This is a genomic window from Pseudomonas sp. P4_C1 (genome assembly GCF_056402155.1).
The window spans coordinates 1-45,504 of record NZ_JBFUHY010000036.1; the positions used below are offsets into that span (position 1 = coordinate 1).

General features: G+C 60.1%; 36 protein-coding genes, 2 tRNA genes and 1 pseudogene. 24 read left to right on the forward strand and 15 right to left on the reverse strand.

Annotated features, from left to right (window positions below):
- Nucleotides 1–168, reverse strand: a pseudogene (locus AC1DU9_RS18735) (IS110 family transposase); the annotation flags it as partial.
- A 216-nt stretch (nt 169–384) separates the two neighbouring features.
- Nucleotides 385–1,908, reverse strand: a complete 1,524-nt coding sequence (locus tag AC1DU9_RS18740; protein WP_223462510.1) for an AhpA/YtjB family protein — start codon at nt 1,906–1,908, stop codon at nt 385–387.
- Between the two features lie 135 nt (nt 1,909–2,043).
- Here AC1DU9_RS18740 and serB point away from each other — a divergent pair, with 135 nt between their 5' ends.
- Entirely contained in the window at nt 2,044–3,258 is a 1,215-nt protein-coding gene (gene serB / locus AC1DU9_RS18745; RefSeq protein WP_108218400.1) for a phosphoserine phosphatase SerB, read from the forward strand.
- A gap of 120 nt (nt 3,259–3,378) precedes the next feature.
- On the opposite strand, the gene asd is transcribed toward serB, so the two are convergent.
- From asd to AC1DU9_RS18760, 3 genes are read right to left on the reverse strand one after another with little or no spacing between them, the layout of a single operon-like run.
- Nucleotides 3,379–4,239: an archaetidylserine decarboxylase gene (asd, locus tag AC1DU9_RS18750; RefSeq protein WP_477810607.1), complete on the reverse strand. Its 861-nt coding sequence runs from the start codon at nt 4,237–4,239 to the stop codon at nt 3,379–3,381.
- An 18-nt stretch (nt 4,240–4,257) separates the two neighbouring features.
- Complete coding sequence (gene rhdA / locus AC1DU9_RS18755; RefSeq protein WP_223462511.1) at nt 4,258–5,073, reverse strand: thiosulfate sulfurtransferase; 816 nt, start codon at nt 5,071–5,073, stop codon at nt 4,258–4,260.
- Between the two features lie 41 nt (nt 5,074–5,114).
- Nucleotides 5,115–6,653: an HDOD domain-containing protein gene (locus AC1DU9_RS18760; RefSeq protein WP_477810608.1), complete on the reverse strand. Its 1,539-nt coding sequence runs from the start codon at nt 6,651–6,653 to the stop codon at nt 5,115–5,117.
- A gap of 167 nt (nt 6,654–6,820) precedes the next feature.
- Between AC1DU9_RS18760 and motA the strand changes: the two genes are divergently transcribed.
- Together motA and motB are read left to right on the forward strand one after the other, a co-directional pair.
- Nucleotides 6,821–7,672 (forward strand): flagellar motor stator protein MotA, encoded by an 852-nt coding sequence (gene motA / locus AC1DU9_RS18765; RefSeq protein ID WP_108218404.1) that lies wholly within the window; start codon nt 6,821–6,823, stop codon nt 7,670–7,672.
- 164 nt (nt 7,673–7,836) lie between these two features.
- A complete protein-coding gene (gene motB, locus AC1DU9_RS18770; protein ID WP_223462513.1) occupies nt 7,837–8,883 on the forward strand; it encodes a flagellar motor protein MotB in 1,047 nt (348 codons plus the stop codon).
- Between the two features lie 51 nt (nt 8,884–8,934).
- Here the strand turns inward: motB and AC1DU9_RS18775 are convergent, their stop codons facing one another.
- The 4 genes from AC1DU9_RS18775 to rsgA all read right to left on the reverse strand — a co-directional run bounded on the left by AC1DU9_RS18775 (nt 8,935) and on the right by rsgA (nt 12,025).
- A complete protein-coding gene (locus AC1DU9_RS18775) occupies nt 8,935–9,426 on the reverse strand; it encodes a toll/interleukin-1 receptor domain-containing protein (protein ID WP_223462514.1) in 492 nt (163 codons plus the stop codon).
- Complete coding sequence (locus AC1DU9_RS18780) at nt 9,426–10,385, reverse strand: caspase family protein (protein ID WP_477810609.1); 960 nt, start codon at nt 10,383–10,385, stop codon at nt 9,426–9,428. Before AC1DU9_RS18780 ends, AC1DU9_RS18775 begins: the two co-directional genes overlap by 1 nt.
- Before the next feature lie 2 nt (nt 10,386–10,387).
- Nucleotides 10,388–10,795, reverse strand: coding sequence for a TIR domain-containing protein (locus AC1DU9_RS18785; RefSeq protein WP_223462516.1), 408 nt, complete (start codon nt 10,793–10,795; stop codon nt 10,388–10,390).
- A 198-nt stretch (nt 10,796–10,993) separates the two neighbouring features.
- Nucleotides 10,994–12,025: a small ribosomal subunit biogenesis GTPase RsgA gene (gene rsgA / locus AC1DU9_RS18790; RefSeq protein WP_223462517.1), complete on the reverse strand. Its 1,032-nt coding sequence runs from the start codon at nt 12,023–12,025 to the stop codon at nt 10,994–10,996.
- 107 nt (nt 12,026–12,132) lie between these two features.
- Here rsgA and orn point away from each other — a divergent pair, with 107 nt between their 5' ends.
- A complete protein-coding gene (gene orn, locus AC1DU9_RS18795) occupies nt 12,133–12,675 on the forward strand; it encodes an oligoribonuclease (protein ID WP_008035288.1) in 543 nt (180 codons plus the stop codon).
- Between the two features lie 199 nt (nt 12,676–12,874).
- Nucleotides 12,875–13,486 (forward strand): trimeric intracellular cation channel family protein, encoded by a 612-nt coding sequence (locus AC1DU9_RS18800; RefSeq protein WP_150727886.1) that lies wholly within the window; start codon nt 12,875–12,877, stop codon nt 13,484–13,486.
- On the opposite strand, the gene queG is transcribed toward AC1DU9_RS18800, so the two are convergent.
- On the reverse strand, nt 13,468–14,547 hold the full coding sequence (queG, locus tag AC1DU9_RS18805) for a tRNA epoxyqueuosine(34) reductase QueG (RefSeq protein ID WP_223462518.1): 1,080 nt from the start codon (nt 14,545–14,547) through the stop codon (nt 13,468–13,470). The genes AC1DU9_RS18800 and queG overlap by 19 nt on opposite strands.
- Before the next feature lie 63 nt (nt 14,548–14,610).
- Between queG and AC1DU9_RS18810 the strand changes: the two genes are divergently transcribed.
- The 12 genes from AC1DU9_RS18810 to AC1DU9_RS18865 all read left to right on the forward strand — a co-directional run bounded on the left by AC1DU9_RS18810 (nt 14,611) and on the right by AC1DU9_RS18865 (nt 29,613).
- Nucleotides 14,611–16,110, forward strand: coding sequence for an NAD(P)H-hydrate dehydratase (locus AC1DU9_RS18810; RefSeq protein ID WP_223462519.1), 1,500 nt, complete (start codon nt 14,611–14,613; stop codon nt 16,108–16,110).
- Nucleotides 16,098–16,568, forward strand: a complete 471-nt coding sequence (gene tsaE, locus AC1DU9_RS18815; protein WP_223462520.1) for a tRNA (adenosine(37)-N6)-threonylcarbamoyltransferase complex ATPase subunit type 1 TsaE — start codon at nt 16,098–16,100, stop codon at nt 16,566–16,568. The genes AC1DU9_RS18810 and tsaE overlap by 13 nt, the downstream gene beginning before the upstream one ends.
- Nucleotides 16,569–17,999 (forward strand): N-acetylmuramoyl-L-alanine amidase, encoded by a 1,431-nt coding sequence (locus AC1DU9_RS18820; protein ID WP_411740709.1) that lies wholly within the window; start codon nt 16,569–16,571, stop codon nt 17,997–17,999.
- Nucleotides 17,996–19,906, forward strand: coding sequence for a DNA mismatch repair endonuclease MutL (gene mutL, locus AC1DU9_RS18825; protein WP_223462521.1), 1,911 nt, complete (start codon nt 17,996–17,998; stop codon nt 19,904–19,906). The genes AC1DU9_RS18820 and mutL overlap by 4 nt, the downstream gene beginning before the upstream one ends.
- Complete coding sequence (gene miaA / locus AC1DU9_RS18830) at nt 19,906–20,877, forward strand: tRNA (adenosine(37)-N6)-dimethylallyltransferase MiaA (protein ID WP_223462522.1); 972 nt, start codon at nt 19,906–19,908, stop codon at nt 20,875–20,877. Before mutL ends, miaA begins: the two co-directional genes overlap by 1 nt.
- Before the next feature lie 93 nt (nt 20,878–20,970).
- On the forward strand, nt 20,971–21,231 hold the full coding sequence (gene hfq, locus AC1DU9_RS18835; RefSeq protein WP_007902656.1) for an RNA chaperone Hfq: 261 nt from the start codon (nt 20,971–20,973) through the stop codon (nt 21,229–21,231).
- A gap of 12 nt (nt 21,232–21,243) precedes the next feature.
- A complete protein-coding gene (gene hflX, locus AC1DU9_RS18840; protein WP_008048071.1) occupies nt 21,244–22,545 on the forward strand; it encodes a ribosome rescue GTPase HflX in 1,302 nt (433 codons plus the stop codon).
- 96 nt (nt 22,546–22,641) lie between these two features.
- On the forward strand, nt 22,642–23,817 hold the full coding sequence (gene hflK / locus AC1DU9_RS18845) for an FtsH protease activity modulator HflK (RefSeq protein ID WP_223462523.1): 1,176 nt from the start codon (nt 22,642–22,644) through the stop codon (nt 23,815–23,817).
- On the forward strand, nt 23,817–24,686 hold the full coding sequence (hflC, locus tag AC1DU9_RS18850; protein WP_057712239.1) for a protease modulator HflC: 870 nt from the start codon (nt 23,817–23,819) through the stop codon (nt 24,684–24,686). The genes hflK and hflC overlap by 1 nt, the downstream gene beginning before the upstream one ends.
- A 310-nt stretch (nt 24,687–24,996) precedes the next feature.
- The gene (locus AC1DU9_RS18855) at nt 24,997–26,184 is read left to right on the forward strand and encodes an ATP phosphoribosyltransferase regulatory subunit (protein WP_223462524.1); all 1,188 of its coding nucleotides are present in this window, start codon (nt 24,997–24,999) and stop codon (nt 26,182–26,184) included.
- Nucleotides 26,185–26,238: 54 nt separating this feature from the next.
- A complete protein-coding gene (locus AC1DU9_RS18860) occupies nt 26,239–27,528 on the forward strand; it encodes an adenylosuccinate synthase (protein WP_248732256.1) in 1,290 nt (429 codons plus the stop codon).
- Nucleotides 27,529–27,678: 150 nt separating this feature from the next.
- Entirely contained in the window at nt 27,679–29,613 is a 1,935-nt protein-coding gene (locus AC1DU9_RS18865) for a methyl-accepting chemotaxis protein (RefSeq protein ID WP_477810610.1), read from the forward strand.
- A 134-nt stretch (nt 29,614–29,747) separates the two neighbouring features.
- On the opposite strand, the gene AC1DU9_RS18870 is transcribed toward AC1DU9_RS18865, so the two are convergent.
- The 4 genes from AC1DU9_RS18870 to AC1DU9_RS18885 all read right to left on the reverse strand — a co-directional run bounded on the left by AC1DU9_RS18870 (nt 29,748) and on the right by AC1DU9_RS18885 (nt 32,942).
- Nucleotides 29,748–31,304 carry an ABC transporter permease gene (locus AC1DU9_RS18870; protein WP_477810611.1) on the reverse strand — a complete coding sequence of 519 codons (1,557 nt, stop codon included), beginning with the start codon at nt 31,302–31,304 and terminating at the stop codon, nt 29,748–29,750.
- A complete protein-coding gene (locus AC1DU9_RS18875) occupies nt 31,304–32,314 on the reverse strand; it encodes an extracellular solute-binding protein (RefSeq protein ID WP_223462527.1) in 1,011 nt (336 codons plus the stop codon). The genes AC1DU9_RS18870 and AC1DU9_RS18875 overlap by 1 nt, the downstream gene beginning before the upstream one ends.
- 288 nt (nt 32,315–32,602) lie before the next feature.
- Nucleotides 32,603–32,689 (reverse strand) — tRNA-Leu (locus AC1DU9_RS18880).
- A 166-nt stretch (nt 32,690–32,855) separates the two neighbouring features.
- Nucleotides 32,856–32,942: transfer RNA gene (locus tag AC1DU9_RS18885), tRNA-Leu, on the reverse strand.
- 225 nt (nt 32,943–33,167) lie between these two features.
- Here AC1DU9_RS18885 and rnr point away from each other — a divergent pair.
- The 7 genes from rnr (at nt 33,168) to dnaB (ending at nt 40,490) form a co-directional block, all read left to right on the forward strand.
- Nucleotides 33,168–35,804, forward strand: a complete 2,637-nt coding sequence (rnr, locus tag AC1DU9_RS18890; RefSeq protein ID WP_477810612.1) for a ribonuclease R — start codon at nt 33,168–33,170, stop codon at nt 35,802–35,804.
- The gene (gene rlmB, locus AC1DU9_RS18895; protein WP_223462529.1) at nt 35,801–36,568 is read left to right on the forward strand and encodes a 23S rRNA (guanosine(2251)-2'-O)-methyltransferase RlmB; all 768 of its coding nucleotides are present in this window, start codon (nt 35,801–35,803) and stop codon (nt 36,566–36,568) included. The genes rnr and rlmB overlap by 4 nt, the downstream gene beginning before the upstream one ends.
- Nucleotides 36,569–36,883: 315 nt before the next feature.
- Nucleotides 36,884–37,306 (forward strand): 30S ribosomal protein S6, encoded by a 423-nt coding sequence (gene rpsF / locus AC1DU9_RS18900; RefSeq protein WP_007982042.1) that lies wholly within the window; start codon nt 36,884–36,886, stop codon nt 37,304–37,306.
- A 28-nt stretch (nt 37,307–37,334) separates the two neighbouring features.
- The gene (rpsR, locus tag AC1DU9_RS18905; RefSeq protein WP_002551829.1) at nt 37,335–37,565 is read left to right on the forward strand and encodes a 30S ribosomal protein S18; all 231 of its coding nucleotides are present in this window, start codon (nt 37,335–37,337) and stop codon (nt 37,563–37,565) included.
- 36 nt (nt 37,566–37,601) lie between these two features.
- On the forward strand, nt 37,602–38,495 hold the full coding sequence (locus tag AC1DU9_RS18910; RefSeq protein WP_223462530.1) for a YybS family protein: 894 nt from the start codon (nt 37,602–37,604) through the stop codon (nt 38,493–38,495).
- Nucleotides 38,496–38,514: 19 nt separating this feature from the next.
- The gene (gene rplI, locus AC1DU9_RS18915; RefSeq protein ID WP_034149636.1) at nt 38,515–38,961 is read left to right on the forward strand and encodes a 50S ribosomal protein L9; all 447 of its coding nucleotides are present in this window, start codon (nt 38,515–38,517) and stop codon (nt 38,959–38,961) included.
- A 134-nt stretch (nt 38,962–39,095) separates the two neighbouring features.
- Nucleotides 39,096–40,490 carry a replicative DNA helicase gene (gene dnaB, locus AC1DU9_RS18920; protein WP_223462531.1) on the forward strand — a complete coding sequence of 465 codons (1,395 nt, stop codon included), beginning with the start codon at nt 39,096–39,098 and terminating at the stop codon, nt 40,488–40,490.
- A 51-nt stretch (nt 40,491–40,541) separates the two neighbouring features.
- On the opposite strand, the gene AC1DU9_RS18925 is transcribed toward dnaB, so the two are convergent.
- The gene (locus AC1DU9_RS18925; RefSeq protein WP_477810613.1) at nt 40,542–45,212 is read right to left on the reverse strand and encodes an NEL-type E3 ubiquitin ligase domain-containing protein; all 4,671 of its coding nucleotides are present in this window, start codon (nt 45,210–45,212) and stop codon (nt 40,542–40,544) included.
- Nucleotides 45,213–45,504 lie beyond the last annotated feature (292 nt).

Below are 45,504 nucleotides of genomic sequence, written 5' to 3' on the forward strand. Positions count from 1 at the left end.
GCCGCAGGCCTCCATCACGACAGTGCAGGGCTCAAGGTTCATCAGGTGCTGCATGAGCGCTACCCGATTGAATTTTTTGCGGTACAGCTCGTGACCACGATCATCCTGTGCATGTAGATGAAAGGTGTGTTTTCCCAGATCGATGGCGGCAATAGCTACTTTGCTCATGGCAATGATCTCCGATAAGCCCCCTGTGAAAGCTTAGTGGTCGATCACAGGGGGCGGCGGGGGTAGCCATTTCATTAGGGGGCGGGGTCGTACGCAAGAATTGTATTCACAGAGACCAATGTGGGAGCGAGCTTGCTCGCGATGAGGCCCATCCAGGCAATGAAAAGCCCGCAGACGATCGCTCATCTGCGGGCTTCTTCACATCGGGGTCAAGGCTTAAGCCCGGCGCTCATGCATCCGCGCCAATTGCCGTTCAAGCATCGACGGATACGGCTCCATCAACCGCTCCACGCAGCATGCACCTTCAGGGCTGGCAATCGGGCGGATCCGTGCACGCTGGCGGATCAACGCGTCGTCGCTGATCTTGCGCTCCACCAGCAGCAGGTTGCGGCTGTGTTGCGACAGGGCCAGGGCGTCCTGGGCGGAGTCGGTCAGCAGCAGGTCGATCTGGCTCAGGCCGAACAGTTCGTCACCGAGTGTCAGGCCCAGCTGCAATTGCAGGGTGATACCGCTGTCCGCGACTTCGATCTGCAACTGGTGGCCGAGGGCCCGCAGCAGCTCGCCACAGCAAATGGCGTTGGTCAGGTAATCGTCACCGCAGTCTTCCGTGTGGAACAGCATCAGCGTGCTGCCGTCGTTCAAGGTCTCCACTTCGCCTTGATACAGCGAAGCGGCCTGGTCGAGACAATCGCGATAGCGTTCGAGCAGTTCTTCAAGCCGCGCCCGCGGCAGGCGTCGCAGTTGCTCCTGGGAGCCCAACTGCACTGCCAGCACCGCGCTGTGTTGCGGCACGCTCGGCGTGGCCTTGCGGATCACCGGTTGTGGGGTGCTGTCCAGCGACTCGTCGCGCAGATCGGCGAACGGGTCTTCGTCATCGTCGTCTTCGACGGTGCTGACGATTTGCCGTGGCGCTGGCTTGAGCGCGGCTACGGGGCGGCTCTCGTCGAAACTCGGGTCGCGCAGGTTACGGACTTCGAAGGCCGGGTCGGCCTCGTCATCCATGTCGTCGAATTCTGGTTCCGGCTCCGGTTCCGGCACTGGGGCGGGCTCCGGGGCGAAGTTGGCGTGCAGTTGGCGCGCCAGGTCACCGATTTCGTCCTGGCGGTCGGTGGCCGGGGTGTATTCATCGATATTGCGCAGCCACACCCGTAATTGCAGCAGCGGCGTGGAGAGATAACGCCCCATGCGCAGGCTCAAGGCCAGAGACAGGGCCAGCAGGATGGCGCTCAAAATGCCCATGCTCTGCAGGCTGATGGTCATCGGCTGCTGGAACTGGTCCATGTCCAGACTGATACGCAATTGCCCGGCAGTCACGTCCTGGAAGGTGATCTTGCTCTGGTACATGCCCTCGGCTTCGCCCAGCAGGCCATGCTTGGGGCGCTGGCCGGACTCGGCAAGGATACGGTTGTCCGGACTGTAGATGGCAGCGTGAGCCACCAGTTTGTTCTTGGTCAGGTTGTTGAGCAGCACGTTGAGGCTGAGGATGTCGTTGGACACCAACAGCTCGGTGGCCGAGGTGGCCGTCTGCGTAGTCAGGCTTTCGCCCAGCGCATCCGCCTGCTCGTGCATGGCCTGCTTGAACTGCAAGCCCATCACACCGGCATAGATGACCAGGGCCAGGGCGACCAGGATCACGTTATGGCTGGCGATGCGCAATGCAATCGGTACACGGCGGTGGCGCAGTGCCCGGAAGATCAGCAGGAAGAAGTTGTCGGTTTTTACTGGCGTGGGCCGGTTCACTTGAGCTCGGCTCTTTTGTCCGTGAAGTTGACGCGCAGTATAGCGACAGGCCCTAGGCCGTCAAAGCGCTCGCGGTGCCCGATGGTCACTGAAAGTGGGTAGAATGCGTTTTTTTTCCACCTGCGGGGGTGCGCCTTGCGCGAAATCGTCCTGATAAACATCACGGGAGTCGACCGTCCGGGTCTGACTGCGGCCATTACCGGCGTTCTGGCCCAGGGTGGTGTGAACATTCTCGACATCGGTCAGGCGGTGATCCACGACACCTTGTCGTTCGGCATCCTGGTTGAAATTCCCGACACCGAACAAGGCAAGTCCGTGCTCAAGGACATCCTGTTCAAGGGGTACGAGCTCGATCAACAGGTGCGTTTCACGCCGGTGTCCGAAGAGGATTACCAGCAGTGGGTCGGCAACCAGGGTAAAAAACGCCACATCGTGACCCTGTTGACCCGCAAGGTGACAGCCGGGCAGTTGCAGGCCGTGAGTTCGATCACCGCCAAATATGGCCTGAACATCGACCACATCGATCGTCTGTCCGGGCGTATGCCGCTGGATACGCCGGCCGACAAGGGCAAGGGTTGCATCGAGTTTTCCGTGCGTGGCGAGGCGGCTGATCCGCAGGCGCTGCGTGCCGAATTCCTCAGCGTTGCCCAGGAACTGAACGTCGACATCGCCTTCCAGGAAGATTCGCTGTTCCGGCGCAACCGTCGCCTGGCGGTGTTCGACATGGATTCAACGCTGATCGAAGCCGAAGTGATCGATGAACTGGCCAAGGCGGCCGGTGTGGGTGACAAGGTTTCGGAAATCACCGAACGGGCGATGGCCGGTGAGCTGGATTTTCGCGCCAGCTTCAAGGAGCGCCTGGCCTTGCTCAAAGGTCTGGACGTCAATGTACTGGATTCCATCGGTGCCTCGCTACGCCTGACCGAAGGCGCCGAAACCCTGTTCGCCGAGCTCAAGCGCCTGGGCTACAAGACTGCGATTCTGTCGGGCGGCTTCACCTACTTCGCCAAGCAATTGCAGGCCAAGCTGGGTATCGACTACGTGTTTGCCAACGAGCTGGAAGTGGTCGACGGCAAAGTCACCGGCGTGGCGGTCGAGCCGATTGTCGATGCGCAGCGCAAGGCCGATTTGCTGAAGGAACTGGCGCACAAGGAAGGTTTGCGCCTGGAGCAGACCATTGCGGTCGGCGACGGTGCCAACGACCTGCCGATGCTGGCGATTGCCGGGTTGGGCGTGGCATTTCGCGCCAAGCCGCTGGTCAAGCAGTCGGCCAAGCAGGCGATTTCGACCCTGGGTCTGGATGGTGTGTTGTACTTGCTGGGCTTCCGCGATCGCGACGGCCAGCTCTAAAACAACTGTAGGAGCGAGCCTGCTCGCGATGGACGTTAACGATGACGCGGGCTTTCTGAATGCACGCGTCGCCTATTCACTCATCGCGAGCAGGCTCGCTCCTACAGGTTTGCGTACAAATCAGGCCTTCGGTGAGCCCATGCCCTGACCCATCTGCACCGCTGTACCGGCGGTCATTTCTTCAGCCCACTTCACCTGATCCGGCCCGAACAGCACGACAGCGGTCGAACCCAGCTTGAAGCGACCCAGTTCTGCGCCTTTTTCCAGGTGGATCGGCGCGCGTGCGGCTTCGTCGTAGCGGAAGGTTTTCAGCTCGCGCTTCGGCGGCGTCACCAGACCGGCCCAGACGGTTTCAATCGAAGCCACGATCATCGCACCCACCAGCACCACGGCCATCGGCCCGCGTTCGGTGTCGAAAATGCACGCCACGCGCTCGTTGCGGGCGAACAGTTCCGGAACGTTTTCAGCGGTGGTCTGGTTGACCGAGAACAGGCGACCCGGGATGTAGACCATCTCGCGCAGGGTACCAGCCAGTGGCATGTGCACGCGGTGGTAGTCCTTCGGCGACAGGTAGATGGTCGCGAAGTCGCCACCCATGAACGGCGCAGCGTTTGCCGCATCGCCACCCAACAGTTCCAGCACGCTGAAGCTGTGGCCCTTGGCCTGGAACACACGACCGTGCTCGATCGGGCCGAGCTGGCTGATCGCGCCGTCGGCCGGGCTGAGGATCGCGCCCGGGGTTACGTCCAGCGGACGGGCACCGTCTTTCAGCGCACGGGTGAAGAACGCGTTGAAGTGTTCGTAGGCGGTCAGGTCTTCGACCAACGCCTGGGACATGTCCACCTGGTAACGCTTGGCGAACCAGGCGGTAAAGGCATTCTTGAACCAGCGCACGCGGCATTCGGCAATGCAGCCGGCCAGTCGCGAGAGCAAGTTGTGGGGCAGCAGGTACTGGCCGAGGAGAAACAGACGCTTGTTCATTAACGGTCCTTAAAAATCTTAAATTTCTACCGGGGTATCGGGATGGTTGCCCCATTCGCCCCAGGAGCCGGCGTAGCCTTTGACCCGCGGATAACCGAGAGCCTTGGCCACCAGATAGGTGAAGCCAGAACGATGGTGAGTCTGGCAGTGGGTAATCACTTCTTTGTCTTTGCTGATCCCGAGTTGTTCGAGGATCTGCTGCATGTCGGTGCGGATGCGCAACTGGCGCGCCTGATCCATGCCGGCGGTCCATTCGAAATTGACCGCGCCGGGAATGTGCCCGCCCTTGGCTGCGAGGACTTTCTCGCCGGAGTACTCCAGCGGTCCGCGAGCATCCCAGATTGCCAGGTCGGCGGCGCCGAGACGGCTTTGCAGGTATTCGCGGGTGGCGGTGGGTTCATCGTGCAAGGTCAGTGGAACCGGGCCGCCCACGGGTGGCGGGATCTGGATCGACATGGGCAAACCTTCCGCCAGCCAGGCCCGCAGGCCGCCATCTATATAGTGGTACTTGCTGTGGCCGATGACATCCAGCAGCCAGATGAAGCGCCCGGCCCAACCGCCGCCTTCGTCGTCATACACCACGTAGACCGCGTCGGGGTTGTGTCCCAGTTCACCAAACAGCGTTTCGAGTGCTGCCTGCGGGGGCATCAGCCCCGGTGCGGGGGCCTGGCCGAGCTGCGTGCGTTTCGGATCGACAAAGCGCGCGCCGGGAATGTGCCCTTCGGCGTAGCGGGCGGGACTGGTCAAGTCCACCAGAATCAGTTCGCGGGCGTCGAGGCGAGGGAGCAAGTCGCTCGGCTCGATCACCAGCGGCAAGCCAGAGAAGTCAGACATGTGAGGTCTCCAGAGCACAAAAGGGAGGATTGTAACGCAGCTTATTGGCCACGGTGGCTAAAGCTGTGCAGGGCTTTCTCGATGCACTGTGCGGTTTTGCCGAAGGCCTGTACGGAAATTTCCGAAAAGGGCCCGCCGCCTTGATCCGCCACGACGATCATGATCACCCGGCCATTGTTGACCAGTGAACGCAGCAGCAGGTGTTCACCGCTGAACTGTGAGCGCAGGCCGTTGGGCAGCAGGGCCGAGAATTGCGCGTTGTTGGCTGGTGTCAGGCGCACTTGGGCCTGTTGCGCGAGCAGGCGTTGCAAGACGTTGCTCTGGCTGACCACGAAGTTCAACCCGGCCGCTTCCTTCGGCAGGCCGACCGTCTGGTGCACGCGCAGGTTGGCATGAGTGCGGTCGGCCATCAGGATCATCACCCGACGCATGCCGCAGGCCACCAGGGCGTCCCGGGCGGCGATGGTCAGGTGTATGGCATTGGTGAAGCGACTCGGCTCGACCAGCAATTCGGCACATTGTTTGCGCCACTTCGCCAGGTCTTCGGCGCTGGGTGCCGCTGCCGGCAGCAAGCCTGCGTGGACACGGTTCATACCCCACGGCCAGATCAGCGATTCGGCAGGGTGCCAGAGGTCGGGCATGGCGTGTTGGCGTGCGCTGTTGGCGGCTTGCTGGTGCAGTTGCTGTTGCACCTCGTCCATCGGCATTTGCAGGTAAAGGCTGGTCAGGAATTGCCAGCGCTCACTGTGCGGGCTGTCCCAGGCGTGTTGCGCCGACAGCGCCAGCCCGTTGGCCAGTAGCACTGTGTTGGCCGGCTGATTGAGCCAGCGACGCAGGGTCGGATCGTCATCGAGACGGTTCTGCTGGCGTAATGGATGCTCACTGTCACGGGCGATGCGCAGGACTTTCACCAGTTCCCGCTGCTCGGTGAGCAACAGGCGATAACCCTGCTGCACCCAGATCGGCAATCGCCAGACCTCCACCAGCGCCTGGCCGATGTTTAGCAGGCGTACACCAAACAGTTGCTGTTCGACTTTGCGTGCCGACTCACCTTTATGGATGACCCGCAGCTCCCACTCTTCGAGCAGTTTCGGATGAGTCAGCGCCAAAGGCCACAGGGGCGATAGAAACAGCAGGCTGCCCCAGTGGATGTCCTGCCACAGGCGTGCCAGGCGACTGGCAAAAAAACCGTTGGCCTGTTGCGTGGCGTGCCGGCTGATCATCTGCAGCTGACGCAAGACTTTGGGAATCTCGGACTGGGGTTCGGCGGGAAGCCGCGCAAGCAGTTCTTCGGTGCGCTTCAGGCCGAGGCGATTGATCGCGATCTCGAGGTTTTCCGCAGGCTCGGTCATGCCGCCATGGGTGTGCCGGTTGGCTTCGCGAATCACGCTCAAGGCCAGGGCCGGGCTGCCTTGCATGAGGTCGGCGATATCGCGCAGCGAGCTGCGATTGTCGCCAATGGCTTTGCAGACACGGTCGTGGCTGGCTTGCGGAACCGGCAGGCGTACGCCATCGAGAAGCTTGACCCAGCCTTCGAGAGTGGTCGGTTTCGGGGTTGGAACGTTCGTTTCGTTAACCATGGTGGGAGGCGATCATCGTCAACATTACCTGGGCCCGGATGGGGTCAAATCAGTTTTTCGCCTGAACTGCCTATAGTCTGGCGCAGTTTTGCCGATAAGGAGAAGAAGAGATTTTTTAACTTCCGAATATGACCTTGAACCCGACTCAGTAAGTGCTCCCCTAACCTATGGCTAAAATTATCGGCATCATCGTCGTATTCGCGAGCGTGCTCGGCGGATACGTGCTTTCCCACGGCAAGATTGCCGCCCTGATCCAGCCTTTCGAGGTCATGATCATCGGCGGTGCCGCCCTCGGCGCATTCTTGCAGGCCAACCCCGGCCACATGACGATGCACGTGCTCAAGAAGTCCCTGAGCATGTTCGGCTCGCGTTTCAATCATGGCTTCTACCTTGAAGTGCTGGGCCTGATCTACGAGATCCTCAACAAGAGCCGCCGCGAAGGCATGATGGCCATCGAAGGCGACATCGAAGATGCCGCCGCGAGCCCGATCTTCGCCAAGTACCCGACTGTTCTCAAGGACGAGCGCATGACCGCGTTCATCTGCGATTACCTGCGCATCATGTCCTCCGGCAACATGGCTCCGCACGAGCTGGAAGGCTTGTTCGACATGGAACTGTTCAGCCTCAAGGAAGACCTGGAACACCCATCCCACGCCGTGAACGGCATCGCCGACGCCATGCCCGGTTTCGGTATAGTCGCGGCGGTACTGGGGATCGTGGTGACCATGGCTTCGCTGGGGGAGGGCGATCAGAAATCTATCGGCCTGCACGTGGGTGCGGCACTGGTGGGGACCTTCTTCGGTATTCTCGCCGCCTACGGCTTCTTCGGCCCGCTGGCCCATTCCCTGGCCCACGATGCCAAGGAAGAACTGAACGTCTACGAAGCCATCAAGGCCTCGCTGGTGGCTTCGGCTTCCGGCATGCCGCCATCGCTGGCCGTGGAGTTCGGACGCAAGGTGCTGTACCCGGCGCACCGTCCAAGCTTCGCCGAGCTGGAACAAGCGGTTCGCGGTCGTTAGTGCTTTGTTTCGCAAATACGTTCCTTTTTTGGCAAGTGACTGTTGTTGCCAGACAAGGCGCCGCGACGAGTCATAGCCCGCTATGGCGAGGAGCGGCAACGCGGTATGGCGACAACAGGCACTGCCAAAAAGGAACAGTATTTGTGAGACAGAGCACTTAGGTTATGGAAAACAATCAGCCGATAATCATCAAGCGCGTCAAGCGCATCGCCGGCGGACACCACGGAGGCGCCTGGAAAATCGCCTTCGCGGACTTCGCCACAGCGATGATGGCGTTCTTCCTGGTGTTGTGGCTGCTGTCCACCGCCACGCCGGAACAGAAGATTGCCATCGCCGGTTACTTCAAGGACCCGATCGGTTTTTCCGAAAGCGGCACGCCGTACATCATCGATCTGGGCGGCACCCCGACCCTGGCGCCGGAAAACACCCTCAACCCCGAAGTGAAGTCCCAGCCGCAGCCGGACAAGGTCACCATCGATACCGACCAGGTTGAAGGCATGGCCGAGCAGGTCGAGAAAGAACGCCTCGAACTGTTGCTGCAAGAACTGCAGAACAAGGTTGAAGAGAACCCGCAACTGCAGAAGTTCAAGGATCAGATCCTGTTCGAAATCACGCAGGACGGCCTGCGTATCCAGATCATGGACGCAGAAAACCGCCCGATGTTCGACTCGGGGTCGGCTCGTCTGAAACCGTATTTCGAAGACATCCTGCTGGCTCTGGCCGACACCATCAAAGCGGTGCCGAACAAGATCAGCATCAGCGGCCACACCGACGCCAAGCCGTATACCGGCACCGGCGATTTCGGTAACTGGGAGCTTTCGGCCAACCGTGCCAACGCCGCGCGTCGTGCGCTGGTGGCGGGCAGCTATCCGGAAGCGCAGGTGGCACGGGTGGTCGGTTATGCCTCGTCGGCCCTGTTCGATCGCGAGCATCCGTTCAACCCGGTGAACCGTCGTATCGACATCGTGGTGCTGACCAAGAAAGCCCAGCGTGCGATCGAAGGTTCGCAAGGTGTGGAGCCTGCTCCTAATGCGCCGCAAGGTTCGGCGGCTCCGGGAGCCGCACCGGCTACACCGGTCGACCCGAATGCGTTGCCGGCGGACAAGGAACCGCTGCCGGCTCACGAACTGCGTGAGCGTCTGAACCTGTTTGATAACCCGGCGCTGAAGCCGGGCGAGCCAGCCAAACCGGCTGAACCGCCCAAGCAGTGACCGACAAGAAAGCCGACAGCGATGTCGGCTTTTTTATTGGCGTTTTCTACGTTAAAACCCACGGATGATTCGGGACTTGAGCTCGGCGTGAAAGCGATCCGCATTGGATTTGTTGACGCTGCGCACCGACTCGCTACCGTTCACCGAATCCAGTGACATCGAGCGCTTGAGCATCGACTCGGTGCGATAAGCATCGATAAAGAACTCGATGTCCCGGTCGCTGGTCAGCTTCGGCCATTTATCGAGGTACAGCGGCAGCTCGGTCGGGCCGGTCTTGAACGAGCAGATGCGCCGGTTGGTGATGGTCGCCTCGCCGATTTCGAACGGTACCCACCAGGACAGGGCGGTTTTCTCCGACACCACCGCCAGCAGGTGCGTGCATTCGCTGATGTTGCGGGTGATCACCCCGGTGATGTCATCAGTGGTCTGGGATTCGGCATCCAGTACGTCGAGGTAGGTCTTGATGTTGGCCTGGATCAGGCGCGTGTTGATTTTGACCGCGAGGGCGCGATCCATGTGGCGGTAGCTGATAAACACTGGCATCAGAAATGTCCCTTGATCGCGAGTTCGCGGTAATAGGCGCCGAGGGCGGTGAGGCGGCAGCCGGTGGCGTGAATGGCGGCGTAGTACATGTGCTCGGCGTCTACCGGTTCGACCAGGCTGTGGCGGTTGCACTTTTGCAGCTGGGCGAAGACTTCGCCGTGCTCCGGGTTGAATTCAGGTTCGGTGGGCTCAAAGCTGGGGGCGAGGGGGTACACCGACTCGGCTTCGGCAAACCATTCGGGGAGTTTGCGCAGGATTTCCTTGGGGATCAGCGGCGATACTTCGCGCAGGGAAATGAACTGCGAGACGTTGGTCTTGAACACCGGACGCTGTTCCCAGGCATCAAGCGCGTTGTCGACAAACGAATAAAGGCTGCCGGGGGTGATCTTGCCCAGGATGTTCGCGGCGCCGCCGTGCAGGGCCTGGAGCAACAATCCGGTGAACACGCCGTGTTGCGCGCCCTCCATCGCCGGTTCTTCCTTTTTACAGGCAGTCAGAATGGTCATGCCTTCGCCGACCACACTGCCTTCACTGCGCAAGGCGCGCAGTTCGCCGGCCGAGCCGCTCTGGCAACAATCGAGAATGATCACTTTGTTTTTGATCTTCGTGGCCTTGCTCGCCCAGTTGAGAATGTCGCTCAGGCGAATCCCGTCCTTGGCGCTCTTGTAATCCTGCGGGATCAACATGCCTTCGTCGGTGTCGGTATCGAAGCTGCCGTGGCCGGCGAAATACAGCAGCGCGACATTGCAGTCCCCGGCAAACAGCTCGCGGATCTGGTTCTCGAGTTTTTCCCGGCTCAGGTAGTCCTCGGCGGATGTCAGCACTATGTTCTTGAAGTTCGGATCGCCATTGGCGTCGGTCTTCAGCACCGAGGCCATGGCCATGGCGTCATTGCTGCAACCGCTCAGGCGCGAAACGTGGGTGTAGTCGTTGATGCCGATAAACAGTCCCTTGCGCATGGTTACACCGCCGTATGCTGGCGAATCGCGGTGATGATGCTGTTGGTGTTCCACGCACATTCGGCATGTGCCGCGTCACGTACCACCGTGGAAATCCGCTCTGCACCGAACGGCTTGATCGCGATGATCACCTTGCCCATGCGCTTGGCGATCTCGATTTCCTTGTTGATCCACTTGCTGTAGGTGGAATACATCCCGGCCATGATCAATACCGCCGAACACGGGCGAATCTTGTTTTCGATGGCATCCTCAAGTTGTTTGTCGGTTTTCGCGCCGACAATCGGGTTGTCCGGTGGCACCGAAAAATTCTTGTAGGTGAAGCCAGGCTTGGCGTTGAGCAGGCGCACGAGATTGTCGTGGGCGTCGGAGTAGTTCCACGAATGGCTGATGAACAGGTGGTAGGTTTGCATGGGTGTCCCTCGGAGTCGCTGGAGTGCGAAGAGGGTCTGAAGCTAGGCTATTGGCTGGCGGCTACAAGGGGATGTGACTTAAAGAGAAATGCCCTACAAGCGCCGGTGCGGGGGTCTTACAGAAAGGTCTGATGTTCAAGCAGGGGAAGACCCAGCCGCCGGCCGCCCCGCTGAAGGCAGGGCGGTCGGTACGTCTGTTTAATAGCCGTTTTCCGGCAGGCTGGCGATGATCGAACGGTAGCTGTTCATCCGTTGCTGCTGCACGCGGCCGTCTTCCAGGGCCTTGAGCAGGGCGCAACCGGGTTCGCGGTCATGCTTGCAGTCACGGAAGCGGCAGGTGCCGAGCAGGTCGTTGAATTCGATGAAGCCGGCCTCGACATCGGCACGGCTGACGTGGCCCAGGCCGAATTCGCGGATGCCCGGGGAGTCGATCAACTCACCGCCGCCGGGGAAGTGGAACAACCGCGCGGTGGTGGTGGTGTGAGTGCCCTGGCCGGACAGCTCGGACAACGGGCCGACGCGGGTTTCGACATCCGGCAGCAGGCTGTTGACCAGCGACGACTTGCCGACACCGGACTGACCGACGAACACGCTGATGCGCCCGTCGAGTTGCTTCTGCAACTGCTCCATACCATTGCCGTGGTGCGCCGACACTTCCAGCACCGGATAGCCGAGGGTGCGGTACACCGCGAGCAAGGCATTCAGCGCCGGGGCGTTGTTGTCATCGATCAGGTCGAACTTGTTCAGCAGCAACAGCGGTTTGATGCCCGCATGTTCGGCTGCGACCAGATAGCGGTCGATCAGGTTGGCGTGGGGCTCGGGCAGCGGTGCAAACACGATGACGATCATGTCGACGTTGGCCGCAACAGGCTTGAGCTGACCACGGCTATCCGGGCGGCACAGCTCTGTGTTGCGCGGCAGTTGCGCCACGATCACGCCGATACCCTGGTTGCCGGCACGCCAGACCACCTGATCGCCGGTCACCAGCGCCGGCAGGTTGGCGCGCAGGTGGCAACGGAACACCTGGCCGGCCAGTTCGCCGTCGCGGGCCTCGACCTCGACCTGCACACCGAAGTGCGCGATCACCAGGCCGTGCTGTTCCGGGCCCAGATCGCCGCCCTCAAGCGCCTCGACAGCGGAGGACTCGCGTTTGGCGGCGCGGGCAGCGCGTTCGCCCTGAATCTTTTCGATGCGCCAGTTTTGACGACGATTGAGTTGGCGTTTGGCCATGGGTGTTCCGTATCAAGAATGCAGCGATTAGGTAAAACGGCCGCGAGTTTAGCACGCCCGGCCACCGGCCTAGGCTAAACTGCGCAGCATTGCCTAGGAGCCGACACATGCAAAACCCACAGAACCTGATCTGGATCGACCTGGAAATGACCGGTCTGAACCCGGACACCGACGTCATCATCGAAATGGCCACCATCGTCACCGACAGTGACCTGAACACCCTGGCCGAAGGCCCGGTGATCGCCATTCACCACAGCGACGAAATCCTCGCCGGCATGGACGAGTGGAACACCCGTCAACACGGCGGTTCCGGGCTGACCCAACGGGTTCGCGACAGCCGCATCAGCATGGCCGAAGCCGAAGCCGAAACCATCGCCTTCCTGGAGAAGTGGGTGCCGAAGGGCAAGTCGCCGATCTGTGGCAACAGCATCTGCCAGGACCGTCGCTTCCTTTATACCCACATGAAATCCCTGGAAAGCTTCTTCCACTACCGCAACCTCGACGTGTCCACGCTCAAAGAGCTGGCTGCGCGCTGGGCACCGGACGTGCGCGACAGCTTCAAGAAGGGCAGCACCCACCTGGCGCTGGACGACATCCGCGAATCCATTGCCGAGTTGCAGCACTATCGCAAGCATTTCATCAAGTTCTGATTCACAGCCGGCCGTACCGGCCCCATCGCGAGCAAGCTCGCTCCCACAGGGTCGGCGCTGTACCTGTGGGAGCGAGCTTGCTCCGGGCGGCGTTCCGACGATGGCTTAGGCACAGTCGCCACCAGTGGTCGAGTGGCGCCCTCTTTTGGTGCCAGGGTGAAGTGAGTAGACTGCGCGCCTTTTTGCAAGGATCGCCACCATGCTGCTGATGCTCTACCTGATCGCCATCACCACCGAAGCCATGACCGGTGCCCTGTCTGCCGGGCGTCGTGGCATGGACTGGTTCGGTGTGGTGTTGATCGCTTGTGTCACGGCGCTGGGTGGCGGGTCGGTGCGCGACGTGCTGCTCGGGCACTACCCGCTGACCTGGGTCAAACACCCGGAATACCTGGTGCTGACGTCTGTCGCCGCGATGATTACGGTGTTCACGGCGCGTTGGATGCGCCATCTGCGTTCACTGTTCCTGGTGCTCGATGCCATGGGCCTGGTGGCTTTTACCCTGATCGGCTGCATCACCGCCCTGGAAATGGGCCATGGCATGTTGGTGGCCTCGGTCAGCGGGGTGATCACCGGCGTCTTCGGCGGCATCCTGCGGGACATTTTCTGCAATGATATTCCGCTGATCTTCCGGCGCGAGCTCTATGCCAGCGTGTCGTTTGCGGCGGCGTGGTGCTACATGCTCTGCATCTATCTGCAATTACCCGATGAACAATCGATTCTGATCACCCTGTTCGGTGGATTTTTGCTGCGCTTGCTGGCGATCCGTTTTCACTGGGAAATGCCCAAGTTCGTCTACAACGACGAAGCCTGACGTTCGGCATGTTGGCGCAATGCCCACTCGACATGTTCACGTACCAGTTGCGAAGGATGTTCCCGTCGCGCCTTCAGCGCTTCCAGCACCGGAATCGTTGAAGGCGCATTGCCCAGGCCCACCGCCAGGTTGCGCAACCAGTTTTCGTAACCGGTCCGGCGTAGCGGCGAGCCTTCGGTACTGCTGAGAAACTTCTCTTCATCCCACATGAACAGTTCCGCCAGCCCGGCGTTGTCCAGGTTGTGCCGCGGCTTGAAGTCGCTTTCACCGGACGGACGGGCGAAGCGGTTCCACGGGCAGACAATCTGGCAATCATCGCAACCGAACACCCGATTGCCGATCAGTGGCCGCAAATCTTCAGGGATCGCGCCTTTGAGTTCGATGGTCAGGTAGGAGATGCAACGTCGGGCATCCAGAACATAGGGGCCGACGAAGGCATTGGTCGGGCAGATGTCGAGGCAGGCGCTGCACCGCCCGCAGTGTTCGGTGACGTGGGGCGGGTCTACTGGCAGCGGCAAGTCAACGAACAATTCGGCGAGGAAGAAATAACTGCCTGCCTTGCGATTCAAAACCAGAGTGTTTTTGCCGATCCAGCCCAGGCCGGCCTGTTCGGCGATGGCTTTTTCCAGCACCGGGGCGCTGTCGACGAATGCGCGATAGCCGAAAGGCCCGATGACCGCCTGGATCTTTTCCGCCAATTGTTGCACGCGTTTACGGATCAACTTGTGGTAATCGCGACCCAGGGCATAACGCGAGACGTAGGCTTTTTCCGGCTGGGCGAGCATTTTTGCCATGTGGGTGTCGCCCGCCAGGTAGTCCATGCGCAGGGACACCACGCGCAATGTGCCCGGCACCAGCTCTTCGGGGTGCGAGCGTTTACTGCCGTGGGCGCCCATGTAGTCCATTTCGCCGTGGTAGCCGGCGGCGAGCCAGCGCTCCAGATGCTGCTCATGCTCGGCCAGGTCGAGGCCGCTGATGCCGACTTGTTGAAAGCCCAGCTCACGGCCCCAGTCCTTGATGGATTGGGCGAGGGCGGACAGGTCTGTGGTAATAGCGGGCATGAGGCGAGAGAAACCGGAGCTGAGGTGCGTATAATTCTGCCAGACATCGGAGCCCGAAGACGCATGCCGCACATTAAAGATGAATTACCCGACGCGCTGTACAGCGCTGCACAAGTGCGAAGCCTCGATGCGAGCCTGATCGCGGCCGGCACACCGGGCTTCGAATTGATGCAGCGTGCAGCGTATGCGACCTGGCGGGCCTTGGTTCGCCAATGGCCGACAGCGAAAGAAATGAGCGTGCTGGCCGGTCACGGCAACAATGCCGGGGATGGGTATCTGGTGGCGGCGCTGGCCAAACGTGCCGGTTGGACAGTGCGGGTGCTGGCGGTGGGGGATCCGCGGCGCTTGCAGGGTGATGCAGCGTTGGCCCATGCCGAGGCAGTGTCTGAAAAAGTGCTCATCGAGCCCTGGACCGCACAATCCGGATTGCGCGGCATTGTGCTGGATGCTTTGCTTGGCACCGGACTGGGCGGCGATGTGCGTGAGCCGTATGCCAGCGCCATCGCCGCGATCAACTCCAGCGGGTTGCCGGTTGCGGCGGTGGATATCCCTTCAGGGCTGTGCGCCGATACCGGTCGTGTGCTTGGCTGCGCGGTGTGTGCCGACCTGACGGTGACGTTCATCGGGTTGAAGCTGGGGGTATTCACCGGTGATGCGGCGGATGTGGTGGGTGAGCTGGTGTTCAACGACCTGCACGCCGATCCACATCTGCTCGAGGCGGCACCGCGCAGCGCCCTTCGCCTGACGGCGGCTAATCTGCCGCGTCTGGCCTTCCGGCGACCTGCTTCCCATAAAGGCAAGTTCGGCCATGTGCTGCTGATCGGCGGTGATCGCGGTTATGGCGGAGCGATCCTGCTGAGCGCGCAGGCTGCGCTGCGCAGCGGTGCGGGCATGGTGTCGGTGGCGACCCGCGGTGAACATGTGCCGGCGGCCCTGGCCAGAATCCCCGAGGCCATGGTGTTGGGCGCTTCTTCGGCCAATCAGTTGATGGAGTTGCTGCAAAAAGTTTCCGTATTGGTGGTTGGCCCGGGTCTGGGGCAGGCCGCCTGGGGGCGCAGCCTGTTATCGGCCGCCGCCAACGCACCGCTGCCGCAAGTCTGGGATGCCGATGCACTGAACATGTTGGCCGAAGCGTGTGTGAGTTTGCCCAGGGATTGCGTGATCACGCCGCATCCAGGGGAGGCCGCACGGTTGCTGGGCCTGAGCACTGCCGAGGTTCAGGCTGATCGTCCTGCGGCTGCCCGTGCATTGAGCGAAAAATATACAGCGGTCGTGGTGCTCAAAGGTGCCGGAAGTTTGATCGCCAGTCCCGATGGGCGTCTGGCACTGTGTCATCAGGGGCATCCGGCGATGGCCACTGCCGGTTTGGGAGATGTGCTGGCCGGTTTGCTCGGCGCATTGCTGGCCCAGGGCATGGCCGCATTCGACGCGGCCTGCCTGGGAGTCTGGCTGCACGCCAATGCCGGCGAGCAACAAGGAAAATTGGGCCGTGGGCTGGCGGCCAGTGATCTGATTCCAGCCATTCGTCAGTTGTTGGAGGAGCAAGCACCGTGTCTGAAGTAACCCTGTACCTGGCCGATGAGCAGGCCATGAGCGACTTTGGCGCACGCATTGCCCGAATCACCGAAGGCCATGGCCTGATCTTCCTCGAGGGCGACCTGGGGATGGGCAAAACCACGTTGTCCCGAGGCATCATCCGCGGCTTGGGGCATGTCGGGGCAGTAAAAAGCCCGACGTTCACCCTGGTTGAACCCTACGAGATCGGCGACATTCGCGCCTTCCATTTCGATCTGTATCGCCTGGTCGACCCGGAGGAGCTTGAGTACCTCGGTATCCGCGACTACTTCGAAGATGACGCGCTGTGCCTGATCGAGTGGCCCGACAAAGGTGCAGGCTTTTTGCCAAAGCCTGACCTGACCATTACCATTAGCCCGCAAGACAGCGGGCGTTCGCTGAAAATTTTATCCCAGGGCTCGCGTGGCGAGATCTGGTGTGCCGTTTTGGCATTGGAATCCAAATAGATGATGGGGTTAGGTATGCGCTTTCGCGCGTTGGTGGCTGCCGTAGGGGTGTTGTTTTTGGCGGTAACCGTCGACGCTGTGGCCGATTCGAAGGTCAACAGTGTTCGTCTGTGGCGGGCACCGGACAACACACGACTGGTGTTTGACCTGACCGGCCCGGTGCAACACAGCGTCTTTACCCTGACGGCTCCGGATCGCCTGGTCATCGACATCAATGGCGCGACCCTCGGTGCGCCGCTCAACGTCAACACCTCGAACACCCCGATTACCGCCATGCGTTCGGCCCAGCGAACGCCGACCGACCTGCGGGTGGTTATCGATCTGAAAAGGGCGGTAACGCCGAAGAGCTTCTCCCTGGCGCCGAACGCCCAGTACGGCAACCGGTTGGTGGTCGATCTGTTCGATAACGCCGCGGATGCCGCTCCTCCTCCAGCGCCGACACCGTCGGTCGCCACGGTGCCTGCCGTGCCGGTCACGCCTGCTGAGCCGGCAATCAAGCTGCCGCCGGCTCCGGCCGGCAAGCGCGACATCATTGTGGTGATCGACGCCGGTCACGGAGGCGAAGACCCGGGTGCCTCGGGCTCTCGTGGTCAACGGGAAAAAGACGTGGTACTGGCCATCGCCCGTGAACTGCAACGGCAGGTCAACGGCATGAAAGGCTTCCGCGCCGAACTGACCCGTACCGGCGACTATTTCATTCCGTTGCGCGGCCGTACCGAAATTGCCCGCAAGAAAGGCGCCGACCTGTTTGTCTCGATCCACGCCGACGCCGCGCCTTCTACCGCCGCTTTCGGTGCCTCGGTCTTTGCCCTGTCTGATCGCGGCGCGACCTCGGAGACGGCCCGTTGGCTGGCCGACAGCGAAAACCGTTCCGACCTGATCGGTGGTGCCGGCAACGTCAGCCTCGATGACAAGGACCGCATGCTTGCCGGCGTGCTGCTTGACCTGTCGATGACCGCATCCCTGACGTCCAGCCTGAACGTGGGTCAGAAGGTGCTGAGCAATATCGGCCGGGTTACGCCGCTGCACAAGCAGCGGGTCGAGCAAGCCGGGTTCATGGTGTTGAAGTCGCCGGATATTCCGTCGATCCTGGTGGAAACCGGGTTCATCTCCAACGCCGACGAAGCCTCGAAACTCGCGGCATCGAGCCATCAGCAGGCGTTGGCGCGTTCGATCAGCAGCGGCGTGCGTCAGTTCTTCCAGCAGAACCCTCCACCGGGCACTTACATCGCCTGGCTGCGTGATTCCGGCAAAATCGCCCAAGGCCCACGTGACCACCGGGTAAACCCGGGCGAAACGCTGGCGATGATCGCCGTGCGCTATCAGGTGTCGCCCGCGACCCTGCGCAGCGCCAACAACCTGTCGAGCGATGAGCTCAAGATCGGTCAACACCTGACTATTCCGGGCACTGAATTGGCGGCCAAAGAATGAATCAGGTCGAGAACAACAGCGCTCGCATCGAGCTGCTCAGCCCGCGACTGGCGAACCAGATTGCCGCGGGTGAGGTGGTCGAACGCCCGGCTTCGGTGATCAAGGAGCTATTGGAAAACAGCCTTGACTCCGGTGCCAGGCGTATCGATGTCGATGTGGAGCAGGGCGGCGTCAAGCTGCTGCGGGTGCGCGACGATGGCAGCGGCATTTCCGCCGATGACCTGCCGCTGGCCCTGGCCCGTCACGCCACCAGCAAGATCCGCAACCTGGAAGACCTCGAACAGGTCATGAGCCTGGGGTTTCGTGGTGAGGCCCTGGCATCGATCAGCTCCGTCGCGCGCCTGACCCTGACCTCGCGCACCCGCGACGCCGATCAGGCCTGGCAGGTCGAGACCGAGGGCCGGGACATGGCGCCCCGCGTGCAGCCTGCGGCCCACCCGGTGGGCACTTCGGTTGAAGTGCGCGACCTGTTCTTCAATACGCCGGCACGTCGCAAATTTCTCAAGACTGAAAAAACCGAATTCGATCACCTGCAAGAAGTGATCAGGCGCCTGGCCCTGGCGCGCTTCGATGTGGCGTTCCATCTGCGCCACAACGGCAAGACCATCCTCAGCCTGCACGAGGCCCATGATGATGCGGCCCGTGCCCGGCGCGTGGCGGCGATCTGCGGGCCGGGCTTCCTGGAGCAGGCGCTGCCGATCGAGATCGAGCGCAACGGTCTGCATCTATGGGGTTGGGTCGGCTTGCCGACCTTCAATCGCAGCCAGGCCGATTTGCAGTATTTCTTCGTCAATGGCCGTGCCGTGCGCGACAAACTGGTGGCCCACGCGGTACGCCAGGCCTATCGCGACGTTTTGTTCAATGGTCGGCACCCGACCTTTGTGCTGTTTTTCGAAGTCGATCCGACCGGCGTCGACGTCAACGTGCACCCGACCAAGCACGAAGTGCGCTTCCGTGAAGGACGCATGGTTCACGATTTTCTCTATGGCACCTTGCACCGTGCCTTGGGCGATGTGCGACCGGACGATCATCTGGCGGCGCCGGTCGCCACGGCCATCGTCCGGCCTACCGGCCTTGAAGCCGGTGAATTCGGGCCCCAGGGCGAAATGCGCCTGGCTGCCAATGCGCTGCTGGAACAGCCTCAGGCTCAGCCGTCGTTCAATACACCGGCGGGTTCGGGAGCTGGCGCGGGTTATCAGTATCAATACACACCGCGTCCGCAGTCCGGTGTGCCCGTCGCCGAAGCACAGGCCGCCTATCGCGAGTTCTTTGCGCCGCTGCCCGAGGCCAATGCCGTTGCGCTACCGGCCGGGCAGGACGACATTCCGCCGCTGGGTTATGCACTGGCACAACTCAAGGGCATCTACATTCTTTCGGAAAACGCCCAGGGCCTGGTACTGGTGGACATGCATGCCGCCCACGAGCGGATCATGTATGAGCGTCTGAAGGTGGCGATGGCCAGCGAGGGCCTGAGCGGCCAGCCGTTGCTGGTACCGGAGTCCCTGGCTGTCAGCCAGCGTGAAGCCGATTGCGCCGAGGAGCATGTCGCCTGGTTCCAGCGCCTGGGCTTTGAATTGCAGCGCCTGGGCCCGGAAACCCTGGCGATCCGGCAGATTCCGGCACTGCTCAAGCAGGCCGAGGCCAACCGGCTGGTCGCTGACGTCCTGGCCGACCTGATGGAGTTCGGCACCAGCGACCGCATTCAGGCGCACCTGAACGAATTGCTCGGCACCATGGCCTGCCATGGCGCGGTTCGTGCGAATCGGCGTTTGGCCCTGCCGGAAATGAACGGTCTGCTGCGTGACATGGAAAACACCGAGCGCAGCGGTCAATGCAACCATGGCCGACCGACCTGGACCCAGCTGGGCCTGGACGATCTGGACAAACTGTTCTTGCGCGGTCGTTGATGAGCCAGTTCCCACCTGCGATTTTCCTGATGGGCCCGACCGCCGCCGGCAAGACCGACCTGGCCATCGAACTCACCAAGGTCCTGCCTTGCGAGTTGATCAGCGTCGATTCGACGCTGGTCTACCGTGGCATGGACATTGGCACCGCCAAGCCTTCCAAAGAGCTGCTGGCGCAATATCCGCATCGTCTGGTCGATATTCTCGACCCGGCCGAGAGCTATTCGGCCGCGGATTTCCGCCGTGACGCCCTGGAAGCCATGGCGGAGATCACCGCACGCGGAAAAATTCCGCTGCTGGTGGGCGGCACCATGCTCTATTACAAGGCTTTGGTCGAAGGTCTGGCGGATATGCCGGCGGCCGATCCCGACGTCCGCGCGCAAATCGAAGAAGAGGCTGCACGCCTTGGCTGGCAAGCCTTGCATGAACAATTGGCGGTGATCGATCCGGAGTCTGCGGCGCGGATTCACCCGAACGATCCCCAGCGCCTCAGTCGGGCGCTGGAGGTTTATCGTGTCAGCGGTCAAAGCATGACTGCCCTGCGTTTGCAACAATCTGCGCAAAGTACTGAAGCAGCCGCTTCGGGACGGCAACAATTGCCCTATACTGTCGCGAACTTGGCCATTGCCCCGGCAAATCGCCAGGTACTGCACGAGCGAATTAAACAAAGATTCACTTTAATGTTGGAACAGGGATTCATTGACGAGGTCGTAGCCCTGCGTAAAAGAGGTGACCTGCATGCCGGGTTGCCGTCTATACGTGCAGTAGGCTACCGCCAAGTCTGGGATTACCTGGATGGCAAGCTGACACAAGCCGAGATGCAGGAGCGAGGAATCATTGCCACGCGCCAATTGGCGAAGCGTCAGTTCACCTGGCTACGCAGTTGGGCTGATTTACACTGGCTGGACAGCCTGGATTGCGACAATCTGCCACGCGCCTTGAAATACCTGGGGGCCATCTCCATATTGAGCTGAGTCCTTGCAATTGCCGTCTATCCTTGGGGGTGGGGCGGCCAAAGTCATCTGATTACCTATTTTTTATATTGAATCCTTAAAGGAGTGCGGCACATGTCAAAAGGGCATTCGCTACAAGACCCTTACTTGAATACGTTACGTAAAGAGAAAGTTGGGGTGTCCATCTATCTGGTCAACGGTATCAAACTGCAAGGCACGATCGAGTCGTTCGACCAGTTCGTTATCCTGTTGAAAAACACCGTCAGCCAGATGGTCTACAAACACGCTATCTCTACAGTGGTGCCGGTTCGTCCAATTCGTCTGCCTAGCGCAACCGAATCCGAAGCTGGTGACGCTGAGCCAGGTAACGCCTGATAGGAGTCTCCTTTGTTCTTTGAGCGCCACGGTGGTGGTGAGCGAGTAATCCTCGTTCACTTGGATGGACAGGACCCTGAGGCGCGCGAAGATCCGCAGGAGTTTCAGGAACTGGCTAATTCGGCGGGTGCCGAGACCGTCGCGTTTTTTAACGTGCCACGTCATCGGCCCACCGCCAAGACACTGATTGGCAGTGGCAAGGTCGAGGAACTGCGCGACCTGGTCAAAGCCGAACAGGCCGATCTGGTGATTTTCAATCACATTCTCACACCCAGTCAGGAGCGTAACCTCGAACGTGTTTTCGAGTGTCGCGTGATCGACCGTACCGGCCTGATTCTCGATATTTTCGCCCAGCGCGCCCGTACCCATGAAGGCAAGCTCCAGGTCGAACTGGCCCAGCTTGACCACATGAGCACCCGGCTGGTTCGTGGATGGACTCACCTTGAGCGCCAAGGTGGCGGTATCGGTATGCGTGGCCCAGGTGAAACCCAGCTGGAAACCGACCGCCGTTTGCTGCGGGTTCGCCTGCGGCAGATCAAGGGTCGGCTGGAGAAAGTACGCAGCCAGCGAGAACAGTCGCGCCGTGGCCGATCGCGTGCGGATATTCCTACCGTGTCCCTGGTGGGGTACACCAACGCCGGTAAATCCACGCTCTTCAATAACGTGACGAAATCCGACGTCTACGCAGCTGACCAATTGTTTGCCACGCTGGACCCGACCCTGCGCCGTCTGGATATAGACGATCTGGGGCCGATTGTCCTGGCGGACACTGTGGGTTTCATTCGCCACTTGCCCCACAAGCTGGTCGAAGCATTTCGGTCTACCCTCGAAGAGTCGAGTAACTCCGATCTGTTGTTGCACGTGATCGATGCGGCCGAACCGGATCGCATGTTGCAGATCGAGCAGGTAATGGTGGTGCTGGGCGAGATTGGTGCTCAGGACTTGCCGATCCTCGAGGTCTATAACAAACTCGATTTGCTTGAAGGCGTTGAGCCACAAATCCAGCGCGACGAAAACGGCAAGCCCCAACGGGTCTGGCTGTCGGCGCGTGATGGCAGTGGTCTGGAATTGCTTGAGCAAGCCATTGCCGAGTTACTGGGCAGTGATTTGTTTGTCGGTACCTTGCGCTTGCCGCAACGATTCGCTCGACTGCGTGCACAGTTCTTCGAGCTCGGTGCGGTGCAGAAAGAAGAACACGACGAAGAAGGCATCAGTTTGCTGGCCGTTCGTTTGCCCCGGGTCGAGTTGAATCGACTGGTAAGCCGCGAGGGATTGCAGCCGATGGAATTCATCGAGCAACACACTTTGCAATAAAAGCCTGAGAAAGCGGTTGTGCCGCGGTGACAGGCATTCTGTAGCATTGGTCGGCGCGCCGTGGGTGCGTCTTTGCTTTATCAGATGGAGAGCGCTATGGCTTGGAATGAGCCGGGTGGCAACTCGAATAATCAGGATCCTTGGGGTGGCAAGCGTCGTAACAACGGCGACCGCAAGGGACCACCGGATCTCGACGAGGCCTTCCGAAAGCTGCAGGAAAGCCTGAACGGTTTGTTCGGTGGCGGTAAGAAACGTGGTAGCGACGACGGCGGTGGTCCGGGCAAGAGTGGCGGCTTTGGCGGCCTGCTCGGCATCGGTCTGGTCGTGCTGGCCGCCGTTTGGCTGTACAGCGCGGTTTATGTCGTCGACGAGCAGGAGCAGGCCGTAGTGCTGCGCTTCGGCAAGTACTACGAAACCGTAGGTCCGGGCCTGAATATCTACTTCCCGCCGATCGACAGGAAGTACCTGGAAAACGTCACGCGTGAGCGTGCCTATACCAAGCAGGGCCAGATGCTGACTGAAGACGAGAACATCGTCGAAGTGCCGCTGACCGTGCAGTACAAGATCAGCAACCTGCAGGACTTCGTGCTGAGCGTCGATCAGCCGGAAATCAGCCTGCAGCACGCGACCGACAGCGCCTTGCGTCATGTGGTGGGTTCTACTGCGATGGACCAGGTGCTGACCGAAGGTCGTGAATTGATGGCCAGCGAAATCAAGGAGCGTCTGCAACGCTTCATGGATACCTACCGCACCGGTATCACCGTTACCCAGGTCAACGTACAGAGCGCAGCAGCACCGCGTGAAGTGCAGGAAGCCTTCGATGACGTGATCCGTGCCCGTGAAGACGAGCAGCGTTCGCGCAACCAGGCTGAAACCTATGCCAACGGCGTCGTGCCGGAGGCCCGTGGTCAGGCCCAGCGCATCCTTGAAGATGCCAATGGCTACCGTGACGAAACCGTCTCGCGCGCCAAGGGTGAGGCCGATCGCTTCACCAAGCTGGTCGCCGAGTACCGCAAGGCCCCTGAAGTCACCCGCCAGCGTCTGTACCTGGACACCATGCAGGAAGTCTTCAGCAACACCAGCAAGGTTCTCGTGACCGGCAACAAGAACGGCCAGAACAACCTGCTGTACCTGCCGCTGGACAAGATGGTCGAAAGTGGACGCAACACCAGCACTCCGATGAGCGGTGCGGCAGCCACCAGCAATGAAGCGAATACGCGTGCGGCAGCTGATCTGCAGCAACAGCAAGCTCGTACCAGGGAGAGTCGCTGATGAGCAATAAATCGCTGATCGCCCTTATTGTCGGCGTCGTCGTGGCGATCGCTGCCTGGAACTGCTTCTACATCGTGGCTCAGACCGAGCGTGCGGTGTTGCTGCAGTTCGGTCGCGTGGTCCAGACCGATGTTCAGCCAGGCCTGCATGTGAAAGTGCCTTACGTCAACCAGGTGCGTAAATTCGACGCACGCCTGATGACGCTGGACGCACCGACACAACGCTTCCTGACGCTGGAAAAGAAAGCCGTGATGGTCGATGCCTTCGCCAAGTGGCGCGTGAAGGACGCAGAGCGTTACTACACCGCGACTTCCGGCCTCAAGCAGATCGCCGACGAGCGTCTGTCTCGCCGTCTGGAATCGGGCCTGCGTGACCAGTTCGGTAAGCGCACCTTGCACGAGGTGGTGTCGGGTGAACGTGATGCGCTGATGGCGGATATCACGGCTTCGCTGAACAAGATGGCTGAAAAGGAACTGGGCATCGAAGTTGTCGATGTTCGGGTCAAGACCATCGACCTGCCGAAAGAAGTGAACCGCAGCGTGTTCGAGCGTATGAGCACCGAGCGTGAGCGTGAAGCTCGTGAGCATCGTGCCAAGGGTAACGAGCTGGCCGAAGGCATTCGAGCCGACGCCGATCGTCAGCGCCGCGTGCTGCTGGCTGAGGCCTATCGTGAATCCGAGGAGGTTCGCGGTGACGGTGATGCCCAGGCCGCTGCGATCTATTCCAAGGCCTACGGTCAGGATCAGGAGTTCTACGCGTTCTATCGTAGCCTGCGCGCCTACCGTGAAAGCTTCGCGAACAAATCCGACGTCATGGTCCTCGACCCAAGCAGCGACTTCTTCCACTACCTGGAAAAAGCCAAGCCTTGATACGACGTTGACCTGAATCCTCCCGCCGGGCGGCTAAAACCTCTGGCGGGGTGATCCTTTGGGAAAACGTGTGTATGATGCGGCAGCCGGGAAATTCCCGGCTTTTTTGCGTCTGCATGTTTGATTGCTGTTTTTAAGCAGATGCCGGGCCGATGGGCTCGACAGTTTTTCGAGGAAAGTGGTCAGCGAAGCCGGTAGAAGGGCTTTTCGCTCCGTCGCTCATGCGCGTGGTTTGCGCACAAGCTGATCATTTTCTGCTTCACTCAAGGATCGCCGACAGGTTGGTCGCCCGGATATAGGGGAAGGCGTAATGGCAACGGTAGACCGCTGGCTTCTGCCAGATGGCATCGAAGAAGTACTGCCACCGGAAGCTGCGCGCATTGAAGTCGCGCGTCGTCAGGTGTTGGATCTGTTCCAGGGCTGGGGTTACGAGTTTGTCGTGACTCCCCATATCGAGTACCTGGAATCCCTGCTGACCGGCGCGGGCCAGGACCTGGATCTGCGCACTTTCAAGGTCATCGACCCGCAATCGGGCCGTCAGATGGGTTTCCGTGCCGACATCACGCCGCAAGTGGCGCGCATCGATGCGCATACCCTGCGTCGTGAAGGCCCAAGCCGCCTGTGCTATGCCGGTAGTGTCCTGCACGCCCAGCCTCGCGCCTTGTCGTCCTCGCGCAGCCCGATTCAACTGGGTGCCGAGTTGTACGGCGACGGCAGTCCGAGCAGCGACGTCGAAGTCATCAGCCTGATGCTGGCCATGCTGCAACTGGCCGATGTGTCGGATGTGCACATGGACCTCGGCCATGTCGGTATCTACCGTGGCCTGGCCCGCGCTGCCGGTTTGTCCGGTGAAGTCGAGCAACAGTTGTTCGATGCTTTGCAACGCAAGGCCATCGATGAGGTCATTACCTTGACCGAGGGCTTGCCTGCCGATCTGTCGGGCATGCTGCGCGCGTTGGTCGATCTGTGTGGCGGCCGTGAAGTGCTGGCTGCGGCCCGCGAGCGTCTGGCCAAGGCGCCTGCACCTGTTCTGACCGCGCTGGACGACTTGCTGGCGATTGCCGAGCGGCTGTCCGTGCGTTTCCCTGAGCTGCCGCTGTATTTCGACCTGGGCGAGCTGCGTGGCTACCACTACCACACCGGTGTAGTGTTCGCCGTGTTCGTGCCGGGTGTTGGCCAGTCCATTGCCCAGGGCGGTCGCTACGACGACATCGGCGCCGACTTCGGTCGCGCGCGTCCGGCAACCGGTTTCTCTACTGATTTGAAAACCCTGGTGACCCTGGGGCGTGCTGAGATCGAGCTACCGTCTGGCGGTATCTGGATGCCTGACAGTACGGATGCAGCACTCTGGCAGCAGGTTTGCCAGTTGCGCAGTGAGGGTCAGCGTGTCGTTCAGGCTTTGCCTGGACAACCTTTGGCCGCCGCCCGTGAAGCGGACTGCGACCGGCAATTGATTCAGCAGAACGGGCTTTGGCAAGTTTCGCCACTGGCTTCTTGAGTTTTCCTGCCGGCCGCCGCCGGCACCAAGTTTGCGCGAATGAGGACAAGTGTTATGGGTAAGAATGTCGTAGTCCTGGGCACCCAATGGGGTGATGAGGGCAAAGGCAAGATCGTTGATCTGCTGACCGAACATGCTGCCGCCGTAGTGCGTTACCAAGGTGGCCACAACGCTGGCCACACTCTGGTGATCGACGGCGAGAAGACCGTCTTGCACCTGATCCCGTCGGGCGTGCTGCGCGAAGGCGTGCAGTGCCTGATCGGCAACGGCGTGGTGGTTGCACCTGACGCCCTGCTGCGCGAGATCACCAAGCTGGAAGAAAAAGGTGTGCCGGTGCGCGAGCGCCTGCGTATCAGCCCGTCCTGCCCGCTGATCCTGTCCTTCCACGTAGCGCTGGATCAGGCTCGTGAAAAGGCCCGTGGCGAGCTGAAGATCGGTACCACCGGTCGCGGCATCGGCCCGGCCTATGAAGACAAGGTTGCACGTCGTGGCCTGCGTGTGGGCGACCTGCTCAACATGCCGCGCTTTGAAGACAAGCTGCGTGAACTGGTGGATTACCACAACTTCATGCTGGTGGGTTACTACAAAGAGCCAGCCATCGAATTCGACAAGACCCTGGCCGAATGCAAAGAATACGCTGAGCTGCTCAAGCCGCTGATGCTGGACGTGACTGCCGAGTTGCACGACCTGCGTCGCGCTGGCAAGGACATCATGTTCGAAGGCGCCCAGGGTTCGTTGCTGGACATCGACCACGGCACCTACCCGTACGTGACCAGCTCTAACACCACCGCTGGCGGCGTTGCTACCGGTTCGGGTGTTGGCCCCATGTTCCTGGACTACATCCTGGGCATCACCAAGGCTTACACCACGCGTGTAGGTTCGGGTCCATTCCCGACGGAGCTGTTCGACGAAGTCGGCGCGCACCTGGCTAAACAAGGTCACGAGTTCGGCGCGACTACCGGCCGTGCTCGTCGTTGTGGCTGGTTCGACGCTGTTATCCTGCGTCGCGCTATCGATGTGAACAGCATCTCGGGCATCTGCCTGACCAAGCTGGACGTGCTCGACGGTCTGGAAACCATCAACATCTGCGTCGGCTACAAGGATGCGCAGGGTAAGGACGTTGCCCCGACTGATGCTGACAGCTACGTGGGCCTGCAGCCTGTGTACGAAGAAGTGCCGGGCTGGACCGAATCGACCGTGGGCGCCAAAACCCTGGAAGAGCTGCCAGCTAACGCCCGTGCTTACATCAAGCGCGTCGAAGAGCTGATCGGCGCGCCGATCGACATTATTTCGACGGGCCCGGACCGCAACGAAACCATCGTCCTGCGCCATCCGTTTGCTTGATAAGTTGTTGATGTAAAACACAAAGGCCCCTTAATTGGGGCCTTTGTCGTTTATGTCTGTTGGACGGCATGACCTTTGCTATTAGCTTTGCCTAAAACGTCACTTTTGGCGTGCCATCAATTTAATGGCGCTTTTGCAGAGGGATATCAAGTGTCGGCCGTTCTCTCATTGTTACAAAGCCGTTTGTTGCGGCCCGTGTTCGTTACCCTTGGTATCGCCCTTTTGGTGCAGGTGCTGGTAGCTGTCGCTCTGACCCGGAGCACGGTGACCGCGCTGGAGGCCGATCTGGGCATGCGCCTGGGTGCAGACAGCCAAAAGCTTTCCGCTGAGCTTGAGCAGGCGGGGCGCGAAGTCACGTCGAGCCTCGACAGTCTCTCCACCAGTACCCGCCAGCGCCTGACAGCCGGTTTGTCCTCGCGACTGAAGGATGAGCAGGCGCAGTTGCGCGCAACGCTGGAAAAAGACCTGAAGGACTCCGCTAGCGACATGGCGCAGCTTCTGGCTTCCGTCGCGCCCCGCGCCATGTGGGACAACGACGTCCCGACGCTTTCCGAATTCGCCCGCCGGGCCCAGCGCAATCCCAATGTGCTGTTCGTGGTGTATGACGACGCTACCGGCCAGCACCTGACACGCTACCTCAACCGGGAAAACCCGATCAACAAGGCGCTGCTGGAAAAAGGCCAGGGCGAGCGGGCGCTCGACAAGGTGCTGGATGCGGCGAAGAACGATCCTTCGGTCTTCTACACCGAGGCTTCGATCAATCCCAATGGCGTGGAAATCGGCAAGGTCCTGATGGGAGTCTCGACCGCTTCGGTGGAGACCGATCTCACGGCCCTGGACAAGCGTTTCTCGGCCTTGATCGCCAGCAGCGATCAACTGGTGGGTGACAGTCTGAAAGGCGCGGCGGCTGACAGCGCAACGGCCATGCGCTCGCGCCTGCAGTCGGCGCAGTCCACGGCGGCTGAAATGAAGGCCAACACTACCGGCACCGTGCAGGAAGCTGCTGCGACATTGCGCTGGCGCATTGGCGTATGCCTGGCGGTGGTGGGTTTTGGTGTCCTGCTGTTGTTGGCGGTGGTCCTCGGTCGCCGAGTGGTCAATCGCCTGAAAATGCTGATCGTAGCCATGGATGACCTGGCGGCGGGTGAGGGCGATCTGACCAAGCGCGTGCAGATCAACAGCAAGGATGAAATCGGCGACATGGCCTCGGCGGTCAATCGCTTTGTGGACAAGTTACAGCCGATCGTGCGCGAGGCGGGCGATGTAGCCCAGCGTACCGGTGTGGAAATCGGTGCCATGACCTTGCGCAATGCCGGTGCGGATGCGGCGGCTGGCATGCAGCGCGACGAGGTGGCGGAGAGTTTGCGCGCACTGTCGCAAATGGCTGATGAGGCGCAGTCGGAAAGCCACGCCATGCAGGCGGCGCTCAAGCAAGTCGTGGACATTCGCCAGGCCACCGATGAAAACACCCGCACCTCGGCGAAAGTCGGCAGCCTGATCGAGGAGCTGGCGGGTCAGGTCAATACCGGGGCTCAAGTCATCGAGCGCCTGGCGCAGCAAAGTGAGCAGATTGAGGTGGTGCTGACGGTGATCCACGGCATCGCCGAGCAGACCAACCTGCTGGCGCTGAACGCGGCGATTGAAGCGGCGCGTGCCGGCGAGACCGGGCGTGGGTTTGCGGTGGTGGCTGACGAGGTGCGGGCGCTGGCGAGCAAGACGCAGAGCTCCACCGGCGATATTCAGGCGCACATCGTGGCGTTGCAGCAAGGTGCGCGTGAGGCGGTGGCGGCGATCGGTCAGGCCGGGCGCCAGGCCAGTGAGGGTTTGCTGGTGTTGCGTGACAGTGCTCGGTTGCAGCAGTCGGTGCAGGCGTCCGTCGAGCAGGTTCATGCGGCGATCGGTTTGGCCACCCAGGCCGCGGCGCATCAGGCTCAGGGCGCACAGGCGGTGCGGGGGAGGGTCCAGACTATTCACGCCCAGGCCGAGAAGGCGGCGCAAGCTGTCGTGGAGACCACGGCGAGCGGTAAGGTGCTGGATGGCCTGGCGGCGCAATTGAAGGCGAGCCTGGGGCAGTTCAGGGCTTAATGCTTTGTCAGGGATGGCCTCATCGCGAGCAAGCTCGCTCCCACAGTGATGGTTGGCGGAAACAAAAATTGTGGGCGCCTCAGATCAAATGAGGGAGCGAGCTTGCTCCGGGCGGCGATCCGACGATGGCGGTCTCAACGGCTCAGATACATTCGGGTCGTCAGCAGATAGACCGGCAACCCCGACACCAATATCAACAACGCCGCATAAGGCGCCGCCGCCGCAAATTCCACATTCGCCGTATGCGCCCAGACTTCTGTCGCCAACGTGTTCAGCCCGGTCGGGCTCAACAGCAAGGTCGCCGTCAGTTCCTTCATCGCATCCAGGAACACCAGGGCAAAAGCCGCGCCCAGCGCCGGGAAAATAATCGGCAGCGTCACTCGGCAGAAGGCACTGAATGACGAGGCTCCCAGTGTGCGAGCAGCCTCCTCGAGCTGCGGCGCCGCCTTGTTCAGGGCGGTGCGGATCGGCGCCTGGGCCAGCGGCAGGAACAGCAGGGCATAGGCGATCAGCAGCAATGCCGAAGTCTGGTAGAGCATCGGCACGTAGTGCAGGGCGAAATACACCAGGGTCAGGGCAATGACCAGCCCCGGCAGGGCGTGCAGCAGATACGGCAGGCGCTCGGCCCAGATCGCCAGTTGACCTTTGTAGCGCACGACCAGCAGGCCGACCGGCACCGCCAGCACCAGGCACAGTGCAGCGCCACCCAGCGACAGTGCGAGGGATGACATCAATGCCTCGCCGATTGCCGCCACGGGAAAGGCGGCCGATGATCCCACCGCCAACCAGTAGGCCAGCATGCCCAGCGGAATTCCGCTGCCAATGATTGCCAACAGCAGGCAATACAGCTGTCCCGCCACGGCCCAGGGGCCCAGTTGAACCTGTTCCGCGCGTCGCGCCGCACCTTGGCCGGTGCGTACGTGTCGACCCTTGCCGCGCACGCGCAGCTCCAGCCACAGCAGCGCCAGGCACAACATCAGCAGTACGGCGGAGAGCATCGCGGCGTTGGCATTGCTGAACTCCAGTTCGAACTGCTGATAGATCGCCGTGGTGAAGGTTTGCAGGCCGATGATCGACAAGGCGCCGAACTCCACCAGCATGTGCAGTGCAATCAGCAACGAACCCGCCAGCAGCGAAGGCCAGAGCAGGGGTAGGGTGACCTTGAAAAATACGCCCCAGCGATTTTGCCCCAGCGTGCGCGCGGACTCTTCGAGGGATGGGTCAAGGTTGCGCAGCGTTGCCGCCACGGGCAGGAAAATCAGCGGGTACTTGGACAGGCTCATCACCAGGATAGCCCCGCCAAGTCCCTCGAAATGAGCGCTGAGCGAAACCCAGGTGAAGCTGCTGACAAATGCCGGAACGGCGAACGGCAGGCAGAGGATCACGCCCCACAATCGTCGGCCCGGCAAATTACTGCGTTCCAGCAACCAGGCCAGCGACAAGCCGATTACCACGCAAACAGCGGTGACCCCGATCATCAGTGCGAGTGTGTTGCGCAGCAAGCCGAATACATAAGGTCGCCATAGCAAATGCAGTGCTTCTGCCCAGCCCGCCTGCCAGGCTTTCAGGCCGACATACAGCAGAGGCAGGAGGCTGAGCGCCACCAACAGCAACACGGGCAGTATCAGCCAGATAGACGGCCGCTTGCGCCGTGGCGCGTACGCGTGATGCGCGGACAGTGAGGCACCCATCAATTCAGGCCAACGTCACGTTCCAGGTCCAGCGCTTCTTCGGCGTTGCCGAGGTCGGCCGGCGTGACTTTGGGTGCTTCCAGTTCGCTGAACGGCTTGAGCCCGCGATCAGATTCCATGCCTTTGTGCAGAGGGTACTCGGCGGTGGTCTGGGTGATCACACGCTGGCCTTCCTCGCTGGCCATGTAGGCGAGCAATTGCTGTGCTTCTTTGGGGTGTTTGCTGGATTTGAGGACTGCGGCGCTGGAAACGGTGATCAGCCCGCCGACATCGCCGCCGGTGAAGTAATGCAGTTTCGAATCGAGCTGGCCTTTTTCGCGCTGCAGGGCGAACCAGTAGTAGTTGTTCACCAGCACGGTGGCGACTTCGCCATTTTCCACCGCTTTCAATGCAACCATGTTATTGCTGTAGGTCTTGCCGAATGCGCGCAGTCCGGTCAGCCATTCTTCGGCAGCATCCATGCCGTGAACTTTGATGATCGCAACGGCCTGTTCCTGAAAGGCACCGCTGGTGGGTACGAAGCCGACCTTGCCTTGCCATTTTGGATTGGCGAACTCCATCACCGACTTCGGCAGGTCTTTTTCATCGACCAGTTTCGGGTTGTAGGCCACGACGCGTACCCGGGCAGTCACGCCAATCCAGGTGCCATTGCCGGCGACGTATTCCTTGGGCAGAACGGCCAGCGTGGCGTCATCCGCCTTGGCCAGCAGGCCTTGCTCGCCGAGTTTGTTCAGTGGCGGCGACTCTTCGGTGTAGATCACGTCGGCGGGGGAGCGATCGCCTTCTTCGACGATCTGGCTGGCGAGCTGGTTGCTGCTGCCTTTGCGCACATTGACGTGGATCCCGGTCTTGGCTTCGAAAGCTTTGGCAACCGCGTCGCCGACTTCTTTGTGTTGGCCGTTGTAGAGGGTCAGGGCAACCGGGTCGGCGGCTTGGGTGAGGGGAGTGGCGAGCGCCAGGCCGAGCAGGGTAATGGTCAGGCCACGGCGCAGGGTATTTCGAAACATCATTCGCAGGGTTCCTCACTGTCGCATTGCAAAAACTTGCAACAATGATAAACGATATTGTTTCTCAAATGCGCCGATAAATCCCGTAGGAGCGAGCTTGCTCGCGATGGGCGTGAACGAAGACGCGTTCTGTCTGCTAACAAGTGTCACCCTTGAGTGCATCGTCGGAACGCCGCCCGGAGCAAGCTCGCTCCTACAGAGGGGGGCGTGTTGCTTTTCAGAAGGCAGAAACGCAAAAACCCGCTTTCGCGGGTTTTTGTGAAATCCAAGGTCGTAACCTTGAATTTGAATTGGTGCCCAGAAGAAGACTCGAACTTCCACGACCTTGCGGTCACCAGCACCTGAAGCTGGCGTGTCTACCAATTTCACCATCTGGGCATTCATCTTCAGCGTTGCCGCTGTTGATGTGGCGCACTATACGGAGAGCTATTTGATCTGTAAACCCCTGATTTCAAATTAATAAACCAATGGTCAAAAATGCAAAAACCCGCTTTCGCGGGTTTTTGTGTGAGCCTTGAAATTGAACTAATCTCAAGCTCGAAATTGGTGCCCAGAAGAAGACTCGAACTTCCACGACCTTGCGGTCACCAGCACCTGAAGCTGGCGTGTCTACCAATTTCACCATCTGGGCAGTATCGGCAACGTTGTCCGTCGTCGATGGCGCGCACTATACGGAGCGTCTTTTTAACTGTAAACCCCCGGGATCAAAAAAACCTGGAAAATTTCGCCAGCGGCCTTCAAAACAGCTTTGCGATGTCGATACAGGGCTTTAGATGGGTCGTCTTAGCCTGAAATTTCCCGTTTCATTACGCCTATGCCAAACTAACCCGCATATAGACAAGGTGAAAACTCTCTAATGGCCGATTGGCAGTCCCTCGATCCCGAGGCCGCTCGTGAAGCGGAAAAATACGAAAACCCTATTCCTAGCCGTGAACTGATCCTTCAGCACCTTGCTGATAGAGGTTCGCCTGCTAACCGCGAGCAACTGGTCGAAGAGTTTGGTCTGACCACGGAAGACCAGATCGAAGCCCTGCGCCGCCGCCTGCGCGCCATGGAGCGCGATGCTCAACTCATCTACACCCGACGCGGCACTTATGCGCCGGTGGACAAGCTCGACCTGATCCTGGGTCGCATCAGCGGTCACCGTGATGGCTTCGGCTTCCTGGTGCCGGACGACGGCAGTGACGACCTGTTCATGAGCCCGGCGCAGATGCGCCTGGTGTTTGACGGTGACCGTGCCCTGGCGCGGGTTTCCGGCCTGGATCGTCGCGGTCGCCGTGAAGGCATGATCGTTGAAGTGGTGTCCCGGGCTCACGAGAGCATCGTCGGCCGCTACTTTGAAGAGGGTGGCATCGGTTTCGTGGTTGCCGACAACCCGAAAATCCAGCAGGAAGTGCTGGTCACGCCGGGTCGTAACGCCAACGCGCAGATCGGTCAGTTCGTCGAAGTGAAGATCACTCACTGGCCGACGCCACGCTTCCAGCCGCAAGGCGACGTGGTTGAGGTCGTGGGCAACTACATGGCGCCGGGCATGGAGATCGATGTCGCCCTGCGTACCTACGACATTCCTCACGTCTGGCCTGATGCTGTGCTCAAGGAAGCCGGCAAGCTCAAGCCGGAAGTCGAAGAAAAGGACAAAGAGAAGCGCATCGACCTGCGCCATCTGCCGTTCGTCACCATCGACGGCGAAGATGCCCGCGACTTCGACGATGCGGTCTACTGCGAAGCCCGTCCGGGCAAGCTGCGCCTGTTCTCGGGCGGCTGGAAGCTGTACGTGGCGATTGCCGACGTATCCAGCTACGTGAAGCTCGGTTCGGCGCTGGATGCCGAAGCGCAGGTTCGCGGCAACTCGGTGTACTTCCCTGAGCGCGTGATCCCGATGCTGCCTGAGCAGCTGTCCAACGGTTTGTGCTCGTTGAACCCGCAAGTCGATCGCCTGGCCATGGTTTGCGAGATGACCATCTCCAAATCCGGCGAAATGACCGACTACTGCTTCTACGAAGCGGTGATCCACTCCCATGCCCGCCTGACCTACAACAAGGTCAGCGCCATGCTGGAAACGCCGAAAGCCACCGAAGCTCGCAAGCTGCGCGGCGAATACACCGACGTGGTGCCGCACCTCAAGCAGCTCTACTCGCTGTACAAGGTGTTGCTGGCGGCTCGTCATGTGCGTGGCGCGATCGATTTCGAAACCCAGGAAACCCGGATCATCTTCGGTACCGAGCGCAAGATTGCCGAAATCCGTCCGACCGTGCGCAATGACGCTCACAAGCTGATCGAGGAATGCATGCTGGCGGCCAACGTGGCTACCGCGGAATTCCTGAAAAAGCACGAAATCCCGGCGCTGTACCGCGTTCACGATGGTCCGCCACCGGAGCGACTGGAAAAGCTGCGCGCCTTCCTTGGCGAGCTCGGCCTGTCCCTGCACAAAGGCAAGGATGGTCCGTCGCCGAAGGATTACCAGGCACTGCTGGCCGGTATCAAGGATCGTCCGGATTTCCACCTGATCCAGACCGTCATGCTGCGCTCGTTGAGCCAGGCGGTGTACAGCGCCGATAACCAGGGCCACTTCGGCCTGAATTACGAAGCCTATACCCACTTCACCTCGCCGATCCGCCGTTACCCGGACTTGCTCACGCACCGGGCGATTCGCAGCGTGATCCATTCGAAGCAGAACACCCCGCACGTTCGTCGTGCTGGTGCGATGACCATTCCGAAGGCGCGCATCTATCCGTATGACGAGGCGGCCCTGGAGCAGCTCGGCGAGCAGTGCTCGATGAGCGAGCGCCGTGCCGATGAAGCGACTCGCGACGTGGTGAACTGGCTCAAGTGCGAGTTCATGAAAGACCGCGTGGGCGAATCGTTCCCGGGTGTGATCACCGCAGTGACCGGTTTTGGTCTGTTCGTCGAGCTGACCGATATCTACGTCGAAGGCCTGGTGCACGTCACCGCGCTGCCGGGCGATTACTACCACTTCGATCCTGTGCACCATCGCCTGGCCGGTGAGCGTACCGGTCGCAGTTTCCGCCTGGGTGACACCGTGGAAGTGCGGGTCATGCGCGTCGACCTCGACGAACGCAAGATCGACTTCGAGATGGCCGAGAAAACCATCAGTGCGCCGATCGGTCGCAAAAAACGTGGTACCGAAACGGCAGCGCCTGCGGCGCCTTCTACAAAAACAGTCGCAGAACCGGCCCTGGCGAAAACCGGTCGTCGTCCTGCCAAGGAAAAGGCGGTCGAGGCCTATCGCCCGAGCGATGCGGCGGCGAAAAACGCCGAAGTGCGCAAAAGCCGTGAAATGAAACAGGCGTTGCTGGCCGGTGCGAAAAGCGGCGGTAAAGCGGCGTCTGGGGGAAAGACCAGTCGGTCGGCGCCTGACAAGGCCGTCGGCGGCAAGCCAGCCAAACCGAGCAAACATCGTAAAGGCCCGCCAAAAGCGGGCTCGGCTCCAGCCAAGAGTGGCGGGGCGCGTAAACCTAAGGCCAAGCCATGAGTCAGTTGGAAAAGATCTACGGCGTACATGCTGTAGAAGCGTTGTTGCGTCACCACCCGAAACGCGTGAAGCAGATCTGGCTGGCCGAAGGTCGCAATGACCCTCGGGTCCAGACGCTGATTGAGCTGGCGAACGAAAACCGGGTCCAGGTCGGCCAGGCCGAGCGCCGCGAAATGGACGCCTGGGTCGAAGGTGTGCACCAGGGTGTGGTCGCGGACGTGAGTCCGAGCCAGGTCTGGGGCGAGGCGATGCTCGACGAGCTGCTCGATCGCACCGACGGCGCGCCGTTGTTGCTGGTGCTCGACGGCGTGACCGATCCGCACAACCTCGGCGCCTGCCTGCGTTCGGCCGATGCGGCGGGTGCGCTGGCAGTGATCGTGCCGAAGGACAAGTCAGCGACCCTGACTCCGGTTGTACGAAAAATCGCCTGCGGCGCGGCGGAAGTGATTCCGCTGGTTGCCGTGACCAACCTGGCGCGCACCCTGGAAAAGCTCCAGCAGCGCGGCTTGTGGGTTGTCGGTACGGCGGGGGAGGCCGAAGTCAGTCTTTATGACCAAGACCTCACTGGCCCGACCATCCTGATCATGGGTGCCGAAGGCAAGGGCATGCGTCGCCTGACCCGCGAACATTGCGACTACCTGGTGAATCTGCCGATGGCCGGTAGTGTCAGCAGTCTCAACGTTTCCGTGGCGACGGGGGTCTGTCTGTTCGAAGCGCAGCGCCAGCGCGCCGTCAAAGCCAAGGCTGCCGTCAAGAAGTCCTGACCTGCTGCAAATCTCCTGTGGGAGCGAGCTTGCTCGCGATGGCGGTGTCACATTCAGCATCAATGTTGAATGTGGTGCCCTCATCGCGAGCAAGCTCGCTCCCACAGGGGTTTGTAGTGAGGCAAAAATTGTGGTGTGAACGAGCTGTTCAAATAATCACCAATTACCTTGCGCCTCCCTCGCCCCTTCTCTACAATTGCGCCCCTTGCTGTGATGGCAGGCACCAACGTGTCTAGCGTCCGCAAGTCCATAAGTGTCATTCACTCCTTGTCTGACCGCTTTTGAGCGGCAGGCTACAACCCGTAAGGAGCATTCATGCGTCATTACGAAATCATCTTTTTGGTCCACCCGGATCAAAGCGAGCAAGTCGGCGGCATGGTTGAGCGTTACACCAAGCTGATCGAAGAAGACGGCGGCAAAATCCACCGTCTGGAAGATTGGGGCCGTCGTCAACTGGCCTACGCAATCAACAATGTTCACAAGGCTCACTACGTGATGCTGAACGTTGAGTGCACTGGCAAGGCCCTGGCCGAGCTGGAAGACAACTTCCGCTACAACGATGCAGTGATCCGTAACCTGGTCATCCGTCGCGACGAAGCCGTTACCGGCCAGTCCGAGATGCTCAAGGCTGAAGAAAACCGCAGTGAGCGCCGTGAGCGTCGCGACCGTCCTGAGCACGAAGGCGCTGAAAGCGTTGACAGTGATGACAGCGACAACAGCGATAACGCTGACGAGTAATCCACGGACCTTTTAAGGAGCCTATCAAATGGCACGTTTCTTCCGTCGTCGTAAATTCTGCCGCTTCACCGCTGAAGACGTGAAAGAGATCGATTACAAAGATCTCAACACTCTGAAAGCCTACGTATCCGAGACCGGCAAAATTGTTCCAAGCCGCATCACCGGTACCAAAGCTCGTTATCAGCGTCAGCTGGCCACCGCTATCAAGCGCGCCCGCTTCCTGGCCCTGCTGGCCTACACCGACAGCCACGGCCGCTGAGACCGGGCAGTCGACACGTAGCAAAGGATTGAATGCATGCGGGCCATAGCTGAGTTCATCATGCGCGGCCGTATGCAGGCCACTCTCGTAGTGGCTGGATGCGCGGCGATGCCGTTGTTGTATTGGTTGGGTGCTGCCGCCGGATGCCTTGTGCTCCTGCGGCGCGGATTGAGGGACGCCTTGGGCGTTCTTGCTCTGGGACTGCTGCCGGCATTGGCCTGGTGGCTTTACTCCGATGACCCACGGGCACTTCTGGTGCTGCTGGGGTCTGCGAGCCTTGCGTTGGTTTTGCGCGCAAGCGAGTCCTGGAACCGCGTGCTGCTGGTCAGCATAGCGATGGGAGTGGTGTTTTCAGTGGTGTTGGGGACAGCTTTTGCTCCCCAGATCGAGATGCTGGCGCAGGCTTTGATCAAGGTCATGCCGTCGCTACTCGGTGACGTCTACCAGAAGTTGTCGGTAGACGAACAAGCGCGTTTCGCGTCCCTGATTGCACCGGTCCTGACCGGCCTGATTGCGGCGTTGTTGCAAATCGTCAGCTTGCTGAGCCTGCTTGTCGGGCGCTACTGGCAGGCGTTGTTGTACAACCCGGGCGGTTTTGGTCGCGAGTTTCGCGCCATCCGCTTCCCGCTGTTGCCGGCGATGTTGCTGCTGGCGTGCATGCTTCTGGGGCCGAACATCGGTCCGCAGATGGCCATGTTGACGCCGTTGTGCAGCGTACCGCTGGTGTTCGCCGGGCTGGCCCTGATTCACGGGCTGGTGGCGCAGAAACGACTGGCCAGGTTCTGGCTGGTGGGGTTGTACGTGACGCTGTTGCTGTTCATGCAACTGATCTATCCGTTGCTGGTGGTCCTGGCCATCGTCGACAGCCTGATTGATTTTCGCGGTCGTTCGGCACCGAAAGATGCCGATAACGCGAACGGTGAAGGTTAAAAGTTAAGAGGATTTTCACATGCAACTGATCCTTCTGGAAAAAGTCACCAACCTGGGCAACCTGGGTGACAAAGTGAACGTTAAGGCTGGTTACGGTCGTAACTACCTGCTGCCTTACGGCAAAGCTACCGCTGCGACCCCAGCCAACCTGGCTGCGTTCGAAGAGCGTCGTGCCGAGCTGGAAAAAGCTGCAGCAGATCGTAAATCGTCGGCTGAAAGCCGCGCTGCCCAACTGGCCGAGCTGGAAGTGACCATCACTGCCACCGCTGGCGACGAAGGCAAGCTGTTCGGTTCGATCGGTACTCACGACATCGCTGACGCACTGACCGCCTCTGGCGTTGAAGTGCAGAAGAGCGAAGTTCGTCTGCCGAACGGCACCATCCGCAACGTAGGCGAATTCGACGTAGCCGTGCACCTGCACGCCGAAGTTGAAGCCACCGTACGCGTTGTCGTGGTAGCAGCTTAAGCAGCACTTGTCGGCTGGCACCCTCGGGTGCTTGCCGGTAACATCGGGCACGATCCTGTTTACAGGTCGTGCCCTTTGTCTTTCTGGTAGCTCCTGTTTTTCAACCCCTGCTTTTTCTAAACAACCAAGTGGCCATGAACGATATCTCCGCTCCTGAGCAATACGATCTGCAAACCGCCGCGCTAAAAGTGCCGCCGCATTCCATCGAAGCCGAACAGGCTGTACTCGGTGGTCTGATGCTGGACAACAACGCCTGGGAACGCGTGCTCGATCAAGTCTCCGACGGCGATTTCTATCGACATGACCACCGTCTGATTTTCCGTGCGATCGCCAAGCTGGCCGATCAGAACATGCCGATTGACGTCGTGACCCTGTCCGAACAGCTGGACAAGGAAGGTCAGACTTCACAGGTCGGCGGTCTCGGTTACTTGGGCGAATTGGCGAAAAACACCCCGTCCGTCGCCAACATCAAGGCCTATGCGCAGATCGTTCGCGCGCGGGCGACTTTGCGCCAGTTGATCGGCATTGCTACGGAAATCGCCGACAGTGCGTTCAATCCGGAAGGGCGCACTGCTGAAGAGATTCTCGATGAAGCTGAACGGCAGATCTTCCAGATCGCTGAAGCCCGGCCGAAAACGGGTGGTCCGGTCAGCGTCAACGACCTGCTGACCAAGGCCATCGACCGTATCGACACCTTGTTCAATACCGACAACGCCATCACCGGCCTGTCCACCGGCTATACCGACCTCGACGAAAAAACCAGCGGCCTGCAGCCGGCCGACCTGATCATCGTCGCGGGTCGTCCGTCCATGGGTAAAACCACCTTTGCGATGAACCTGGTGGAAAACGCCGTGTTGCGCAGCGATAAGTGTGTGCTGGTTTACTCGCTGGAAATGCCAGGCGAATCGCTGATCATGCGTATGTTGTCGTCCCTTGGCCGCATCGACCAGACCAAGGTCCGTGCGGGTCGCCTTGACGACGATGACTGGCCGCGCCTGACTTCAGCGGTCAATCTGCTTAACGATCGCAAGCTGTTCATCGACGATACCGCCGGTATCAGCCCCTCGGAAATGCGTGCCCGGACCCGGCGCCTGGTGCGTGAGCACGGCGACGTGGCGCTGATCATGATCGACTACCTGCAATTGATGCAGATTCCGGGTTCCGGTGGTGATAACCGGACCAACGAGATTTCCGAAATCTCCCGTTCCCTGAAAGCCCTGGCCAAGGAATTCAACTGCCCGGTAGTGGCGCTGTCCCAGCTCAACCGTTCCCTGGAGCAACGACCGAACAAACGCCCGATCAACTCCGACTTGCGCGAATCCGGAGCGATCGAGCAGGACGCCGACGTCATCATGTTCGTGTACCGGGATGAGGTTTATCACCCGGAAACCGAGCACAAGGGTATCGCCGAAATCATCATCGGCAAGCAGCGGAACGGTCCGATCGGCACGTCACGACTGGCGTTCATCGGCAAATACACCCGATTCGAAAATCTCGCGCCAGGCAGTTACAACTTCGACGACGAATGACAGCTGGCCGAAACGATTCGGCCAGCTGCATCGGTGCTTGATGCGACGTTCTCACCGTGTGGGCGGGAGCTCATCTCCAGACGTGTTGCTGGCGAGATGACCATCGATAGTCGAAGGTAGTTGAAGTTCTTGCCGCGTCACGGCCTGGATCAACGTCGCTTCTGTAATCGCAAGCTGTGCCTGCACATCATCGGACTGGGCATTGTATTCAGACTCTGTCAGCTGCCCTTGGGATTTCTGGTCGTCCAGAATCGCCTGCCGATCCTGAAACGGCTGACGGCTTGCGTCGAATTGCGACTGATATTTGTGAGTGATGTAGTCCTGCCAGAAATCCATGGACACCAGTGCCTGAAACTCTTCGGGCGAACCGTCCAGTGCAACGACTTTTCGATAGGCCGCATCGAGCATTGTCGGGTGCACGTTGGCCATTCCGATGTAGCTGAGTGTTTTCGGCTGAAACGGCAATTGCAACCGGTCCTTGAGGCCAAAGCGATAAGCCATCGTCATTTCATGGGGATCGCGTATTCGATTGCGATGCAGATTTCTCTGCTCCTCGGATGTCGTCGGATCGCTGGCTATTGCCCTGCTGGACTCCAGGTCAGCCGCCGCGATGTCGTCGACCTGTCTCAGCCGAAACAGCCCTTTGGATAAATCCACCAGTGGTGTCCCGTTCAAATCGAGTTTGGCCTGGATACGCGCCTTGTGACTGATTGCCAGGATTTGCAGATCGGTGAAGGTGGCAGCTGCAAGGTCAGTGCATCCCGCTTCGCACGCGCGATCGAACAGCTCCCTGCGCAAGGCTCGCGACTGTGGATTGTTTTCGGTAATGACATCGATCACTTCCCAGGCTTGTCGCCGAAAATCAGGATGGCCGATGCGACTGCGAATGATGTTGAAGAAGCCGTCCGAGCCCTGCTGCTCACGCAACATGCGCCATTGCTCCCTTCTGGCTGAGACCTGGTCGGCGGACAATCCTGTGATCCACGCCGGGTGCATCTCTACCGCGCTCGTCGCGGGCTCGGGCTGCCTCGTATGGACGGAAGACGTTGTGAGCAGGTTGGGTTCGCGGATCAGCGGTGTTCCGGCAGCGGTCAGTCGCTCACTGTATGTTGCCAACTGCACGTGGGTGGCATCAGACAGCGGATTGTTGGTTATCAGCGTGCCGCTATTGACCTGTACCGAATGCGCCAGCCGATCCGCGGTCGGTGCGGTGACGAAGTCGGGAATCGTTGTGATCTGATTGTTGCTCAGATCGATATCGGTCAGGCGGGGTTGGTCAAACAGACCGGTCGGCCAGGCATTGATACCTGTATTCGCCAGGCTGGCCGTGCGTATATCCGATATCAGACTGAAGTCGGGGAGTACACCTAATTGGGGGTTGTCATGCAGCCATAACAATCTGAGTGTTGTTCGGCTGAAAAGGATCCGCGCGGTCTCGGTGTTCAGTTGCAGTTGGTTTTTTTGCAGGAACAGGCGCGTCATTGCATGCATTTCTCCCACTGCGGGGGGTAAGTCCCTGAGCCGGTTGTGCGACATATCCAGCCAGCGTAAGTGACGAAAGCGGGTCAGGAAACCTTCAGGGGAAGCCGTCAGGTTCATGTTGTTCAATCTGAGTGATCCAACGTGGCTGAAGTCGACGCTCAGATCCGGCAGGGTCGGCAATATCAGTCTTCCGAGATTCAGTTCCCAGCCGATCGGCGTTCCGTCGGCGGCGAGTTTTTGATTGCCTTCCCGTCGCCAGCAACTGATGATTCGATCCCGGGCCTTGGTTCGGTGACTGCGGGTCTGGGCGTTGATCTGTAACTGATTGGCACGAATGTAACCTTGGCGATTGCCTCCACCCGAGTACACCCAGGCGTCAAGCTGGCTTGTCAATACGCTGAACTCTTGCTCCAACCCGTTCAATTTGCGTGAGAAAACTCCTTTCTCATGGCTCCATATGTATTCCCTGCATTCCTTGATACCTTTTTGCGGATACAGTTCGCGGTAACGCTGTGCCCAAGAGTTTTCGCTATCAAATGCTTTGGAATAGGCAGGGGCCATCAGTTCCGGGTGAGCCTCGTTCAGCCGTCGCCAGTAGCCGTCGAATTTTCTCCAATACTGGGAAGGGAATTCGTTGCCCTCGAGCCGCGTGACAGCATTGATCCGGGCGACTGTTTCCAGATGTTCAGGAGCGGGGTTGAGGTTGGCCTGGGGCACTTCACGTAACCGATTGTTGCTCAAATCGATGCCCGTCAACGCGGTCTTGTCCAGTAATCCTGTCGGCCATTGACCAATCTGCGTGTTCTGCAGATTGACGGAGTTCAACTCGGACATGGCACTAAAGTCGGGTGCTATCTGCAGCGGGTTATTGGAAAGATCGACTACCTTGAGTTGGCTCAGGGCGCTCAGTGTCGAAGCGCTTTGCGCATCCAGTGTCATGTTGCTGGAGGTCAGGCTCAGGTAGCTCAGCTTTTTCATTTCGCCAATGCTGGGGGGAAGCCTCTCGACCTGGGAGTGGGCAATGCTCAACGATTCCAGGTTGGGAAAATTCGACAGGAAGGTATTGGAAGCGTCCGACCAGTTGACTGAATCCATACTGAGCATTTTGACGTGACTGAAATCCGCTGTCAGAGCCGGAAGTGCTCCGTTTACGGATGGCAGCCTTAATGTTGTCTCCGAACCTTCAAGCCAGCAGCCCTTGATTATTCTGGCGAGACGTTTCACCTGGATTTTTTCTGCGTTGGCGGTGCTGGATGAACCGGGTTGACTGTCGGCTATGTAGCGCTCCAGCTGTGTTTCCAATAAATCGAATGCCTGAATGCGTCGGGCGATCTGCGCTTCAGCGCCATCACCCAGGCCGATCAGATACTCCCTGGCAGCTCCTTCGTTCTTATCAGGGTACATCCGCTGCACCATCGCGACCTCGGGGATATCGCCGTCGATCCTGAACGCACCGGGTCGGGTGGTGGTGCTCAGGTCGGGATATTCGGCCGCCACGCGTTGCCAATACAGTTCAAAGGATTTCCAGTAACCGACAGGGAATCGATTGCCTTCAAGTAGCGTAACTCCGTTGATTCGGGCGATGGTTTCGAGTTGATCGGCCGTCGGGTTCAGGTTTGCCTGAGGAACTTCGCGCAGCTGGTTGTTGCGCAAGTCGACGATTTCCAGCTTGGCCTGATGTTGCAGGCCCGTGGGCCACTGATCCAGTTGCGTGTTGCTCAGGTTAAGAGCCTTGAGTTCGGACATGGCGCTGAAATCAGGCATTGTCCCAAGGGGATTGCCCGACAGATCGATGTTTTCCAGCTTGCTGAGCGCGCTCAGCTTTGCGCTTGTTTGCTCATTGAGCTGAATACGGTTCGAACTTAGATTCAACGTGCTCAGATCGGACATTTCAGCCACGGCGGCAGGCAGTTTATCCAGGGTGGAGTGGGTCACCGTCAGATGTTCAAGGCGGGAAAAGCCAGTGAGGAATGTGTCGACCGTGTCCGACCAGGTGATGTCTTTCAGATCCAGCGTCCGGACATGGCTGAAATCAGCGTTCAACGCTGGAAGGGTTCCATTCCCAGGCTGCAGCTTGAGCGTTGTCCCGGTCTGCTGACGCCAGCAGCGCTTTATCTCTTGGGCGACTTGTTCCGCCCAGCGTTTTGTTGGTTCTGGCGTCGATGAGGCGGACGACTGTGTGATCCAGGATTTCAGTTGGTCCTTGAGCGTTTTGTACTCGGTTTTGCGGCGGGCCAAACCGCCATCGACGTCGTCTCCCAGCGATCGGACAAGTGCTTTGATCTGCTCCGTGTCGAGGGATGGGTACAAGTCTGCGGCACGAGATTCCGGGCTGCGCAGTCGGTCGAAAGCCGATAACAGTCTGTCTTTCAGACCTTGACGAGCAGGGCGATCAGGTTCGCTACGCATCATCCCGCCCGCGCCGGGCACCTTGGTTCCCACCCAGCCGTCCAGTACATCGTAAACCACGGGCTCCGACCTTCCCGGGCGTGTCGCGACATACAGGTTGCGGTTGTCCAGGGCGACGGGATCCTCTGTGCGGACGACGCGCATCACCGCAGCCTGCGGCGAGGAAGCCTCAAGATCATGCAGGACTTGATAGGCGCGGTCTTCGATGACCACGTAGAGTTTGCCTTCGCGCCGATACAACCCGTCGCTGCCCGGTTCGGAGCCGGTGAAGTCCAGGCTTGTGCGAAAGGCTTCCAGGCGGGTATTGGTCAGCGGGTAGGTCGTTGGCTCAACGTCATCCAGCGAATACCAGAGCGTGCTCTCGGGATCGCGCACGAGCACCGGGCCTGATGCTTGCAGTTCGCTCGGCAGCTTGGCCCGGTACAGGCCGGTGTCCGGATCCGCAGTGATATGCACGATGCCGCCGCGTGGCACATCGACATACTGGCGTCCCTTGAACGTCCTGAAACCCAGGGCGTCGGGTGCGGGAAGCTGAGCCGCCGAGGCGAGCCAATAATGCTCCAGCGGACGCGGTGTCGACGGGAGGGCAGGCACTGGAGCGGAAGGTAACTCGCTGGCCGTTACGGGCGGTGCTGGCGTGATGGCATCGAGGTCGGCATTCCCCGGTGTCCCGGTCCCCTTGGGAGGGATTCGCGGATTCGTCGTGACTGGCAAGCCGAAGTCGACACGCGGCAGGGTGTCGGGCAACGGGGTGTGTCCGTCCGAGGGCAGCTTGGGATGGGTGTGGACATCGACGGTGACTGTGCCTTTGGGTGGCGGTTTGGGTGACATGGGTTTTCATCCTTCAGTGATTGCCGCATCGGCCTCCATAAATGGGATGCTGAAGGGGCATTCGGCGTCATTGCCGGTTTTTTGATTGACGGTTTCGTGGAGCCTCTATTGGTTCGCGATTTTTTTAGCAGGAAAATCACGGCGAAGAGCGGTACATATATATTCAACAGCGATCGGCCGGCGCGCACCGCCGGCCAATTGCAATAGCCTTACGCAGTCAGGTCAAAAATCCGCTGCGCCGTCCGGCCATCAATCGTATGGCGCCAGATGGCGATGTGCTCTCGACCGGCCT

Coding starts and splice junctions, on each gene's coding strand:
- asd (WP_477810607.1), bottom strand. CDS start 4,239: ATGAACAAGCGTCTGTTTCTCCTCGGCCAGTACCTGCTGCCCCACAAC.
- rhdA (WP_223462511.1), bottom strand. CDS start 5,073: ATGTCTGACTTCTCTGGCTTGCCGCTGGTGATCGAGCCGAGCGACTTG.
- AC1DU9_RS18760 (WP_477810608.1), bottom strand. CDS start 6,653: ATGGTTAACGAAACGAACGTTCCAACCCCGAAACCGACCACTCTCGAA.
- motA (WP_108218404.1), top strand. CDS start 6,821: ATGGCTAAAATTATCGGCATCATCGTCGTATTCGCGAGCGTGCTCGGC.
- motB (WP_223462513.1), top strand. CDS start 7,837: ATGGAAAACAATCAGCCGATAATCATCAAGCGCGTCAAGCGCATCGCC.
- AC1DU9_RS18775 (WP_223462514.1), bottom strand. CDS start 9,426: ATGCCAGTGTTTATCAGCTACCGCCACATGGATCGCGCCCTCGCGGTC.
- AC1DU9_RS18780 (WP_477810609.1), bottom strand. CDS start 10,385: ATGCGCAAGGGACTGTTTATCGGCATCAACGACTACACCCACGTTTCG.
- AC1DU9_RS18785 (WP_223462516.1), bottom strand. CDS start 10,795: ATGCAAACCTACCACCTGTTCATCAGCCATTCGTGGAACTACTCCGAC.
- rsgA (WP_223462517.1), bottom strand. CDS start 12,025: ATGGCCAAACGCCAACTCAATCGTCGTCAAAACTGGCGCATCGAAAAG.
- orn (WP_008035288.1), top strand. CDS start 12,133: ATGCAAAACCCACAGAACCTGATCTGGATCGACCTGGAAATGACCGGT.
- AC1DU9_RS18800 (WP_150727886.1), top strand. CDS start 12,875: ATGCTGCTGATGCTCTACCTGATCGCCATCACCACCGAAGCCATGACC.
- queG (WP_223462518.1), bottom strand. CDS start 14,547: ATGCCCGCTATTACCACAGACCTGTCCGCCCTCGCCCAATCCATCAAG.
- AC1DU9_RS18810 (WP_223462519.1), top strand. CDS start 14,611: ATGCCGCACATTAAAGATGAATTACCCGACGCGCTGTACAGCGCTGCA.
- AC1DU9_RS18820 (WP_411740709.1), top strand. CDS start 16,569: ATGATGGGGTTAGGTATGCGCTTTCGCGCGTTGGTGGCTGCCGTAGGG.
- mutL (WP_223462521.1), top strand. CDS start 17,996: ATGAATCAGGTCGAGAACAACAGCGCTCGCATCGAGCTGCTCAGCCCG.
- miaA (WP_223462522.1), top strand. CDS start 19,906: ATGAGCCAGTTCCCACCTGCGATTTTCCTGATGGGCCCGACCGCCGCC.
- hfq (WP_007902656.1), top strand. CDS start 20,971: ATGTCAAAAGGGCATTCGCTACAAGACCCTTACTTGAATACGTTACGT.
- hflK (WP_223462523.1), top strand. CDS start 22,642: ATGGCTTGGAATGAGCCGGGTGGCAACTCGAATAATCAGGATCCTTGG.
- hflC (WP_057712239.1), top strand. CDS start 23,817: ATGAGCAATAAATCGCTGATCGCCCTTATTGTCGGCGTCGTCGTGGCG.
- AC1DU9_RS18855 (WP_223462524.1), top strand. CDS start 24,997: ATGGCAACGGTAGACCGCTGGCTTCTGCCAGATGGCATCGAAGAAGTA.
- AC1DU9_RS18860 (WP_248732256.1), top strand. CDS start 26,239: ATGGGTAAGAATGTCGTAGTCCTGGGCACCCAATGGGGTGATGAGGGC.
- AC1DU9_RS18870 (WP_477810611.1), bottom strand. CDS start 31,304: ATGGGTGCCTCACTGTCCGCGCATCACGCGTACGCGCCACGGCGCAAG.
- AC1DU9_RS18875 (WP_223462527.1), bottom strand. CDS start 32,314: ATGATGTTTCGAAATACCCTGCGCCGTGGCCTGACCATTACCCTGCTC.
- rnr (WP_477810612.1), top strand. CDS start 33,168: ATGGCCGATTGGCAGTCCCTCGATCCCGAGGCCGCTCGTGAAGCGGAA.
- rlmB (WP_223462529.1), top strand. CDS start 35,801: ATGAGTCAGTTGGAAAAGATCTACGGCGTACATGCTGTAGAAGCGTTG.
- rpsF (WP_007982042.1), top strand. CDS start 36,884: ATGCGTCATTACGAAATCATCTTTTTGGTCCACCCGGATCAAAGCGAG.
- rpsR (WP_002551829.1), top strand. CDS start 37,335: ATGGCACGTTTCTTCCGTCGTCGTAAATTCTGCCGCTTCACCGCTGAA.
- AC1DU9_RS18910 (WP_223462530.1), top strand. CDS start 37,602: ATGCGGGCCATAGCTGAGTTCATCATGCGCGGCCGTATGCAGGCCACT.
- rplI (WP_034149636.1), top strand. CDS start 38,515: ATGCAACTGATCCTTCTGGAAAAAGTCACCAACCTGGGCAACCTGGGT.
- dnaB (WP_223462531.1), top strand. CDS start 39,096: ATGAACGATATCTCCGCTCCTGAGCAATACGATCTGCAAACCGCCGCG.
- AC1DU9_RS18925 (WP_477810613.1), bottom strand. CDS start 45,212: ATGTCACCCAAACCGCCACCCAAAGGCACAGTCACCGTCGATGTCCAC.